The organism is Gilliamella sp. Occ3-1 (genome assembly GCF_001690655.1).
GTDB classification, from domain to species: domain Bacteria; phylum Pseudomonadota; class Gammaproteobacteria; order Enterobacterales; family Orbaceae; genus Gilliamella; species Gilliamella apicola_P.
Genome location: NZ_LZHQ01000034.1, coordinates 57672 through 115342, shown reverse-complemented (window position 1 = coordinate 115342; position 57671 = coordinate 57672). Strand labels below are relative to the sequence as shown.

52 protein-coding genes, 1 tRNA gene and 3 pseudogenes (2 of these 56 cut by a window edge) are annotated in these 57671 nt (G+C 34.1%); 48 read left to right on the top strand and 8 right to left on the bottom strand.

What is annotated here, in order from left to right:
- The 3 genes from A9G43_RS10215 to A9G43_RS10205 form a co-directional block, all read left to right on the top strand.
- A protein-coding gene (locus A9G43_RS10215) for a GntR family transcriptional regulator (protein ID WP_065608702.1) crosses the window boundary here: on the top strand, positions 1-429 show its 3' portion. It extends 333 nt beyond the left edge of the window; the window shows 429 of its 762 coding nt (coding positions 334-762); the start codon falls outside the window, past its left edge; it ends in the stop codon at positions 427-429.
- Between the two features lie 71 nt (positions 430-500).
- Positions 501-1682 (top strand): mannonate dehydratase, encoded by a 1182-nt coding sequence (gene uxuA, locus A9G43_RS10210; RefSeq protein WP_065608701.1) that lies wholly within the window; start codon positions 501-503, stop codon positions 1680-1682.
- A 245-nt stretch (positions 1683-1927) separates the two neighbouring features.
- Positions 1928-2359, top strand: coding sequence for a DUF3597 domain-containing protein (locus A9G43_RS10205; protein ID WP_065608700.1), 432 nt, complete (start codon positions 1928-1930; stop codon positions 2357-2359).
- A 106-nt stretch (positions 2360-2465) separates the two neighbouring features.
- Here A9G43_RS10205 and pth read toward each other — a convergent pair whose 3' ends face one another.
- Positions 2466-3050 (bottom strand): aminoacyl-tRNA hydrolase, encoded by a 585-nt coding sequence (pth, locus tag A9G43_RS10200; RefSeq protein WP_065608699.1) that lies wholly within the window; start codon positions 3048-3050, stop codon positions 2466-2468.
- A gap of 75 nt (positions 3051-3125) precedes the next feature.
- A complete protein-coding gene (locus A9G43_RS10195; RefSeq protein WP_034915766.1) occupies positions 3126-4073 on the bottom strand; it encodes a ribose-phosphate pyrophosphokinase in 948 nt (315 codons plus the stop codon).
- 253 nt (positions 4074-4326) lie between these two features.
- Between A9G43_RS10195 and trmB the strand changes: the two genes are divergently transcribed.
- The 11 genes from trmB (at position 4327) to relA (ending at position 17330) form a co-directional block, all read left to right on the top strand.
- Positions 4327-5031, top strand: coding sequence for a tRNA (guanosine(46)-N7)-methyltransferase TrmB (trmB, locus tag A9G43_RS10190; RefSeq protein WP_065608698.1), 705 nt, complete (start codon positions 4327-4329; stop codon positions 5029-5031).
- Positions 5032-5049: 18 nt separating this feature from the next.
- Positions 5050-5775, top strand: a complete 726-nt coding sequence (gene nfsA / locus A9G43_RS10185; RefSeq protein ID WP_065608697.1) for an oxygen-insensitive NADPH nitroreductase — start codon at positions 5050-5052, stop codon at positions 5773-5775.
- Positions 5772-6935, top strand: coding sequence for a histidine-type phosphatase (locus tag A9G43_RS10180; RefSeq protein WP_176701728.1), 1164 nt, complete (start codon positions 5772-5774; stop codon positions 6933-6935). Before nfsA ends, A9G43_RS10180 begins: the two co-directional genes overlap by 4 nt.
- A gap of 547 nt (positions 6936-7482) precedes the next feature.
- Positions 7483-8757, top strand: a complete 1275-nt coding sequence (locus A9G43_RS10175; protein WP_065608695.1) for an MFS transporter — start codon at positions 7483-7485, stop codon at positions 8755-8757.
- A gap of 45 nt (positions 8758-8802) precedes the next feature.
- Entirely contained in the window at positions 8803-9819 is a 1017-nt protein-coding gene (gene galE / locus A9G43_RS10170) for a UDP-glucose 4-epimerase GalE (protein ID WP_034912648.1), read from the top strand.
- Positions 9820-9863: 44 nt separating this feature from the next.
- The gene (galT, locus tag A9G43_RS10165; protein WP_065608694.1) at positions 9864-10913 is read left to right on the top strand and encodes a galactose-1-phosphate uridylyltransferase; all 1050 of its coding nucleotides are present in this window, start codon (positions 9864-9866) and stop codon (positions 10911-10913) included.
- The gene (gene galK, locus A9G43_RS10160; protein ID WP_065608693.1) at positions 10914-12071 is read left to right on the top strand and encodes a galactokinase; all 1158 of its coding nucleotides are present in this window, start codon (positions 10914-10916) and stop codon (positions 12069-12071) included. It begins immediately after the preceding gene.
- Positions 12062-13060 carry a galactose-1-epimerase gene (gene galM / locus A9G43_RS10155; protein ID WP_065608692.1) on the top strand — a complete coding sequence of 333 codons (999 nt, stop codon included), beginning with the start codon at positions 12062-12064 and terminating at the stop codon, positions 13058-13060. Before galK ends, galM begins: the two co-directional genes overlap by 10 nt.
- Before the next feature lie 169 nt (positions 13061-13229).
- The gene (gene coaD / locus A9G43_RS10150; protein WP_065608691.1) at positions 13230-13718 is read left to right on the top strand and encodes a pantetheine-phosphate adenylyltransferase; all 489 of its coding nucleotides are present in this window, start codon (positions 13230-13232) and stop codon (positions 13716-13718) included.
- Between the two features lie 12 nt (positions 13719-13730).
- On the top strand, positions 13731-15074 hold the full coding sequence (rlmD, locus tag A9G43_RS10145) for a 23S rRNA (uracil(1939)-C(5))-methyltransferase RlmD (protein ID WP_065608690.1): 1344 nt from the start codon (positions 13731-13733) through the stop codon (positions 15072-15074).
- A gap of 3 nt (positions 15075-15077) precedes the next feature.
- Positions 15078-17330, top strand: coding sequence for a GTP diphosphokinase (gene relA, locus A9G43_RS10140; protein ID WP_065608689.1), 2253 nt, complete (start codon positions 15078-15080; stop codon positions 17328-17330).
- Positions 17331-17381: 51 nt separating this feature from the next.
- Here the strand turns inward: relA and folA are convergent, their stop codons facing one another.
- Together folA and A9G43_RS10130 are read right to left on the bottom strand one after the other, a co-directional pair.
- Positions 17382-17885 carry a type 3 dihydrofolate reductase gene (gene folA / locus A9G43_RS10135; RefSeq protein ID WP_081298123.1) on the bottom strand — a complete coding sequence of 168 codons (504 nt, stop codon included), beginning with the start codon at positions 17883-17885 and terminating at the stop codon, positions 17382-17384.
- A 10-nt stretch (positions 17886-17895) separates the two neighbouring features.
- Positions 17896-18960, bottom strand: a complete 1065-nt coding sequence (locus A9G43_RS10130) for an MJ1255/VC2487 family glycosyltransferase (protein ID WP_065608763.1) — start codon at positions 18958-18960, stop codon at positions 17896-17898.
- Between the two features lie 659 nt (positions 18961-19619).
- On the opposite strand from A9G43_RS10130, the gene glnA reads away from it, so the two are divergent.
- The 11 genes from glnA (at position 19620) to A9G43_RS11465 (ending at position 32713) form a co-directional block, all read left to right on the top strand.
- Complete coding sequence (glnA, locus tag A9G43_RS10125; protein WP_065608687.1) at positions 19620-21029, top strand: glutamate--ammonia ligase; 1410 nt, start codon at positions 19620-19622, stop codon at positions 21027-21029.
- 72 nt (positions 21030-21101) lie between these two features.
- Positions 21102-22151 (top strand): nitrogen regulation protein NR(II), encoded by a 1050-nt coding sequence (glnL, locus tag A9G43_RS10120; protein ID WP_065608686.1) that lies wholly within the window; start codon positions 21102-21104, stop codon positions 22149-22151.
- 10 nt (positions 22152-22161) lie between these two features.
- Positions 22162-23616: a nitrogen regulation protein NR(I) gene (gene glnG / locus A9G43_RS10115; protein ID WP_065608685.1), complete on the top strand. Its 1455-nt coding sequence runs from the start codon at positions 22162-22164 to the stop codon at positions 23614-23616.
- Positions 23617-23828: 212 nt separating this feature from the next.
- Positions 23829-24782, top strand: a complete 954-nt coding sequence (locus tag A9G43_RS10110) for a siderophore ABC transporter substrate-binding protein (RefSeq protein WP_141674067.1) — start codon at positions 23829-23831, stop codon at positions 24780-24782.
- An 11-nt stretch (positions 24783-24793) separates the two neighbouring features.
- Positions 24794-25750, top strand: coding sequence for an ABC transporter permease (locus tag A9G43_RS10105; protein ID WP_065608761.1), 957 nt, complete (start codon positions 24794-24796; stop codon positions 25748-25750).
- The gene (locus A9G43_RS10100) at positions 25740-26711 is read left to right on the top strand and encodes an iron chelate uptake ABC transporter family permease subunit (protein WP_065561466.1); all 972 of its coding nucleotides are present in this window, start codon (positions 25740-25742) and stop codon (positions 26709-26711) included. The genes A9G43_RS10105 and A9G43_RS10100 overlap by 11 nt, the downstream gene beginning before the upstream one ends.
- A complete protein-coding gene (locus A9G43_RS10095) occupies positions 26708-27463 on the top strand; it encodes an iron ABC transporter ATP-binding protein (RefSeq protein WP_065561465.1) in 756 nt (251 codons plus the stop codon). The genes A9G43_RS10100 and A9G43_RS10095 overlap by 4 nt, the downstream gene beginning before the upstream one ends.
- A gap of 134 nt (positions 27464-27597) precedes the next feature.
- Positions 27598-28602 (top strand): catabolite repressor/activator, encoded by a 1005-nt coding sequence (cra, locus tag A9G43_RS10090; protein ID WP_065608684.1) that lies wholly within the window; start codon positions 27598-27600, stop codon positions 28600-28602.
- A 213-nt stretch (positions 28603-28815) separates the two neighbouring features.
- Positions 28816-30021 carry a fused PTS fructose transporter subunit IIA/HPr protein gene (gene fruB, locus A9G43_RS10085; protein WP_065608683.1) on the top strand — a complete coding sequence of 402 codons (1206 nt, stop codon included), beginning with the start codon at positions 28816-28818 and terminating at the stop codon, positions 30019-30021.
- Positions 30021-30956 carry a 1-phosphofructokinase gene (fruK, locus tag A9G43_RS10080; RefSeq protein ID WP_065608682.1) on the top strand — a complete coding sequence of 312 codons (936 nt, stop codon included), beginning with the start codon at positions 30021-30023 and terminating at the stop codon, positions 30954-30956. The genes fruB and fruK overlap by 1 nt, the downstream gene beginning before the upstream one ends.
- Before the next feature lie 8 nt (positions 30957-30964).
- Positions 30965-32713 (top strand): fructose-specific PTS transporter subunit EIIC, encoded by a 1749-nt coding sequence (locus A9G43_RS11465; RefSeq protein WP_065561461.1) that lies wholly within the window; start codon positions 30965-30967, stop codon positions 32711-32713.
- 68 nt (positions 32714-32781) lie between these two features.
- Here A9G43_RS11465 and A9G43_RS10070 read toward each other — a convergent pair whose 3' ends face one another.
- The gene (locus tag A9G43_RS10070; protein WP_065561460.1) at positions 32782-33357 is read right to left on the bottom strand and encodes a TIGR00730 family Rossman fold protein; all 576 of its coding nucleotides are present in this window, start codon (positions 33355-33357) and stop codon (positions 32782-32784) included.
- A gap of 148 nt (positions 33358-33505) precedes the next feature.
- Here A9G43_RS10070 and A9G43_RS10065 point away from each other — a divergent pair.
- From A9G43_RS10065 to A9G43_RS10040, 6 genes are all read left to right on the top strand, one after another.
- Positions 33506-33581: transfer RNA gene (locus A9G43_RS10065), tRNA-Asn, on the top strand.
- Positions 33582-35029: 1448 nt separating this feature from the next.
- Positions 35030-36919 carry an extracellular solute-binding protein gene (locus A9G43_RS10060; protein WP_081298121.1) on the top strand — a complete coding sequence of 630 codons (1890 nt, stop codon included), beginning with the start codon at positions 35030-35032 and terminating at the stop codon, positions 36917-36919.
- 1 nt (position 36920) lies between these two features.
- Positions 36921-38009 carry a microcin C ABC transporter permease YejB gene (locus A9G43_RS10055; RefSeq protein WP_065560806.1) on the top strand — a complete coding sequence of 363 codons (1089 nt, stop codon included), beginning with the start codon at positions 36921-36923 and terminating at the stop codon, positions 38007-38009.
- Complete coding sequence (locus tag A9G43_RS10050; RefSeq protein WP_065560805.1) at positions 38009-39040, top strand: ABC transporter permease; 1032 nt, start codon at positions 38009-38011, stop codon at positions 39038-39040. Before A9G43_RS10055 ends, A9G43_RS10050 begins: the two co-directional genes overlap by 1 nt.
- Complete coding sequence (yejF, locus tag A9G43_RS10045) at positions 39037-40782, top strand: microcin C ABC transporter ATP-binding protein YejF (RefSeq protein WP_065608681.1); 1746 nt, start codon at positions 39037-39039, stop codon at positions 40780-40782. Before A9G43_RS10050 ends, yejF begins: the two co-directional genes overlap by 4 nt.
- A gap of 83 nt (positions 40783-40865) precedes the next feature.
- Positions 40866-41732, top strand: a complete 867-nt coding sequence (locus A9G43_RS10040) for a hypothetical protein (protein ID WP_141674066.1) — start codon at positions 40866-40868, stop codon at positions 41730-41732.
- 82 nt (positions 41733-41814) lie between these two features.
- Here the strand turns inward: A9G43_RS10040 and frdD are convergent, their stop codons facing one another.
- Together frdD and A9G43_RS10030 are read right to left on the bottom strand one after the other, a co-directional pair.
- Positions 41815-42171, bottom strand: a complete 357-nt coding sequence (gene frdD, locus A9G43_RS10035; protein WP_065608679.1) for a fumarate reductase subunit FrdD — start codon at positions 42169-42171, stop codon at positions 41815-41817.
- Positions 42172-42185: 14 nt separating this feature from the next.
- Positions 42186-42581: a hypothetical protein gene (locus tag A9G43_RS10030; protein WP_065608678.1), complete on the bottom strand. Its 396-nt coding sequence runs from the start codon at positions 42579-42581 to the stop codon at positions 42186-42188.
- 386 nt (positions 42582-42967) lie between these two features.
- On the opposite strand from A9G43_RS10030, the gene casA reads away from it, so the two are divergent.
- From casA to yciH, 15 genes and pseudogenes are all read left to right on the top strand, one after another.
- Complete coding sequence (gene casA, locus A9G43_RS10025) at positions 42968-44536, top strand: type I-E CRISPR-associated protein Cse1/CasA (RefSeq protein ID WP_065608677.1); 1569 nt, start codon at positions 42968-42970, stop codon at positions 44534-44536.
- Between the two features lie 11 nt (positions 44537-44547).
- A complete protein-coding gene (gene casB / locus A9G43_RS10020; protein WP_065608676.1) occupies positions 44548-45150 on the top strand; it encodes a type I-E CRISPR-associated protein Cse2/CasB in 603 nt (200 codons plus the stop codon).
- Between the two features lie 20 nt (positions 45151-45170).
- Positions 45171-46235, top strand: coding sequence for a type I-E CRISPR-associated protein Cas7/Cse4/CasC (gene cas7e, locus A9G43_RS10015; RefSeq protein ID WP_065608675.1), 1065 nt, complete (start codon positions 45171-45173; stop codon positions 46233-46235).
- A 12-nt stretch (positions 46236-46247) separates the two neighbouring features.
- Positions 46248-46991 carry a type I-E CRISPR-associated protein Cas5/CasD gene (gene cas5e, locus A9G43_RS10010; RefSeq protein ID WP_065608674.1) on the top strand — a complete coding sequence of 248 codons (744 nt, stop codon included), beginning with the start codon at positions 46248-46250 and terminating at the stop codon, positions 46989-46991.
- Positions 46992-47663: a type I-E CRISPR-associated protein Cas6/Cse3/CasE gene (gene cas6e, locus A9G43_RS10005; protein WP_065608673.1), complete on the top strand. Its 672-nt coding sequence runs from the start codon at positions 46992-46994 to the stop codon at positions 47661-47663. It abuts the gene before it with no gap.
- Positions 47664-47674: 11 nt separating this feature from the next.
- Positions 47675-48036, top strand: a pseudogene (locus A9G43_RS11460) (type I-E CRISPR-associated endonuclease Cas1e); the annotation flags it as partial.
- A 153-nt stretch (positions 48037-48189) separates the two neighbouring features.
- Positions 48190-48439, top strand: a pseudogene (cas2e, locus tag A9G43_RS11455) (type I-E CRISPR-associated endoribonuclease Cas2e).
- A 973-nt stretch (positions 48440-49412) separates the two neighbouring features.
- Positions 49413-50054: a dTMP kinase gene (gene tmk / locus A9G43_RS10000; RefSeq protein WP_065608672.1), complete on the top strand. Its 642-nt coding sequence runs from the start codon at positions 49413-49415 to the stop codon at positions 50052-50054.
- Positions 50051-51034, top strand: a complete 984-nt coding sequence (gene holB, locus A9G43_RS09995) for a DNA polymerase III subunit delta' (protein ID WP_065608671.1) — start codon at positions 50051-50053, stop codon at positions 51032-51034. The genes tmk and holB overlap by 4 nt, the downstream gene beginning before the upstream one ends.
- Before the next feature lie 384 nt (positions 51035-51418).
- Positions 51419-51565 (top strand): hypothetical protein, encoded by a 147-nt coding sequence (locus A9G43_RS11450; protein ID WP_141674073.1) that lies wholly within the window; start codon positions 51419-51421, stop codon positions 51563-51565.
- A gap of 27 nt (positions 51566-51592) precedes the next feature.
- Positions 51593-51973 (top strand): hypothetical protein, encoded by a 381-nt coding sequence (locus A9G43_RS09990; RefSeq protein WP_065608670.1) that lies wholly within the window; start codon positions 51593-51595, stop codon positions 51971-51973.
- Positions 51974-52722: 749 nt separating this feature from the next.
- Positions 52723-53246: pseudogene (locus A9G43_RS11445) on the top strand (SGNH/GDSL hydrolase family protein).
- Positions 53247-53294: 48 nt separating this feature from the next.
- Complete coding sequence (locus A9G43_RS09980) at positions 53295-53552, top strand: hypothetical protein (RefSeq protein ID WP_065608668.1); 258 nt, start codon at positions 53295-53297, stop codon at positions 53550-53552.
- Positions 53553-54447: 895 nt separating this feature from the next.
- Positions 54448-55152 (top strand): orotidine-5'-phosphate decarboxylase, encoded by a 705-nt coding sequence (gene pyrF, locus A9G43_RS09975; protein ID WP_065608667.1) that lies wholly within the window; start codon positions 54448-54450, stop codon positions 55150-55152.
- A gap of 10 nt (positions 55153-55162) precedes the next feature.
- Positions 55163-55483 (top strand): stress response translation initiation inhibitor YciH, encoded by a 321-nt coding sequence (gene yciH, locus A9G43_RS09970; RefSeq protein ID WP_065608666.1) that lies wholly within the window; start codon positions 55163-55165, stop codon positions 55481-55483.
- Between the two features lie 53 nt (positions 55484-55536).
- Here yciH and tmaR read toward each other — a convergent pair whose 3' ends face one another.
- The gene (tmaR, locus tag A9G43_RS09965; protein ID WP_065608665.1) at positions 55537-55857 is read right to left on the bottom strand and encodes a PTS system regulator TmaR; all 321 of its coding nucleotides are present in this window, start codon (positions 55855-55857) and stop codon (positions 55537-55539) included.
- Between the two features lie 308 nt (positions 55858-56165).
- Here tmaR and accD point away from each other — a divergent pair, with 308 nt between their 5' ends.
- Together accD and folC are read left to right on the top strand one after the other, a co-directional pair.
- Positions 56166-57056, top strand: coding sequence for an acetyl-CoA carboxylase, carboxyltransferase subunit beta (gene accD / locus A9G43_RS09960; protein WP_065560793.1), 891 nt, complete (start codon positions 56166-56168; stop codon positions 57054-57056).
- A gap of 6 nt (positions 57057-57062) precedes the next feature.
- On the top strand, positions 57063-57671 hold the 5' end (the start) of the coding sequence (gene folC / locus A9G43_RS09955) for a bifunctional tetrahydrofolate synthase/dihydrofolate synthase (RefSeq protein WP_065608759.1). 663 nt of this gene lie beyond the right edge of the window; the window shows 609 of its 1272 coding nt (coding positions 1-609); the start codon lies at positions 57063-57065; its stop codon lies beyond the right edge, outside the window.

Below are 57671 nucleotides of genomic sequence, written 5' to 3'. Positions count from 1 at the left end.
TCGCAAATTGTAAAATCAGATATTATTGAGTTAAAAGCTATTTTAGAAAAAGAACGACAAATTTTAGAACAAGATATTTTAGATGATTATAGTGCAGATGAAATGTTTCATATTGCAATAGCAAGAGCGACCAAGAATTCAATACTTGAAAGTCTGTTAAATGATTTGTGGCAAAAACGTACTGCTAGCAAAATGTGGGGTCAACTACACAGCCGAATTACTGATTATAGTTATCGAAAAAAATGGCTTTATGATCATGAAAAAATTTTACAAGCGTTACAGGTAAAAGATGCAATGGCCGCACGTCATGCTATGTGGCAACATTTAGAAAATGTTAAACAAACATTAATGGCAGTTTCGGATAGCGAAGATCCAAATTTTGATGGTTATTTATTTGACTCAATTCCGGTTAACATTGTTAATCAATAGATAATAATCAGCATTGTTTATAGATCTTTATTATTTTAGAAAAACAAAATGAAATCGTGAAGGAAATTTATATGGAACAAACGATGCGTTGGTTTGGACCAAATGACCCAGTATCATTAGATGATATTAAACAAGCTGGAGCAACTGGAATTGTTACAGCTTTACACCATATTCCCAATGGAGAAGTTTGGACTATTGAAGAAATTCAAAAACGAAAAAATATTATTGAAGAAAAAGGATTAACATGGTCTGTTGTAGAAAGTATTCCTGTCCATGAAGAAATAAAAACCCATACAGGAAACGTTTTGCAGCATATTGAAAATTACAAACAGTCTATTAGAAATTTAGCAGCTTGTGGCATTGATACTGTTTGTTACAATTTTATGCCAGTTTTAGATTGGACTCGTACTGATCTAGCTTATGAGTTGCCTGATGGTTCAAAAGCATTACGTTTTGACCAAACAGCGTTTGCAGCATTTGATATCTTTATATTACAAAGACCCAATGCAGAAAAAGATTACTCAAAAGAGGATATAGCTTCAGCTAAATCTTATTTTGAAAAAATGACACAATCAGACAAAGATAAGCTTATCGCTAACATTATCGCTGGCTTACCTGGTGCAGAAGAAGGTTATTCTCTTGATCAATTTAGGGCACACCTTGCAACCTATGATGGTATTGATAAAAACAAATTACGTGAAAATTATGCCTATTTTTTAAAAGCTATTGTACCTGTTGCAGAAGAAGTTGGTGTGGTATTAACAGTACATCCTGATGATCCTCCTCGACCTATCTTGGGTTTACCTCGTATAGTTTCAACTATCGAAGATATGCAATGGATTAAAGATACAGTTGACAGTATTCATAATGGCTTTTGTTTCTGTACAGGATCTTATGGAGTTCGTAACGATAATGATTTGGCAACAATGGTTGAAAAATTTGCTGATCGTGTTCATTTCATTCACTTACGGGCAACAGTTCGAGAAGAAAATCCATTATCTTTTCATGAAGGCGATCATTTAGCTGGTGATGTTGACATGTATGCCGTGATAAAGGCGCTCATTACAGAAGAACAGAGACGTAAAAAAGCAGGAATCAAACGCTCAATCCCTGTTCGTCCAGATCATGGACATCAAATGTTGGACGATCTGAAGAAAAAGACAAATCCAGGTTATTCCTCCATAGGTCGCTTACGAGGTTTAGCCGAAATTCGTGGTGTTGAGTATGCTATTCTTCGAGCTTTTTTTAACTAATTGAACTAAATTAATTAATTATAATTAGTTAGTCAAAATTCTAATGCCCTTTTAAGGGCATTTTTTTGATATAAAATAATTTTTTAATATATTGATAAACAGTTTATCGTAATACAGAAAATGCTATTAATGTGTAATAATTTTGACATTACATTCTTCTAAGCGCTATATTGAATGTGATCTTTTCTACATCTATATCGTTAAGCAGTTTTTTTAAAGCAGTTTAAATTTAAAGGAGATGTAATATGAACATTTTAAATAACATTTTTTCCAAAGTATTTCCAAGTGCTCAAGCAACAGTAGATAATGCAGTTGATGCTGTGAAGGATAAAGTTGAAAATATCACCGCATCTGTTAAAAATACAGTATCGAGTGGTTCAGAGAAAGTCCAAGATAAAGTAGAGCAAAGCGCATCCGCAACTAATGTTGATGTTTCCTCTATTCTCGATAATTTAGCTAAAAAGCATCCTGAAACGCTTAATTGGAAAACATCTATCGTTGATCTATTGAAATTATTAGGTATAGATAGCAGTTTAGATGCACGAAAAAATCTAGCGAAAGAACTGAATTATCCAGGCAATACTGATGATACCACAGCAATGAATACATGGTTAATTAAAGAAGTAATGAAAAAAATTGCTGAAAAAGGTGGTAATGTAACCCATCTTTTCTCTTAAAAGAGAATATTAAGACAATTAAATCCGCCTAATATTTTAGGTGGATTTTTTTTATTAAAGTGGATATTTATTGATTTTTACGTTATTGAAACATTCAATAATTTAACTAAGCTTTAAAAGCATGTAACTTGTTCATAGCAACGTCTATCCCATCAGACAATAAGATATCTGTACAACGCAAAGATTCGTCAATAGCTTTATCAATTAATTCCTGTTCAGGTTTAGATGGCTTATTTAGAACATAACCAACAACTTTATTTTTATCGCCAGGATGTCCAATACCAATTCTTAACCGATAAAAATTTAAATTATTTCCCAATTTACTAGCAATATCTTTTAGCCCATTATGCCCACCATGACTACCACCAAACTTAAGTTTAGCTATTCCGGGATTTAAGTCGAGTTCATCATGTGCAACTAAGATCTCTTCTGGCTTTATTTGGTAAAATGTCGCCATAGCTTGAACAGCTTTACCACTTAAATTCATGAAAGTAGTTGGAACTAATAAACGTACATCATGACCTGAAATGTTGATTCGTGATGTGTAACCAAAAAATTTTTGTTCATTTTTTAATGATTTATTATAACGTTCAGCCAATTGCTCAACAAACCACGCACCTGCATTGTGCCTTGTTGCTGCATATTCATTTCCGGGATTGGCGAGTCCTACAATCAGTTTTATCTTTGTCATAATATTTTTATTGTCACTAGATTTTATCGATAAAAATGCCCCAAAAAAGGGGCATTATACCAATGATAAAATAGGTTATTGATGGAACATTGCTGAAATTGATTCTTCGTTACTAATTCGACGAATTGCTTCAGCAAGCATACCTGATAATGTTAATTGGCGAACATTTTTCAATGCTTTTACTTCAGCCGTTAATGGAATTGTGTCACAAACAACAATTTCATCAATAGCACAGTTTTTAATGTTACTTACTGCTTTACCTGAAAATATCGGGTGGGTAGCATAAGCAAATACTCTTTTGGCACCTCGCGCTTTTAAAGCATCAGCTGCTTTACAAAGTGTTCCTGCAGTATCAATCATATCATCAACTAAGATACAATCTCTATCAGCAACATCGCCAATAATATTCATCACTTCTGCTTCATTGGCACGTTGACGACGTTTATCAATAATTGCCATATCAGTATCATTAAGTAGTTTAGCTATCGCACGAGCACGCACCACTCCGCCAATATCAGGGGAAACAACAATTGGGCGATCAAACTCACGTTGTAGCATATCTTCTAAAATAACAGGGCTACCAAATACATTATCAACAGGCACATCAAAGAAGCCTTGAATTTGTTCGGCATGAAGATCAACGGTTAATACCCTATCGACACCAACAGTTGATAGAAAATCAGCAACAACTTTAGCAGTGATAGGTACACGAGCCGAACGAACTCGACGATCTTGCCTTGCATAACCAAAATAAGGAATAACAGCAGTAATACGACCAGCAGATGCTCGGCGCATTGCATCGATCATAACTAATAATTCCATTAAATTGTCATTGGTAGGAGCACAAGTTGATTGAATAATAAAAACATCTTCACCACGGACATTTTCATTGATTTGGACATTAACTTCACCATCACTAAAACGGCTTACCACAATGTCACCAAGAGAAGTATAAAGACGATTAGCTATACGCTTTGCTAGTTCAGGTGTGGCATTACCAGCAAAAAGCTTCATATCAGGCACGAGAAATCCTCAAGCATGTATTCATGATTACTTTATTCGTAATCGGTTAATTTGGGGCTATAATTATATAATCATTTATCGATTATGCTCAACTACAATATAAAAATATATTGAAAATATTTGATATATTTTTATAAATCATTAAATAAAACAATTTGGCCATAAGATGCTTTTGCTGTGAACTCAAAATCGAGTAAACTAACTAACAAGCCATTCTTTGGCTTTAATAAATTCCACAACAAAAGTAGATAACGTGATGAACGAACAATTAAACTCAGATAACGAAAATATCAAATCTAAAAGAACCATTCGTAGTTTTGTTTTGCGGCAAGGTCGTTTAACAAAAGGTCAAGAACAGGCATTAATAAGTTTATGGCCGGTATTTGGTATTGAATATGATGTAAATTCACCAATGGTTTTTGACTCTAACAAACCGACTGTTCTTGAAATTGGATTTGGTATGGGTGCTTCGTTAATTGAAATGGCTAAAAATGCACCTAATAAGAATTTTTTAGGAATAGAAGTACACAAACCCGGTGTTGGTGCTTGTTTGATGGCAATTGAAGAAAATCAATTATCAAACTTAAAAGTGATGTGTCACGATGCTGTTGAAGTATTAGAAAATATGATCCCTAATCATACATTAGACAAAGTACAAATTTTTTTCCCTGATCCTTGGCATAAAGCAAGACATAACAAGCGCCGCATTATTCAACCCCAATTTGTACAGTTAATTCGACAAAAATTAAAATTAGGTGGAATTTTGCACCTAGCTACCGATTGGCAACATTATGCAGAACATATGTTAGAGGTTTTAACCCAAGCTGAAGGTTTTGAAAATTTATCACCAAGCGATGACTATATTCCGAGACCTGATGATAGACCAATTACTAAATTTGAAAAACGAGGTCAAAATTTAGGTCATGGCGTTTGGGATCTTCAATTTGTAAACAAATAATTATGCTAAGGAGCCACTATGCAAAATCAAACTATCGATCTACTTTGTCGACACCGCTCTATTCGTGCTTATAAAACAACTAGTTTAACTCAAGAACAAATAACGTCTATAGTTCGATCAGCACAGTCGGCTTCTAGTTCTAACTTTATTCAATGTTCGACAATTATTCGTATTACAGATCCTAAAAAACGCGAAAAACTAGCTCATTATGCTGGTGATCAAAAATATATTAACCAACCCCCTGAATTTTGGGTATTTTGCGCCGATTTTAATCGTCATTTTCAAATAGATCCAACACTTAATCTTGGCAAAGCAGAGCAGTTATTATTGGGCTGTGTTGATACAGCAATTATGGCTCAAAATGCAGTAATAGCGGCTGAATCCTTAGGACTTGGTGCTGTGTATATTGGTGGACTGCGAAATGATCTTGATAAAGTAACCCAATTACTTGAGTTACCAAAATATGTTCTTCCTCTTTTTGGGCTTTGCCTTGGTTACCCCGATCATAATCCAGAAATAAAACCGAGGTTACCTAAAGAGCTTCTCTTTTTTGAAAACCAATATCAACCACTTGATCATGCAACTTTAGCAAAATATGATACCCAAATAGGTGATTACTATCAAAACCGTAGTACTAATCAAAAAACCGGTGGTTGGAGTGATAAAATTGCAAATACAATAAATAATGAACAACGTGATTTTATTTTAGATTATTTACATAAACAAGGATGGATCACAAAATGAAAAATAACCATTACCAATTAGATAAAGTCGTTATACTTAGCCGTCATGGTATTCGTACGCCATTGCAAAATACTTTGCAGTTTTTAGAAAAAGTTACTCCCTTTAAATGGCCTAAATGGGATCATCCATATGGTTATTTGACCACTCGTGGTGGAATATTAGAAGTTTATTTTGGCAGCTATTTATCGACTTGGCTTGAAAAACACAATATAAAATTATCAAAACATGATACTGAATTATTCGTGTATTCTAATAGTCTGCAAAGAACTGTCGCGACCGCTCAATTTATGACAGCTGGTGCCTTTGCTGGGTATGATATTCCTATTCATCATAAATATGCCATTGAAAAAATGGATCCGATTTTCGATCCTAGCTTGCAAGACGATTCAACTGAGTTTAAAAATGCGGTATTGCGTGATATTGAAGAAGCTGACAAAGCAGCTAATATTTTTAAAAGCCTAGCACCAGCTTATGAAACCCTTTCCGATATTTTGGATTATAAGCATTCAAAATTATATGCTGAATATAAATGCGATTTAGCCGATATTCCATCCGAACTTTATTTTAAAAAACATGAAGAACCAGCACTCCTCGGACCACTTGCGATAGGTATTTCAGCCGTTGATGCATTCTTATTGCAATACTATTCAGCCTTTCCAAAAGAACAAATTGCATGGGGTAGACTGACTAGCCAAGAGCAGTGGCAACAAATTAGCGCAATTCGTAATCAATATATAAATTTAGTTTGCCATTCTAAGACGCTTGCCAAACACTCAGCTGCACTTATTATCAACATGATAAACGATCTTATGCTAAGAGATAGTAAAGTCAATTTACTTGTTGGTCACGATAGTACCATCGCTTCATTACTGGGTGCATTAGACTTTAAAGACTACCAACTACCAAATCAATTTGAAATAACCCCAATTGGTGGAAAAGTAGCTTTACAGCGTTTTCGTCACCTATCTACAGGCGAATACTTTTTTAAAGCCGAATATATTTATCAAAGTTTTGAACAACTCCATAACGGGCTAGCACTTGATGACAATAATTTACCACAACATTATCAACTTCATTTGGAAAATGCTTCTGTTAATAATGATGGTTATTATTATTGGTCAGATTTTGAGGAACGAATAAAATCAATTAAAACTAGTTAATTAATCATTAGATTATCTAATTTTTCCTATCTAACTGAGATTAAACAAGTTAATAATAAAAAGTTAAGCTAATTCTAATTAATAAAAAGTTCCTTGTAAAAAAGTTTCAGGTAGACATACGTTTCAGTATAAATGTTAATTGTTTAGCTTACTTAAATCATAGTCAATTACAATAGGCTAAATAAAGCACAAATAGCTATATGTAATCGATTTCAATTTTTAATTGCATTTTCTTTATTTAATTCTATTTTTATCTCAAGTAATTGCTTTTGAACTTTATTATTAATAAATAACTGATCATTAATCAGTACTTTTATTCATCATAAAACACAAAATTTATACTGAAACGTATATCTACCTGAAACTTTTTAACAAAAATTAATTTAACATCAAATGTAATCGATTTCATAAAATGTTATCTAGATCACTTTTTCAAAATTATTTTAGTGCTATTATCGCCTCAACAAATAACTTACCTGTTCATATACATACAGAAGTTTTTTAAATGATTGAGCGATCATTTAAGACCTAACAAAGGAAGTTCATTATGAATCAAAAAATAAAGTCATCACTAAGTAATAAGAATTATTGGATATTCAGTCTCTACTTCTTTCTGTACTTTTTTATTATGGGAGCATACTGCCCTTTTTTCCCCGTTTGGCTAAAAATGAACGGACTTGATGAGGCAAATACTGGGTACGTTTTTTCATTTATTTCACTATTTGCACTTTTTTTTCAACCCTTGTTTGGGTTAATTTCTGATAAACTAGGATTAAAAAAACATCTTCTTTGGGTTATCACACTTCTTCTTGTACTATTTGGTCCATTTTTTATCTTCGTTTTAGGGCCATTACTTAAATTAAATGTCACCTTGGGCGCAATTGTTGGTGGATTTTATCTTGGTATGGTATTTAGTGGGGGGGCACCAGCTATTGAAGCACTTGTCGAAAAAATAAGTCGACGTAGTGGTTTTGAATTTGGTCGATGTCGCATGTTTGGCTGTTTTGGTTGGGCTATATGTGCTTCGTTTGTTGGAATTATGATTTCTAAAGATGTCAATGCCGTTTTTTGGTTATGTTCTGGATTTGCATTGATTCTTTTAGTTTTAGTTAAAATCGCCGATCCTGCAAGAACCACGACGACTGAAGTCGTTGAGCAGATGGGATTAAATAAACCAAAACCATTCAATCTAAAACTTGCCCTTGATTTACTTAGTATGCGTAAAACATGGTTCTTCATGCTTTACATAGTTGGGGTTGCTTGTACTTATGATGTATTTGATCAACAGTTTGCAAACTTTTTTACATCATTTTTTGTTAACGAACAAGTGGGTCGTGAAGCTTTTGGTTATGTAACAACACTTGGTGAATTTTTAAATGCCACTGTGATGTTTTTTGCTCCTCTGATTGTAATGAAAATAGGCAGTAAAAATACATTACTTATTGCTGGTGCTATCATGTCTATTCGTATTACAGGTTCAGCATTTGCCAGTACAGCAGTTGAAGTGGTGATATTAAAAACGCTACATATGTTCGAAGCACCTTTATTACTTGTCGGTGCATTTAAATATATTACTAAACACTTCTCTATTCACTTATCAGCAACTGTTTACTTAATTGCATTTTGTTTTGCAAAACAATTATCTATCATGTTTATGTCCACTTTTGCAGGGTTAATGTATGTTAAAATAGGTTTTGAAGGAGCATATTTAATCCTTGGCTTAATCGCATTGAGTTTTACGCTTATTTCATCCTTTACATTATCAGGGCGTGGGCCATGGGATCTGTGGAAACATAACAACAGTAAAGGGTCTGAAGATTAGCAGACACTCATTGTAACTATTATTGAACTAGATGAAGGTTTTATTATGAAAATATTAGTAACTGGTGGTTGTGGATATATAGGAAGTCACACATGTGTTCAACTAATTAAATCTGGCTACACACCAATTATTATTGATAATTTGTTTAACAGTAAAGCATCAGTACTAGATAGAATACAAAAAATTACTGGGCAATCCGTCATTTTTTATCAAGGCGATGTATGCGATGAAAAACTATTAACTAAGATTTTTTCAGAACATGACATTAAAGCGGTGATCCATTTTGCTGGTTTAAAAGCAGTCGGTGAATCAGTTCACAAACCGCTAGAATATTATGAAAACAATGTCTACGGCAGTATCGTACTGATGAAAGCAATGCGAGCTGCAGGTGTTAAACAGTTAGTATTTAGTTCGTCGGCCACTGTCTATGGCGAATTAGCCCCTGTTCCTTATGTTGAAACATTACCACAAGGTTTACCTACCAGTCCGTATGGAAAAAGTAAATTAATGGTTGAGCAATGTATTATGGACTTAGCCGTTGCTGAGCCCGATTGGTCACTAACTTTACTACGTTATTTTAATCCTGTTGGAGCCCATCCAAGTGGATTAATGGGCGAAGACCCACTTGGTGTTCCTAATAATCTTATGCCTTATATTACCCAAGTTGCTGTAGGCAAAAGAGAGTCATTAGCTGTTTTTGGTAATGATTATCCAACAGTAGATGGAACTTGCGTTCGTGATTTTATACATGTTGTTGATTTGGCGGATGGGCATATCGCTGCACTCAAAACCGATCAAAACAAAGCTGGTGTGCATATTTACAATTTAGGCTCAGGTGTTGGTTATAGCGTATTACAAGTTATTAAAGCTTTTGAAAAAGCATCAGGAAAACCTCTTAATTGGCACTTTGCCCCGAGACGAGCAGGTGATTTACCAGCATTCTGGGCTGATGCTAATAAAGCTGAGCAAATATTAGGTTGGAAAACCAAACTCACGCTTGATGACATGGTAAAAGATTCATGGAATTGGCAATCAAATAACCCTCAAGGCTATCCTGATTAATAATACATTTTATAAAATATACAAAATTAACAGAAGAGGCAAAAATGGATATTTTTAACCCAGTTGACCATCCTCATCGTCGTTACAACCCATTGACCAATCAATGGGTACTTGTTTCACCACATAGGGCAAAACGCCCATGGCAAGGACAACAAGAAGTATTAAACGAAGAACAAAAAGCAAGTTATGATCCAACTTGCTTTTTGTGCCCAGGAAATAAACGGGTAACAGGAGATATCAACCCCCAATATAAGGGAACATTTGTTTTTACTAATGATTTTGCAGCATTAATGGAAAATACTCCAGAATCACCAAAAAACGCCGATCCTTTATTCCAAATGCAAAGCGCAAAAGGTACTAGTCGAGTTATCTGTTTTTCACCCGATCACAGTAAAACATTACCTGAACTTGATTTACCTGCAATTGAAGGAGTAATTAAAACTTGGATAGAACAGCAGCAAGAGTTGGGCGAAAACTATCCTTGGGTACAAGTGTTTGAAAACAAAGGATCAGCAATGGGGTGCTCTAACCCTCATCTACATGGACAAGTTTGGGCAAATAGCTTTTTACCGAATGAAATTGCGCGCGAAGATCTAAATATGCTTAATTACTTTGAAAAATATCATCGCAATTTATTGGTTGATTATGCTGAAAAGGAACTTATTAATCGTGAGAGAATCGTTGTAGAAACTAAGTATTGGCTTGCCGTTGTTCCTTTTTGGGCAATATGGCCATTTGAAACATTATTATTACCAAAAATTCACATTCCACAATTAACCCAATTAAATGACGAACAACAAAGTGATTTAGCTATTGCGCTCAAAAAATTAACGAGTCGCTACGATAATTTATTTCATTGCTCTTTCCCATACTCTATGGGCTGGCACGGTGCGCCATTTATGCAAGATAAAAATGATTATTGGCAAGTACATGCACATTTTTATCCCCCTTTATTACGTTCCGCCACAGTAAAAAAATTTATGGTAGGTTACGAAATGTTAGCCGAAGTACAACGTGATTTAACCCCAGAGCAAGCAGCTGAAAGGTTACGTAACGTTAGTGATGTGCATTATAAAGACAAAAAGGATAAATAGATGAACGCATTAATCAAAGCAACTACACAAGCATTTGAATCTAAATTTGATTATAAACCCGATACACTGATACAAGCCCCCGGTCGTGTAAATTTAATTGGCGAGCATACCGATTATAATGATGGTTTTGTTTTACCTTGTGCTATCGATTATCAAACGATAATAAGTTGTCACAAACGTTCAGATAATCTTGTTCGAGTTATTGCGATTGATTATGATAATCAACAAGATAAATTTTCTTTAGATTCTCCTATTGAAAAACATCCGGATTATATGTGGGCTAACTACATACGTGGGGTGGTAAAACACTTAAAAAAATATGCAAATAATATCCATGGCGTCGATTTTGCTATTAGAGGAAACGTCCCTCAAGGAGTAGGACTAAGTTCATCAGCATCTTTAGAGGTTGCCGTAGCTAAAATGTTCCAAGTTCTTTATAACTTGGCTTTAGATGGCACCAAGTTAGCCCTAATTGGTCAAGAGGCCGAAAACCAATTTGTTGGTTGCAATTGTGGCATCATGGATCAACTAATATCTGCCCTTGGACAAAGCCAACATGCATTATTAATTGACTGTCGTTCATTAGAAGTTAAACCAGTGTCAATTCCTAAAGATTTTGCTGTGGTTATCATCAATTCAAATATCAAACGAGGATTAGTTGATAGTGAATATAATACTCGACGTAAACAGTGTGAAGCAGCAGCTCAAGCTCTTGGGATAAAAGCCTTAAGAGACGCGTCCTTAACTGAATTACAACATATTGAAAACACGCTCGATCCAATTGTCTTTAAACGAGCTCATCATGTAATCACTGAAAATGAGCGCACACTAAAAGCAGCACAAGCTCTTACAGATGGTGATTATAAATTATTATCAAAACTCATGGCACAGAGTCACAATTCAATGCGTGATGATTTTGAAATTACAGTCCCCGCTATTGATTATCTAGTTGAAATAATTCACGGTGTAATTGGTGAACAAGGCGGTGTTCGCATGACAGGCGGTGGCTTTGGTGGTTGTGTTGTGGCAATAGTACCAAAAGATAAAGTTGATGCTGTTAAAACCGTTGTTAGCGATAGTTATGCTAAAAAATTCGGTATTAAAGAAGATTTTTATGTCTGTAAACCAAGTGAAGGAGCACACGCGATATGCCTATAGCGCAAATTATTGAACTGTCCAATAAACAAGGAATGCGAATAAAACTTTCAAACTGGGGAGCTACATGGCTCTCCTGTGAATTGCCCGTTAATGGACAGAATCGTGAAGTGCTACTCGGCTGTCGCTCACTTGAACAATACCAACAACAGGATGCCTATTTAGGTGCTACAATAGGCCGATATGCTAATCGTATTGCCAATGCTACTATTAATATTGACAATAAACAATATTATCTCACTGCGAATCAAGGTGTAAATCAGTTACACGGCGGAAAATTAGGCTTCGATAAAAAATTATGGTTAATTCAATCTTGCTCCGATCAGCAAGTGACCTTCCATCTAATTTCACTTGATGGTGATCAAGGTTTTCCTGGTGAGCTGAATGTAACAGTAACGTATAAACTAACCGATGACAATCAAGTAATTATATTGTTTAATGCAACTACTACAAAAACTACGCCAGTAAATTTGACTAACCATGCTTACTTTAATCTAGATGGCGAAATAAGCAAAGATGTACTTAATCACAGATTAAAAGTAAATGCTAACTGTTATTTGCCAGTTAATGCCAATGGTATCCCTAATAAGGATTTAGTTAGTGTTGCCATGCACGATATGGATTTACGTCAACCAAAACTTTTATCGGAAAAACTACTTGAAAGCGCAGAAAGGCAAATAACTGGTGGTTATGATCATGCTTATTTATTAGATAAAACCAAAGTGATAGCCGCTCAGCTCATTTCATCTGATAAGAAAGTAACAATGAATGTTACTACAACCAAACCGTCATTACAGATTTATACAGGTAACTTTTTACAACATACACCAAACCGGCATAATAGTGAATATGGAAATTTTGCTGGCATAGCATTAGAAAGCCAATTTTTACCAGACAGCCCTAATCATCCTAACTGGCCACAACCAAGCTGCTTTTTACAACCAGAACAAATATATGAACATCACACTGCTTACCAATTTTTTATAAATTAATAAGTTATTTATCTTAATAATGTCCGTATATTAATAACATCTAGTTTATTCATATTTACATTACTAGAAATCCAGTAAATTGAGCAAAAGAATTTTGCACGGTTAAACTAACAATCCTAAATAAAATTAGGTATGATACAGTTATCATACCTAATGGATAATATTAAATATGAAAAGCAAAAGTTTAACTGCTATTTTCCCGGGTACTTTTGACCCCATTACTAATGGTCATATTGATCTTGTTACACGAGCTTCATTACTGTTTCCTCGATTAATTATCGCTATTGCCGAAAATCCTAATAAAAAAACACTCTTTACTCTAGAAGAACGCGTAAATTTAGCGTCAACAGCAGTTGAACATTTACTCAATGTAGAAGTTATTGGCTTTGACAATTTAATGGCTAATTTTGCACAAACCCATAATGCCACAGTTATCGTTCGAGGCGTTCGTACAACACATGATTTTGAATACGAAAGGCAACTTGCCGAAATGAATTGTGCATTAAAATCTGATTTAGACACTATTTTTTTAATGCCATCAATTGCAATGGGATTTATTTCATCGACAATAGTAAAAGATGTTGCCTACCATGGTGGTGATATAACAAATTTAGTACCACTGCATGTCAAAACAGCTTTATTAAAGCGCTTAACATAAATAAAAACGTCTATGGTTAATTTTTATACTCCACAAAGAAAAAAGTTCACACTACAAAAATTGACAGTAACTATCTCATCTTTAGATGCTTTTGGGCAAGGCGTGACCAATCATAAAGGTAAAACAATTTTTGTAAAATCAGCCTTGCCTGATGAAACCGTTGATATTGAGTTAACTGAAAATAAGAAAAATTACGCTAAAGCTAAAGTCATTAGATATCATAATCAAAGTAAATACCGCGTTAAACCTCTATGTGAATATTATCAACAATGTGGAGGTTGTGAGCTACAACATATTGCACCACAGATGCAACAACAAGCAAAATATGATGCGTTGATAAATCTATTACAAAAAGAAACAGGACAATCTTTAACAAATATCGTTAAAAATTCACCGCAAATTATTGCCGATCAATCTTACCATTATCGTCGACGTGCAAGACTTTCAATTAATATCGTTAAAGGCCAATTAGCAATTGGGTTCCGCCAAGCAGAATCCAATCAAATAATCAATATCAAACATTGTCCGATATTAGTTGACGAATTAGATTCATTGCTAGCGCCATTACAAAGCATGCTCAATAACATAAAACAGAAAAAAGCACTGGGTCACGTTGAACTAATTTCGGTCGATAGCGGTATTATTCTTGTTTTAAGGCACACTATGCCTCTAAGCAATCATGATGTTAACCTATTAAAAGAATTCGCCGAAAATAACAATATTTCACTTTATTTTCACGGCGACGATTTAATACATATTGCCGGTAATACTGAGCATTTTTATTTAATTAATCATTTAAAATTAACTTTCAGCCCTCTAGATTTTATTCAGGTAAATTGTAAAATTAATCAAAAGATGATCGAACAGGCGCTTAACTGGCTAACTTTACAACCAACAGATCGGGTTTTAGATCTGTTTTGCGGAATGGGCAATTTTTCGTTACCTATAGCAAAATTAAGTAAAACTGTAACGGGAGTTGAAGGTGTTGATGCTCTAGTTGAAAAAGCAAAATTTAACACTATATTAAATAATACTGAGATTTGTGCGGAAACCAATTTTTTAACTAGCAACTTAGACGATACTCAACAATTTTCGATATGGAGTCAATCACAATATAATTATAATAAAGTATTATTAGATCCAGCAAGAGCAGGAGCGTTTAATGCAACAATAGAAATTGTAAAATTAGCCCCATCAAAAATTGTTTATATATCGTGTAATCCTGCTACGCTAGCACGAGATAGTAAACAACTTATCGATGCAGGATATCAAATTGCTCAAGTTGCTATTTTAGATATGTTTCCGCAAACCAAACACATTGAATCAATGTTGTTGTTAATAAAATCAGGGACATAAGTTATGGTATCGATTAGAGGAGCACACCAACATAGTGAGGAACACTATTGTCTGGCTCAATTTGATGTAGAACAATGGGTAAAACAAGAATTGTTATTAACTAATCCTGCATCTTATAAGAAGTTTAGAGAAGTTTGGGATTTTTGTTTTGAAAACAGTGCAGGTGCATCAGAGCAAATTTTCTGTTTCCAAAATGCGATAGAAATGGTCGAAATTCTATCCACACTTAATATGGATATTAATAGTTTATGTGCCGCTTTATTGCTTCCTTTTGTTGATAGCAAAATTATTCGCCGAGAAGATATTCCAGAAGATTTTGATCGTGAAATTTCTCATATTATTTCTAGCATTGTTAGAATGAAAGAAATTCGCCAATTACGAGCGATTCGTAACGGTAGTGCTACTTCTGAACAAATTGATAGCATTCGCCGAATGCTACTAGCTATGGTAAATGACTTCAGAAGTGTAGTGATTAAATTGGCAGAGCGCATTACCTACTTACGTAACTTAATTAATGCACCTCAAGAAGAACAAATACTTGTAGCTAAAGAATGTTTTAACATCTATGCGCCTTTAGCCAACCGTTTAGGCATAGGTCAATTAAAATGGGAGCTAGAAGATTTCTGCTTCCGCTATTTATATCCAGATGAATATCGATTAATTGCCAAAAAACTGCAAGAAAAACGATTAGATCGTGAATTGTACATCAAACAATTTGTTAGCCATTTACAAAATTTGATGAATCAAGATCATATTCGTGCTGAAGTTTACGGTCGTCCTAAACATATTTATAGTATATGGCGAAAAATGGAGTGTAAACACCTTCAATTCGAAGATTTATATGACATTCGTGCTGTGCGTATTATCTGCGATCGTATTGAAGATTGTTATAATGCATTAGGTATTGTCCACAGCCATTATAAACATATCGCAAAAGAATTTGATGATTATGTAGCAAATCCCAAACCAAATGGTTATCAATCGATCCATACTGTTGTTTATGCTCCACAAGATAAAGCAATCGAAATTCAAATTCGTACTAAACAAATGCACAATGAAGCTGAATTAGGTATTGCTGCACATTGGAAATATAAAGAAGGCAGTACCGACAAAATGACAGCTTATGATCAACGAATTTCTTGGTTGCGTAAATTATTAACATGGCAACAAGAAATGTCGGAAAGTGGCGAAATACAAGAAGCTGTTCGTAGCCAAATTTTTGATGACCGCGTTTATGTTTTTACGCCTAAAGGCGATGTTGTTGACTTGCCAGCGGGATCAACTTCTCTTGATTTTGCTTATCATATACACAGCGATGTGGGTCACCGCTGTATTGGAGCCAAAGTAGGCGGGCGAATTGTACCATTTACTTATAATTTAAAAATGGGCGATCAAGTTGAAATCATTACCCAAAAACAGCCAAATCCTAGCCGTGATTGGCTAAATCCGAACACAGGATTTGTTAACAGTAGTCGCGCCAGAGCTAAAATTCAGGCTTGGTTTAAAAAGCAAGATCGCGATAAAAATATTGTCACAGGTGAGCAAATTTTACAAAGCGAACTTGAACCTTTAAACATTAATTTAAAAAGCGTCGAAAAAATCTTAATTAATAAATATAAAGCTCATTCATTTGATGAGGTACTAGCAGGTATTGGAAGTGGTGATGTAAGAATTAACCAATTAGTCAACTTCATCAATACACAATTTAACAAACTAACAGCTGAAGAAGAAGATGAAGCAGCATTAAAACAGATTGCTCAAAAAACGATCGCTCAAGCTAAAAATACCAATAAGTTCGGCAACAAAAAAGGCAGTGAAATTATTATTGAGGGGGTGGGTAACTTAATGTATACCATTGCAAACTGCTGCCGCCCTATACCTGGAGATCTAATTGGCGGGTTTGTAACTCAAGGACGTGGTATCTCGATTCATAGAGCTGATTGTGAACAATTGCAAGAACTTAAGAACCATGCTCCCGAACGGATTACTCAAGCTGTTTGGAATAACAATACCCACTCAAGCTACACAATGATTGTACAAATTACAGCCAACGATCGAAGTGGATTATTGCGAGATGTCACTACAATTTTGGCTAATGAAAAGGTTAATGTAATTAGTTTAATGAGCCGCTCTGATATAAAGCAACAATTAGCAACCATTGACGTAGATATAGAAATTTTTGATCAGGCTTCATTAAATCGAGTGCTCAATAAAATAAAACAACTACCTGATATTATTGAAGCTAAACGTTTTTAATGTTAATTAATATGTTAAATTGCCCCCTTTTAGTGGCAATTAGTTCAATATTTATAGCTTTCTTTCTAAGATTTCAAACCGATATGAATAGCCATTTTTATCATCCTGTTGATGCCTTTCTTGATAAATAACTTGCCATTGCTCAGGAGAATAATCTGGAAAATGGGTATCGCCCGGTAGTTCCGCATCTATATGCGTCAAATAAAGTCGATCTGCTAAAGGTAATGTTTGCTTATAAATATTACCGCCACCAATAATAAATGCTTCATCAATATTCTGTTTTTGAGCTAACAATATGGCTGCTTCAATTGATTGAATCCAACTTACATTTTGAATTAAATTAGATTCACTTGGTGCTTGTTTTGAAATAATAATATTATGACGAGCTGGTAATGGATAACCAATAGACTCAAATGTTTTTCTTCCCATAATAACAGGTTTATTAAGGGTGTTTTTTTTAAACCACGCCAAATCTGCCGGTAAATGCCAAGGCATTTTATTATTTAAGCCGATAACACGATTATCAGCCATGGCTACAATAATACTTAATATCATATTGGTTCCTTTACACATACCCTAAAGACTTTATTCTTTGATTGACATTTTCAGGAAAGATAGTTTGACTCCAAAGCCGTTTACTTAAAGAAAGTAACGACTCCTTTTGTCCTGCAACAATCCATTTAGACAACTCTGTAGCGACATCTGGGTAAATTATTGGTTTTGGCGAAGGTAAATTTAGCCAATACTTAAGCTTGATACAGTTTAAATTTTCCATAACTGTTGCCATATCAAGAGATCGCAAACATTGAGCATTATAAATTTGTTCAAATTGACCTGAAACAGGCTTAGTAAGAATCTTTTTACCAAGCATTAATGCTTCAGATATCAGTGCAAAGCCCGTATTTGAAATAATACCAGAGCAATTGACTAAAGTTTGTGTAAAATTATCACGACTAAGTGGTTGAAAATTAATATTACCTCGTTGCGATTCTTGCTTTATATCCGGGTGAAAACAGATAAATTGATGATCTCGAAATTGTTTCAACATATCAATGATTTCATCTATGCCTTCAAACGGCAAATAAACCACAATACAACCATCTTCTGTGTGTGTGACATGAAAAGAATCAATCATCGGTGGCAATAGCTTATGCCCAAAATGAAACCAATGTAAACCAATAGGTTTAGTAACAGGTGCATAATATTTCATAATCACATTGGCGACTAATCCATATTCTTTAGGTTTAAGATATTGGCATACAGCCTGATTGCTTATACCTAAACAGTCACGTTGCTGATGATGTGCTGCCCAAGCACTGACTGGCTCAAAATCACTAATAATACAATCATACTTTGATAAATCGAGTTCACGTACATCTTTAATAAGTCGAAATGCACGAATTCGTTGTACGGTTTTACGAAAGTTAATTTTACCATTGAGTGTGGCAAAGGTAACGCCACGATAGGTCTTATAATCACCAAAAGCTTGCATATCAAAATAGTCTTTAGGATCACGCCCACTAAAAATATAATCAACATCAGCACCGGCTTTTTTTAGTGCTTTAGCTAATGTTCGACAACGACTGACATGGCCATTTCCTGTTCCTTGAACACCAAAGAGAATTTTCATATCTTTATGATTCGTCAATTTAAGTAATGCAAATATAATAGCAGAACAACTTATCATTATGTAAATTATTTTCTATATCACTGAAAGTAAATGATTTATTTACATTAATTTGAGTGATGACTGTAATAAATTTACATAAAATAAAACTACGGCTTTAGCATTTTACTAAAACGTGTGATAACAATCGTATAAATCAAATATTAACAAAATTTGCATGCCCACAAACGAATGGAAAAACAGAAAGAGTAATATGAACTTTATTGGAGATGTGGCATTACCCGCAAATATTCAAAAATTAAAGAGATAGAGAAAAAATAAATGATTTATTAATATTTATTATACAGTTAAACGCATGAAGTAATTTTCGTCAAAACGCGTTATGAAATTTTAGAATATTATTTTAATTATAGAAGTGTAAACAATCTAGCGTTTTCCTAAAGTCAAAATAACGCTAAAATCATTATGATTTTTTTGTGCATCAAATTGACACTTATTTTAACCATTATGGTGCAAAACTAAGTTCCATGTTACTATCTATAGCACTTGCTTCATAAATGCACCGTTAAAAATTTGGCATTAAATTTGCATTCATTATAGCAATTTGGTAATAATGCCTTAAAAACTGAACAATTATTATTTGTCCTCAATGGAGAAGATACATGTCTACACAAAAAGTTTTAACACTAATTAAAGAAAATGATGTTAAGTTTGTTGATTTACGTTTTACTGATACAAAAGGTAAGGAACAACACGTCACAATTCCTGTTAGTCAAATTGATGCTGATTTTTTTGAAGATGGTAAGATGTTTGACGGTTCATCAATTGCAGGTTGGAAAGGTATTAATGAATCAGATATGGTATTAATGCCAGATGCATCAAGTGCTGTTATCGATCCTTTTTTTGAAGATGTGACATTAAATCTCCGCTGTGATGTCTTAGAACCTGCGACGTTACAAGGGTATGATCGTGACCCGCGTTCAATTGCTAAACGTGCCGAAGAATTCCTAAAATCATCAGGTATTGCTGATACTGTTATTTTCGGTCCTGAACCAGAATTTTTCTTATTTGATGATATTCGTTTTGGTTCGCCAATGTCAGGTAGCTTTGTACATATTGATGATATTGAAGCGGCTTGGAACTCAGGTACTAAATATGAAGAAGGCAATAAAGGTCATCGTCCAAGTATAAAAGGTGGTTATTTCCCACTTCCTCCGGTTGATTCATCACAAGATATCCGTTCTCAAATGTGCTTAATTATGGAGCAACTTGGCTTAGTGGTTGAAGCTCACCACCATGAAGTTGCAACAGCAGGTCAAAATGAAATTGCCTGTCGTTTTAATACGTTAACTAAAAAAGCTGATGAAGTACAAATTTATAAATATGTTGTACAAAATGTAGCACATGCATATGGTAAAACGGCGACATTTATGCCAAAACCAATATTTGGTGATAATGGTTCTGGTATGCACTGTCACCAATCATTGGCAAAAGATGGCGTAAATTTATTTGCTGGTGATAAATATGCGGGTCTTTCTGAAATGGCATTATTCTATATTGGCGGTATTATTAAACATGCGAAAGCAATTAATGCATTTACAAATCCTGCAACTAACTCTTATAAACGTCTTGTCCCGGGATATGAAGCACCAGTTATGCTTGCTTACTCGGCTCGTAACCGTTCTGCGTCAATACGTATCCCAGTAGTAGCTAGTCCTAAAGCTCGCCGTATTGAAGTTCGCTTCCCAGATCCAGCAGGTAATCCATACTTATCTTTTGCTGCGCAGTTAATGGCTGGTTTAGATGGTATTATCAATAAAATTCACCCTGGTGATGCAATGGATAAAAACTTATATGATTTACCACCAGAAGAGTCTAAATTAATTCCTCAAGTTGCGGGTTCACTTGAAGAAGCACTTAATGCATTAGATGCAGATCGTGAATTTTTAACACGTGGTAACGTATTTACTAACGATACTATTGATGCATACATTGATTTAAAACGTCAAGACGTTGATCGTGTACGTATGACACCACACCCAGTTGAGTTTGAAATGTACTATAGCCTATAAGCTGTATAGTAATTTAACCTATCAAACCACCGTTAATTTGCGGTGGTTTCTAATCAGGACGGAAAACCAACGATGACATTTGATAATGAATCTGATGCTAATCTTGTTCTCAATTCAATGATTACAAGTATTTTATTACTTGATACCAAACTCAATATTCTTTATGTCAATATTGCTGCTCAGCAATTATTAGCACAAAGTTCTAAAAAATTATTTGGAAGTTATCTTATTGAATTATTGGAATATTTTTCTTTAGATGTTGATTTAATGCTTAGTGCATTAAAGCAAAATCAAGGTTTTACAGATAATGAAGTCAATTTAGTTATTAATAATGAATTACATGTTTTAACGTTAACAGCTCAATTATTAAGCAATGGAAGAATTTTAATTGAAATGGTACCGTTAAATAACCATAAACGTCTTAGTCAAGAACAATTACAACAAGCGCAACAAAGTGCTGCTCGTGAATTAGTACGTGGACTTGCTCATGAAATTAAAAATCCACTAGGTGGACTTCGAGGTGCCGCTCAATTATTATCACGTGAATTACCTAAAAATGAATTGCAAGATTATACAAAAATTATTATTGAACAAGCAGATAGACTGCGAAATTTGGTAGATAGATTATTAGGTCCACAACAACGATTGCAACAAAAAGAACAAAGTATTCATCAAGCAATAGAACGTATCTGTGCTTTAATGTGTTTGGAAAAACCAATCAATATTGAGATTCTACGTGATTATGACCCAAGCCTACCTGATTTTATTCATGACTCAGAACAAATAGAGCAGGTAATTTTAAATATTGTTCGCAATGCTTTACAGGCTATCGGATCCAATACTGGCACAATTATTATCAGGACAAGAACTGCTTTTCAGATTACTTTACATGGACAGCGCTATCGTTTGTGTGCTCGTATTGATATTGAAGATACTGGACCGGGTGTGCCTGTTCATATACAAGATACTTTGTTTTATCCTATGGTGAGCGGTCGTGAAGGGGGCACAGGTATTGGTCTTTCGATTGCAAATAATATTGTTGATCAACACCATGGTAAAATTGAATTTAATAGTTGGCCTGGGCATACTCAATTTTCTGTCTATTTGCCAATTAGGCAGTGAGGTAAATAAAATGAATGTGTGGATTGTCGATGATGATAGCTCTATTCGATGGGTATTAGAAAAAGCATTAACTAATGCTCATTTTAACTGTGTTAGTTTTGATAGTGGTCAGCAAGTTATTGATGCATTAAATACATATGTACAAAAACCAGCTGTACTAATTTCTGATATCAAAATGCCAGGACTTGATGGTTTGACATTGCTTCATCATATTAAAGAGCAAATGCCGAATTTGCCAGTTATTATTATGACTGCTCATTCCGATCTAGATGCAGCAGTAAATGCCTATCAAAAAGGTGCTTATGATTATATTCCTAAACCTTTTGATGTGGACGAAGTTATTCAATTGGTTGAACGTGCGATTTCACAAACTCAAAGTAATAAAACCAATAATAATACAACAAGTAAAGCATCGACCGGCATTATTGGTGAAGCACCTTCAATGCAGGAAGTTTTTCGTATTATTGGTAGGCTTTCCAAATCATCAATTAGTGTATTGATTAATGGTGAATCAGGAACGGGGAAAGAATTAGTTGCAAAAGCATTACATATCCATAGCCCTCGCTCACAATCCCCTTTTATTGCACTAAATATGGCAGCCATCCCTAAAGATCTTATTGAGTCAGAACTTTTTGGACATGAAAAAGGGGCGTTTACTGGAGCGGCTCAAATTAGGCACGGGAGGTTTGAACAAGCGAATGGTGGTACATTATTCCTCGATGAAATTGGTGATATGCCACTTGATGTTCAAACTAGATTATTAAGGGTGCTTGCCGATGGGGAATTTTATCGTATTGGCGGTTATTCTCCCGTCAAAGTAGATGTCCGTATTATTGCAGCTACTCATCAAGATTTACAAGCTAGGGTTCATGAGGGTAAATTTAGAGAAGATCTTTTTCATCGTCTAAATGTAATTCGTATCTTATTACCACCACTACGCGATCGAATTGAAGATATACCAAAACTATCAGAACATTTTTTACATACAACAGCGAAAGAATTGGGGGTAGAAAGTAAAGTGTTCAGTTCAGAAGCTTTAAATGTTTTATATCGCTTTAATTGGCCAGGTAATGTTCGTCAACTTGAAAATATTTGTCGCTGGGTTACGGTAATGTCTTCAAATAAAGAAGTTATAGTTCAGGACTTACCGCCAGAATTATTGCAATTATCGTCAACTAAAACAGTTGTTGCAAATGAAAAAACTACATTGCCTACAAGCCACTTTTCTCAACAAGAAGTTGATTGGAAGGTATTGCTGGAACAATGGGCAAAGCAAGCATTAGTAGATGGTAAAACAGGAATTTTGACTGAAGCAATAAATGATGTTGAACGAATCTTACTAAGAAGTGCACTTAATTTTACTCGAGGTCACAAACAAGATGCTTCTCATCTGTTAGGCTGGGGGCGAAATACATTAACTAGAAAACTTAAAGATTTATCGCTTGATCCCACTAAACACCCCTAATCACCAATATTAATTATGCTATCGAACAAATCGATAGCTTTTTAATCCATCCATTTGAGTGCTATTTAATCTACCTTTTATCACATATTAAATTTTTAAATATTTAAAGTGCATTGAATAGAGCAAATTTTTTGGTTACAATCTTAATGTAAATGATAATTATTATAATTATCGTTTTTTTGTTTTTTATTGGTTGATAATTAGGAGTTACAATGTATTCATATATCAAAGTGAAATTTTTAGTTTTGCTTGCTGTTTTGCTTGTTTTGGTTGGATGTGACAATAAAAAAGAACAGCAAACCTCTGCAAATACACTTACCATTGAACATGCTCAAGGTAAAACCGATGTGCCTGAAAATCCTAAAAAAGTTGTTGTTTTTAATACTGCAACACTTGATATCATGGACGCATTAAATATTCCTGTGACAGCATTGCCTCAATCAGATGTACATTATCCAACTTTCTTATCTAAATATGCAAGCAAAGACTACACTAATGTGGGCACTTTATTTGAACCAAATTATGAAGTTTTAAGTTCAATTCAACCAGATGTTATTGTTGCTGGAGGTCGCGCTACTGATGCTTATAAAAAATTGAATGATATTGCTCCGACGATTTCTTTAGATATTGACCCAAATAATTTTTTAAGTAGTTTAACTCAAAGAACAGAACAATTAGGCTCAATCTTCAATAAACAAAATGAAGCTAAGAAACTTATTGCCGATTTTAATCAAAAAATCGAACAATTGAAAACTAAGACAACTACGGCTGGCACAGCACTTGTGATTATGGTTAATGGCGGTAAAATGTCGGCTTATGGTTCAAAATCTCGTTTTGGTTTTGTGTTTGATGTACTTGGTTTTCAGCCTGCAACCACTTTCCAAGAAGCTGGTCGTCATGGTAATGCCGTTACCTCTGAATTTATTTTGAGTGTTAATCCGCAGTGGATATTTGTGTTAGATAGAGATAATGCAATTGGTAATAAAGAAGCTCAGTCTGCACAACAAGTACTTGACAATGAATTGATCCGAAAAACTGCGGCATGGCAACAAAACCATATCGTTTATTTAGATTCTTCTTCCATGTATATTGCTGGTGGTATTCAAACCTATAGTCGTTTGATGGATCAAATAGGTGTCGCTTTGCAAAGTGAACCAGCACATTAATGTAAAACATGATTAAATCATTTTATTTTATTGCAGGCATGTTCATTTTATTGATCATGACTGCAATAAGTTTATTTATTGGTGCAGGGCATGTGACACTATTTGATTTATGGTCAGATAGCAATATGCGTGAGATTTTTTTTGTAAGCCGTATTCCTCGAACTGTTGCCTTATTGTTAGCAGGTAGCGCCATGAGTGTTGCAGGTTTGATTATGCAATTATTAACACAAAATCGATTTGTTGAACCTTCTTTAGTTGGCACTACTCAATCGGCTAGTCTTGGCTTATTAGTTATGATGGTTTTAGCTCCTGGCGCTAGTGTCATGACTAAAATGGTTGTTGCTAGCCTATTTGCTATGATTGGCACAATGATATTTATGGCGATTTCTCGAAAGATTATTTTAAAGTCAGCAATAATGGTACCTCTTATTGGCATTATGTTAGGTGCAGTTATTAGCGCTATTACTACATTTTTTGCCATGTATTTTGATTTATTACAATCACTTGGTGGTTGGGAGTCAGGTGATTTTTCAGCTATTTTAAAAGGCCGTTACGAATTATTATGGTTGGTGGGTGGTTTGACATTACTTGCTTGTTGGTGTGCGGATCAGTTTACTGTAGTTGGCTTGGGGCGTGATTTTTCTATTAATGTAGGGCTTAACTATCGCCGTGTTATGTTAACAGGACATATTGTTATTGCATTAATTGGTGGTATTGTCGTTGTAGTTGTTGGAGTTTTACCATTTTTAGGATTGATTGTACCAAATATTGTTAGTTTATTATTTGGAGACAATGTTCGTAAAACCATGCCATGGATCTGTTTGTTTGGTAGTGGATTAGTTTTAATTTGCGATATTATTGGGCGCGTAATTCGCTATCCTTTTGAGATCCCCGTGAGTGTTATTCTTGGCGTAGTTGGCGCTATTATTTTTTTAATATTGTTGAGTCGAAAACGTCATGTTAGTTAATCAAAAACGCCATATTTTGTGTCAAAAAAGAGTTCTTTTATTGTTAATTATTGCTCTAGTTTGCATAATATGTTTTATGACTTTCAACCTTAAAGGCAATATTAGCTATATTTTGAAGCATCGAACGTGGGTAATGCTAACTATGATTTTAGTCGCTTTTTCGGCTGCGACATCAACACTGCTTTTTCAAACAGTTACCAACAATCGAATATTAACACCTTCTATTATGGGATTCGAATCACTATTTGTACTTATTCAAACTGTTGTAATCTTTTGTATTGATTCACAAGGTATTCCTTATATTGGTATTATTGGTAAATTTGTATTCGAATCACTTTTATTAATTTTATTCTCTTTATTTTTATATCGAGGTTTGTTTACTAGTCTCAAGAAAAATTTACATTTGGTATTATTAATAGGAATTATTTTAGGTACATTATTCCGTAGTTTTTCTAATCTATTGCAACGCTTGATGACCCCGTCTGAATTCGCTGTGCTTCAAAGTCGTATTTTTGCTACATTTACACGTGCAGAACCTGTGTTGATTATCTTTTCGTTAGTAATAGTAGCTATTGTTGGTCTATTTTTATGGCAAATGCGATTTAAATTTGATGTACTTGCGTTGGGTCGGGATAATGCAATCAATTTGGGTATCGATTATCAAAAAAGTGTCACTATTATATTATTGCTAGTTTCAGTTTTAGTGTCAGTGTCAACGGCATTAGTCGGTCCATTCACTTTTTTGGGGCTTTTAATTACTAATTTAGCTTATAGTATTAGTGGATCAAGCCAACATCGTTTTTTACTGCCTACTGCTTTTTTGTTAGGTGTTATTTTTCTGGTCGGTGGACAAATGTTCTTAGAGCGAGTATTAAATATGGTTGGTGCATTATCCATTGTCATTGAATTCATTGGTGGTTCTTTGTTTATCTTCTTATTATTAAAAAAGGTTCCAAAGTGATAAAAATTGATAATGTTAGTAAAAACTATCAAACAGTATCTGTATTAAAAAATGTCAATGCGACGATTTCACAAGGTGGAATTACTGCTATTATTGGTCCAAATGGGGCGGGGAAATCGACGCTATTATCAATTATAAGTCGTCTTCTATTAGCTGATGAAGGACAAGTTAAAATTCAAAATATGGATGTTGTTAATACGCCAAGTGATAAACTTGCCACTTATTTATCAGTATTGAGACAAGAAAACCGTTTTACCAGTAGATTGTCTGTTTTTGAACTAGTTGGATTTGGGCGTTATCCTTATACCAAAGGGCGTTTAAATGCTGATGATTATAACCATATTTATCGAGCGCTCGATTTTTTAGATCTTACTGAATATAAAGACCGCTTTTTAGATGAATTATCTGGTGGTCAACGGCAACGAGCTTATGTTGCTATGGTGTTATGTCAAGATACTGAATATGTATTACTTGATGAACCACTCAATAATCTTGATATGAAACATGCTGTTGCCATGATGAAACAATTGCGCCGCGCAGCCGATGAGTTGGGTAAAACCATTGTGATTGTTATTCATGATATCAACTTTGCGTCTGTATACTCAGACTATATTTTAGCCATGAAAAATGGTGAGCTGATATACCAAGGTACGCCACAAAAGATCATGAATGAGGCTATTTTGGAAGAAATATTTGATACACCTGTCAAAATCGAAAAAATTAATGATCAAAATATTGCTATTTACTATTAACAAATACAATGGAAATTAATTAATCTTAATAGTAAAAAGTTACAATTGTTTAATTAAGTAAATAAAAATTATTGTTTACTATTTATTTCTAACCATGTTAAATAATTGGCAATATTTTTGTTGAGATAATTATAATGAAATTACAGGAAATAGCACTTTTAGCAGGTGTATCAAGGACGACGGCCAGTTATGTGATCAATGGAAAAGCCAAAAAGTACCGCGTTAGTGATAAAACAGTCGAAAAAGTTATGTCGGTGGTGAAAAAACATAATTACCAACCCAATGCGGTAGCAGCGGGGCTTAGAGCAGGTAAAACCCGGACTATAGGCATTATTATTCCTGATTTAGAAAACAACAGTTACACTCGCATAGCTAATTATTTAGAACAAATGGTAAGAAAGGAAGGATATCAATTACTAATTGCATGTTCTGAAGATAATCCACAAGTCGAAAGAGAGTGTGTCAAACACCTTCAGCAGCGTCGCGTAGATGCCTTAATTGTTTCTTCTTCGTTTGTTTCTGCTCAAGATTATTTTTTTTATGATGACTGGCAAAATGAAAAGATTCCATTATTTGCACTTGATCGAATATTATCCATCTCTAAATTTAGAAATATTGTAGGTGCAGATAAACAAGATTCTAAATCACTTGCTCAAGCATTTAATAACTTTGTACAAGATTCTGTGGTTTATATAGGAGCCCTACCAAACTTATCTGTTAGTCAACTTCGTTTAGATGGTTTTAAAAATATCAAACTTGATAATTGTAATAAAGTTGATTTTTTATATGCAAATAACTATAGTCGTCAAGATGCTGATTTAGCCTTTAGTCAATGGCTAGAAAGTGATGAAATGCCTAATGGCATATTTACTACTTCTTTTTCGTTATTACAAGGAAGTATTGATGCAATTTTAAGAAAATTTGGGCACTTACCCGAGAGTTTAACTATTGCTACCTTTGGAGATAATGAATTGTTAGATTTTTTGCCATGTAAAGTCATATCACTTTCACAAGATCATAAAGAAGTTGCCGATGTAACAATAAAACTGTTTTTAAACTATCAGCATAACAATAATTATCAATCGGGCACTACAATAATTCCAAGACGATTGATCTATCGAGGTAGCTTAAGCCGTTAACGCATTGATAGACATGAAAATATATTAATTCTAAAACAGTTTAAATTAAAAAATAAGATCCAGATCACAAATTACTTATTAATAGACATAATTTATTTGATAATTAATGTTTATTTATTCATTATTGCTGAAACGATTCAATTGATTAAAAGATTTGTATTTTCTAAGTCATTTTAGTCGCCCCAATATTATTAACCCAGAGGTATTTATTATATGTTTCATTTAGTTAAAGAAAACATTCATTTAAATGAACAAGCTACCAATAAAACTGAAGCGATAAAAAAAATTGCTTCGGCATTAACCAATGCAGGATTTGTTGAAGATGGTTATGTCGATGGAATGTTAGAACGAGAAGCACAAGCAGCCACATATCTGGGTATAGGTCTTGCTATTCCCCATGGAACTACTAAAACTCGCCATTTAGTCAAAAAAACAGGGGTACAAGTATTTTGTTTTCCTAATGGTGTCCAATGGGGGGATGATGGCGAAAAGGCCTATCTTGCAATTGGTATTGCAGCAAGCTCTGATGAGCATTTAGAATTACTCCGTCAACTAACTCACGTACTTGGAGCTGAAGGGGTAGAGGAGCGAATTAAAAAAATTCAGTCTGCCGACGAAGTAATTGCTATTTTAACTGGTAAAACAAGTTCTGAAGATAGCCAATTTTCTATAAATGAATCTGCATTATTATTGGATATTCCTGCTGATAGTTTAGCAACTTTACAAGCATTAAATGCATCACGTTTAAAACAGCAAAATGCTGTAAATTCAAGCTTTATTGCCGATGTGTTGGACAATAAACCTACATATTTAGGTGATGGAGTTTGGTTAAATGATAGCAAACAAGGTAATTTAAAAAATGCTATGGCGATTAGTCGCACTATCAGTAATATTAATGAAGATGGTAAGCCTGTTAAGTTACTCATCACTATATCAGCCGTTGATGATTCTATTTATGATATTGTAAATAATATTGCAACTTTAGTTTTTAACCAAAAATTACAATTACTATTATCAGCCAATACTGATGATCTCAGCAGCCTTCTTTTATCTGGTTCTGCGACAATAGAATCTAATAAATCAGAAATACAATCGATATCTTCAAATGAGTCGACTGTGGCTGAATCGAATAATGAATCATTAAGTCGTGAATTTATTATTCCAAATGAAAATGGCTTACATACACGGCCATCATCAGTACTAGTAAAATTAGTTAAAGAGTTTAATTGTAAGGTTACTGTTGCTAATTTAGATGGTAAAGGTGAGCCGGTAAGTGCAACGAGTTTAATGAAAATTGTTGCGCTAGGCGCTAAAAAAGGTAGTCGATTAAGATTTACTGCAGTAGGTGAAGATGCAGCTCAAGCGCTTGATGCAATTGGTAAAGCAATTGAGGATGGTTTAGGTGAGGGGACTGAATAATGGCTTATCATGTCGCAACAATAACCTTAAACCCAGCTTATGATCTTTTGGGTTTTTGTCCCAAAGTTGAGCTTGGTGATGTTAATTTAGTCCAAACCAATGCGTTACTTGCTGCAGGCAAAGGTATCAACGTTGCTAAAGTTTTGTCGGATTTAGATGTCCAATTAACTATTGGCGGTTTTTTAGGTAAAGAAAATCGTGATGGTTTTAACTTATTATTCAAATCATTAAATGTGATTGATAAATTTGAAACAATTGAAGGTCGTACTCGCATTAATGTTAAATTAACCGAGGAAAATAGTGAAGTGACTGACCTTAATTTTTCAGGCTTCACGATTAGCGAGCAAGATTGGCAACATTTTGTTACAAATTCTCTTGAATGGCTAAAAAATATTGATATGGTTGCTATCAGCGGTAGTTTACCAGCTGGAGTATCACTTGATAAATTTACTAAGTGGATGGAACAAGTTAAAGTGATTTGTCCAAAGATCGTATTTGATAGTAGCCGAGATGCATTAGTTGCAGGACTAAAAGCAAAACCATGGTTAATTAAACCCAATGATAAAGAGCTAGAAATGTGGGTAGGTCGCAAATTACCAACATTAGAAGATGTTAAAGCAGCTGCTATGGAGTTAGTAAACGACGGCATTGAAAATGTAGTGATCTCGCTAGGAAGTAAAGGCGCTTTGTGGGTAACTAAAAATGAAGCATGGCTAGCAAAACCACCAAAATGCCATGTAGTTAGTACTGTTGGTGCCGGTGATTCAATGGTCGCCGGGTTGATGTATGGCTTAATGACTAATCGTTCAATTAAAGATACTTTAGTCTTTGCATCAAGTGTTGCAGCTTTATCAGTTGGGCAAGCTGGTGTTGGTATATCTGATTGCCAAGCTGTAAATAATATGCTAGAAAAAATTGAAATAATTTCTGAATAGGAGTATTCATGAATATATATATTATTGAAGGTAGTAATACAGGCCCAGTAAATGGACGTTTGGCTAAAGCGGAATTAGCTTTAGCCGCAAACGAATTAAATCTAAATCTGGTTGATAATGCAACATCGGCTGATGTTATAGTTGCAGTAGGCTCTGGAACTATCAGTGATAAAGCAGTTGTTGGTAAAAAGGTTTATGCCGTTGATGATTTAAATCAAATTTTTGCTAACCCAAAACAGATTTTAACAGATGCGCAAAGTAAAGCGAGTGTTTATCAACAAACAGCCGAAGCTATGTCTTCACAAAGCAATAATACCAGTGTAAAACGTATTGTTGCGGTAACTGCATGTCCAACAGGTGTTGCTCACACCTTTATGGCAGCAGAAGCGATTGAAGAGGAAGCCAAAAAACGTGGATGGTGGTGTAAGGTTGAAACACGTGGCTCAGTTGGTGTCGGTAATGAATTAACACCAGAAGAAGTGGCTTCAGCCGATGTTGTAATTGCAGCTTGTGATATTGATGTTGATTTGAGTAAATTTGCAGGTAAAAAACTTTATCGCACCAAAACAAGTCCAGCTCTGAAAAAAACAGCACAAGAATTTGATAAAGCATTTGAAGAAGCAACCGTGTATCAACCAAGTGTTAATGCTTCGGTAGCTAAATCTAATAAACAGAAAAAAGGATTTTATCAACACCTTTTAACGGGTATTTCGTACATGTTACCAATGGTTGTAGCTGGCGGTTTGATTATTGCTCTATCTCTTGCATTAGGTGAGTTTCAAGACGTATTAAAAACGGTGAAAGTCTTAGAAAATGGCGTAGAAGTAGTAAAAGAAGTATTAGTAAACGAACTTGTTGGAGAGCCGCACTTAAATCTGATTGGCGAGAAGGCTTTCTCTCTCATGGTACCGTTGTTAGCAGGATATATTGCCTATTCGATTGCCGATAGACCAGGTTTAGTACCAGGGCTTGTCGGTGGCTTACTTGCGGTATCGACTAACGCAGGCTTCTTAGGCGGGATTTTTATTGGTTATTTTGCTGGTTATTTAGCAATGTGTATTTCCAAATATTTACCATTACCAAAAACGCTTGAGGGGTTAAAACCGATCCTAATTGTACCACTATTTGCGACATTAATAACCGGTTTAGTGATGCTGTTTATTTTTGGTGCACCTATCGCATGGTTAATGTCTTCCTTGGATTCATGGCTAAATTCGTTGAATTCAAATCCAAATACTGCTGTGATTTTGGGGGTAATTCTAGGGGGGATGATGTGTACTGATATGGGGGGACCTATCAATAAAGCAGCGTATTTATTCGGAACCACATTAATTTCATTACATCAATATATGCCAATGGCAGCGGTTATGGCTGGTGGTATGGTTCCACCGTTAGCTATGGGCTTAGCAACACTTATTGCACGCAAAAAATTTGCTAAACCTGAACAAGAAAGCGGTAAAGCTTCATTGGTATTAGGCTTATGCTTTATTTCGGAAGGCGCAATTCCATTTGCTGCGCGCGACCCATTACGTGTTATCCCATGTTGTATTGTTGGTGGTGCTATTACTGGTGGTATGGCGTTAGCCTTCGGTTCAACATTAATGACGCCGCATGGTGGTTTATTTGCTTTAGCAATTCCGGGCGTTGTTAAACCAGTAGTTGGCTACTTATTATCTATTGTTGTTGGTACCGTTGTTGCTGGTGTTGCTTATGCATTAATTAAACAACCAGAATCGGAAGCTACAGCTGTCGCTTAATGTTTGTTAATAATATAAGAAAAAGCGCCATCAAGTGATGGCGCTTTTTATATAATATGGCATTTAAGCTATTTTTTTACCCAGCGCTGTAAATCTTTAGGGATAAAATGATCCATTTGTTGTAGTATAGTTCGATGATCTTCCGAAACAATTAATGTTTTATAAAAACTATCTCGAACAAAACCTTCATTCACTGCATGTTGCAAAAAATTAAGCATTGGTTGCCAAAATTCTAACACATTAAATAATGCAACGGGCTTTTCATGATAACCTATTTGCATTGCTGTCCAAACTTCAAAAAATTCTTCTAAAGTTCCAGTTCCTCCTGGCATTGCAATAAAACCATCAGCTAATTCCGAAAGTCTTGCTTTGCGTTGATGCATATTATCCACTACTTCTAAACGAGTGATACCGTGGTGTGCTGTTTCGGCTTTGACTAAACGTTCAGGAATAATACCAATCACCTCACCGCCGTGCGCAAGTACTGTATTAGCAATAATCCCCATTAAACCTTTATTACCACCACCATAAATTAGCCGTCGATTTTGTTCTGCTAAAGTTTTGCCTAATTGTTCTGCTTGTGTACGATATTCTAATTGGCTTCCTTCGTTTGCTCCGCAAAAAATACAAATATTTTTTTTCATAAATGCTATTTTACCTGTTAATAATATATTTAATTATCTTAGCATATCTGCAGATTAATTTGATTACAAGCTGAGCAGTTAATTCTATTTGCTGTTTTAGAGATTGACATTAGCGTTATATATAGTTAATATTCATCCCGTTAAGTGTTCCTCCATAGTTCAGTCGGTAGAACGGCGGACTGTTAATCCGTATGTCACAGGTTCAAGTCCTGTTGGAGGAGCCAATTTAAGAATATATAAAACCTGCTTACGGCAGGTATTTTTATATCCCAAATATCTACTTATTCATTTTGTTGTTACAATAAATACACTTCAAACTGTATTTTCCTACCGTTTTTTTATCTATTTTTTATTATTTACTAATAAACTAATTGTCTTATCTTGTGAACTATTGTTGTATCGTTTCCAAAGGATATATAGCCTAAACTTTTTTATTAAACAATAAGGCAGTAAATTAAGATAAACACTTAAATAGCAACATAAAAACTTAAATAAAATAAGTACGTGATCGTTAATTTCTATAAAATACTCAAAAGCAAAGAGGTTATTTGCCTTACAACGTTTACTGTTGCAGTGGTATCGCTTTTTTAATAAATGGAAATAGATTTTTAATATCAATAAAAGGGGCAATGGATGATGTTGCCAATATTCAGAAAGTGGCATCACTCGGGAAAAAGTAAAAAACATTTCGTTAGAGCCTAACCATTTGCTGATAATGGTTAAACCGGCAATTACCCAACTTATTTATTGTAATTTTTTATAAAATATTTTATCAAAAAATAGGAAGATAATGTTCTAACTTATTTTCATAAATAAACAGTTGATTAATTGTTTTAATCTAATGCTTTTTGTTTATCTTGCTCATTAAATGATGAATTACCCTTTACATCTAATTCTAGTGGTTTGCCAGATATCCTGTAATAATTAATAACCAAATATCGTAAAAATTTTCTATTTTTCGATTGTATTGATTAAGTTAAATTTCTGATTTTTGTATTAACGAGTTACGCTATAACCAATAATCAAGTGAATCATTTCTGGAGATATATCTTTTAGCTGGATCTGCTGCAACAAGTTGCAGGTTATCGTGCTTAAGCAACTGTTGGAACCCATTGACAAATTTACCTATATCATGGCAATCCAAAAAATAGGCAAATCAGAGCGCTGCCTTTTCACTGTCTTGTGGAGTAAAAACGATTTGCATAAATAGCTCAGCTGAATTGAAAATAGTTGTGTTTAACAATTTGGTATCCACAAGCAGTTGCGTCTAAATTATGATAAGCCAGTCGGTGATAATTATCACTATTAAATTTTTGGCGATATTTCACCCCAATATTAATAAAACGATTCGCTCATTAAATTTTATTCTTTTTGGAAATAGACACTTTACACAAGGTAAGCTTGCTTCAAAAGCATATTAATTATTTTTTATATTGAAAATATATGTAGATTTATTTTATATGCAATTGGTTTAATATAAAGAGGTAATATTCTTGCTAACATTATCATTTTATATAAACTTTACTAATTTAAGTTTTGCTCATTTCGTTGAAGTTTGGCAAAATAGATAAATAATTGAAGTAAATGTTATCGTCTTAAACGATTTTTGGATATGTTAATAAAAAAATAACATAAATATGCTATTATTAAGTAAAGCAGGAACGGAATTAGGATGATTAGCCAAATTAAACAATATGTAAAAACATTATCCATCTTGAGTTGCTTAGGTGGTATAGCCATTTGTTCTGTACCGGCTTTAGCCAATGAAGAACAACAAATTGATATCGTTATTCCTACTGAAAAACATGAGGTAATTTACCGCAAAACCATCTTTTCACTTTCAGGTCAACCAAAGTATCATGTTGACTTTCAACATGTTGATTATGTAAATCCTAATGCTCCGAAAGGTGGCGTAATTAAATTGGCAGAAGTTGGCTCTTTTGATAATTTGAATCGCTTTGCTAGCCGTGGCGCACCTGAACGTAATTCAGGATCACTGTATGATAGTCTTTTTACTAGTACAGCTGATGATATCACAAGCTTTTATCCACTTATTGCTACTTCAATAACCTACTCTAACCAATACCGTTGGGCAGAAGTTGCAATTAACCCTAATGCTCGTTTTCAAGATGATAAGCCCATTACTGCCCACGATGTTGAATTTACCTTTCATAAATTTATGACCGAAGGGGTACCTCAATATCGTGTTTATAATAAAGGCATTACTGTTAAGGCAATCGATGATCACCATGTGCGTGTTGATATTCCTGAGTCGGATCGTGAAAAACTTCTTTCATTTGTGGGTAGTATGCGTGTTATTCCTAAACATTTTTGGCAACATCATGATTTTTCAGAACCATTAAGCACGCCACCTGTTGGTAGTGGCCCTTACTATATTAGCGATTATAAAATGGGGCAATATGTTGTTTATCGACGTAATCCAAAGTATTGGGCACGTGATTTGCCGATTAATAAAGGTTTAGATAATTTTGACGAAAAACGCATTGATTATTATATGGATGACAATGTTTCACTAGAAGCCTTTAAAGCTGGTGAATATGATTTGCGAACTGAAGATCAACCAAAAAATTGGTTTGCTCAATATCAAGGTCGATATTTTGATAATAGCCATATTATTAAACAAGAAAAACCTGTTAAAACCGCAACCGATACTGAGTGGCTCGCATTTAATTTACAAAAAGAACTATTTAAAGATATTAAAGTACGTAAAGCGATCTCCTTGGCATTTGATTTTGAATGGCTAAATCATGCCTTTTATTATGACAGTTACAAAAGACCTTATAGTTTTTTTGAAAACACCATTTATGCGGCAAAAGGTAAGCCGACAGAGCAAGAATTAAAATGGCTTAATCCTTATAAACATATTATTCCCGAAGCTGTTTTTGGCGATGCTTATTCTATTTCCAAAAGTGATGGGCAAGGTTTTAATCGCGACAATTTGTTAAAAGCGGCTGAATTGCTTAAACAAGCTGGATGGGAAATTAAAAATGGTAAACTAATTAACACTAAAACTGAGCAACCATTTGAATTTGAACTGATCAGCTCCCTTGGTAGCGATATTAAATATGCTATTCCTTTTCAACAAAATTTAGCACGCTTAGGGATCACCATGAAAATTACCTTGTTAGATTCCGCACAACATTTACGGCGTGTTCGTGAGCGTGATTATGATATGGTTGCACGTTATTATTATGCCGTAAATTATCCTAATTCTAATTTATTGATGTTTTGGGGAAGTGAATACCTTAACTCATCGTGGAATGCTTCGGGGTTACATAATAAAGCTATCGATGGCATTATCGCTGAAATTATTAAGAATGTGGATAATCAAGAAGAACTTGTCCCATTAGGACGTGCGCTTGATCGTATTTTAACGCAAGAATATCCAATGATTCCAATGTGGTATAACAGTAAAACTTATTATGCTTATTGGAACAAATTTGGGCAGCCAGCTATACAACCGACTTATGGTATAGGGATTGATAGTTGGTGGTATGATGCAAACAAAGCAGCTAGCCTGTCTAAAAATCGGGAACATTAATATGTTAAATTATTTTATTCGTCGACTGTTGCTGATTATTCCAACATTGTTTGTGATTTTGACTATCAACTTTTTTATTGTACAAGTTGCGCCTGGTGGGCCTGTTGATCAGGCACTAGCCATGATTGAAAATGGCCCGCAAGCAGGGCAAGGATTATTGCCAGGGAGTGGTGACTCGTCAATATCCGTACAGCAGTATAAAAACGAATCAAATTATCGAGGTTCTCGTGGGCTTGATCCTCAAGTTATCGCAATGATAGAAAAGCAGTACGGCTTTGATAAACCGATATTTGAACGTTATATCGAAACACTAAAGAAATATATATTATTTGATTTTGGTAATAGTTTCTTTAAAAGTGAATCAGTACTAGGTTTAATTGCCAAAAGTTTACCTGTTTCAATTTCATTGGGATTATGGAGTACTTTGATTGTTTATCTCATTTCAATCCCGTTAGGCATTCGCAAAGCAGTGAAAGATGGTTCTGCATTTGATTTTTGGTCAAGTACATTAATTATTATTGGCTATGCAATACCTGCTTTTTTATTGGCAGTTTTATTTATTGTATTATTTGCTGGTGGTAGTTATTGGGATATTTTTCCTCTACGTGGGCTAATATCAAACCATTTTGATCAACTCGATTTTTGGGGCAAAATAAAAGACTACGCATGGCACATCTGTTTACCTACTATCGCAATGGTCATTGGCGGTTTTGCATCACTCACCATGCTAACTAAAAATTCATTTTTAGATGAAATCCGCAAACAATATGTAATAACCGCACGTGCTAAAGGATTAAGTGAAAGAAAAATTTTATATAAACATGTTTTTCGCAATGCAACATTACTGATTGTATCGGGTTTTCCTGCGGCTTTTGTTGGTATTTTATTTACAGGTTCATTATTGATTGAAATTATCTTTTCGCTTAATGGACTTGGGCTATTGGGATATGAGGCAATTATACAACGTGATTACCCGGTGATTTTTGGTTCATTGTATATCTTTACATTAATCAGCCTTATTACTAAATTATTATCTGATTTATCTTATATGATGATTGACCCACGTATTGACTTTGAGGCTCGCAACTAATGACCACCCATTACTCTATTAATCAACAGCGTTGGCAACGATTTAAACAAAATCGTCGTGGTTATTATTCACTTTGGTTATTTATGATCTGTTTTTTGATTAGCCTATTTGCTGATTTTATTGTTAACGACAGACCAATTTTTGTTAAATATCAGGATAATTACTATTCGCCGATTTTTCATTTTTATCCAGAAACGGAATTTGGTGGACAATTAGCCACGCAAACTAACTTTCTTGATCCTGCTGTACAAAATAAAATAGAAGCTAATGGCTGGATTTTATGGGCACCTTTTCGTTATAGCTACAATACATTAATTTATGATACATCAAACACGTTTCCAACGCCGCCTTCGGCATCACATTGGTTAGGCACCACTGATGCAGGTTTCGATGTATTAGCCAATATTTTATATGGTTTTCGCATATCTATGTTTTTTGCGATTTTCTTGACGATTTTCACTTCAATTATTGGTGTCATTTTTGGGGCAATACAAGGCTATTATGGAGGTAAAATTGATCTAATCGGTCAACGTTTCATAGAAATATGGAGTGGGTTACCAGAGCTATTTGTTATTATTCTATTAGCTAGTATTTTACCGCTTAATTTTTGGTGGTTATTAGGTATTACCGTATTATTTGGTTGGATGGCTTTAGTAGGTGTAGTGCGTACTGAATTTTTGCGTACTCGCAATTTTGATTATATTCGTGCAGCTAAAGCAATGGGAGTTAGTGACACTAAAATTATGTTTCGTCATATCTTGCCTAATGCCATGGTGGCAACATTAACCTTTTTACCTTTTATACTTTGTGGCTCGATAACAACACTAACAGCGCTAGATTTTTTAGGTTTTGGTTTACCGATTGATTCGCCATCACTAGGACGATTATTACTACAAGGTAAAAACAATCTACAAGCTCCTTGGCTTGGCGTCAGTTCATTTTTAGTTATTGCAACTTTACTGTCACTGCTTATTTTTATTGGCGAAGCAGTAAGAGATGCATTTGATCCAAACAAAGGAGTGTATCAATGAGTTCTCCTTTATTATCCGTTCAGGATTTAAGTGTTGCATTTAAACGCAGTACGCATTTACTATCGCAAGTAGTAAGTAATATTAGTTTTGATATTAATGAGCAAGAAACACTTGCGTTAGTGGGGGAGTCAGGCTCAGGGAAAAGCATTACCGCATTATCAATTTTACGACTACTACGTAAAGAACAAGTTGTATACCCAACTGGCGATATTTTGTTTGAAGGAAAATCATTATTACATGCGCCAGATAAAGAACTTCGTAAAGTTCGTGGCAATGAAATTAGCATGATCTTCCAAGAACCGATGGTGTCATTAAATCCTTTACATACAGTTGAAAAGCAACTTTATGAAGTGCTGGCGTTACATCGAGGAATGAAGCGTAATCAAGCTCGTGGCGAAATTTTACAATACCTTGATCGTGTAGGTATTAAGGAACCAAAAAGTAAATTATCAGCTTATCCTCATCAACTATCTGGCGGCGAAAGGCAGCGAGTAATGATTGCTATGGCAATATTAACACATCCAAAGTTACTTATTGCTGACGAACCGACAACAGCACTAGATGTATCTGTACAAGCGCAAATTATTCAGTTACTAAAAGAGTTAAAGAAAGAACTCAATATGAGTATGCTTTTTATTTCGCATAACCTTGGTATTGTTAAAAAGCTTGCAGATAAAGTGGCTGTTATGCAACAAGGACAAATTGTTGAATACAATAGTAAGCAGCGTATTTTTTTACGTCCAGAATCTGAATATACTCAAACACTATTAAATTCAGAACCTAGTGGTGATCCAGTACCTTTGCCTGATACTTCTGGGATATTGCTTAATGTTAATTATCTTAGTGTTAAAGTTATTGCCAGAAAACGTTTATTTAGTAGTGCAAAAAAGAAAATTATCAATAATATTGGTTTTACGTTGCATCAAGGTGAAACTGTAGGAATTGTTGGTGAATCAGGATCGGGTAAAACTACTACTGCACTAGCTATTTTGCGCTTAATTAAATCACAGGGCGATATTGTATTTGATAGTCATCTTATACAAAAACTAACTGGCAAAAAACTGTTACCATTTAGAAGTCGTATTCAAGTAGTGTTCCAAGATTCATTTTCATCATTGAACCCTCGTCTTAATGTTGAGCAAATTATTAGTGAAGGGTTAATGACACACAAAAAATTCGGTAAAGCTCGACGAGACCAAGAGGTTACTAATATCATGCTCGAAGTCGGTCTTGATCCAAGTATGCGTTATCGTTATCCTAACGAGTTTTCGGGAGGGCAACGTCAACGAATAGCTATTGCTAGAGCTTTAATTTTACAGCCAGAATTATTGATTTTAGATGAACCTACGTCATCGTTAGATCACACCATTCAAAAACAAATTATTAATTTACTTAAGTCATTGCAAGAAAAGCATCAGCTTAGTTATTTGTTTATTAGCCATGATTTATCTTTGGTTTATACAATGTGTCACCAAGTTATTGTTATGCAAGATGGTAATATTATTGAACAAGGCTCGCGTGAAAAGATCTTCCATTCCCCTGAACATGAATATACCAAGACGTTACTTTCATTTTTAGATAAACCACCGCGAAAAATGAGTAGAACTATGATACATATAGATAAAATGGAAAAACCAGAGAAATTCACTCATAAAGATGAATCACAACAAGAACTACGGCGAGATAAGAAAAAAGAAAGGGAGGTCAATTGGGAAGATGCCCTGTTAATGCGTAAAAAATAAATATGCAAAGCAATAATTTAATAATGGTTTATTATAAACCATTATTAATAAATCAATATACCAATTTATTTATCAGGTTTATTATGCAAAAAAGAATACTACCTTTTTTATTAACTACTTGTTTATCAATAATTTCAATAGATGCTATGGCAATAAACTGTAGTGATAATCCTACTCAGAATATAGTTGCGGCAAATAACTATATCTTTCAAATCTTTGATTATATTGATTCACCAGTAAAAGATATCAAACAAGAGATTCGAACTTCAATTACCAAATTGGGAACTGATGCTAATGGTTCTACAGCTAAACACAAACTAGAATATGCTTCTAATGGACTTATCACACAAAGCCATTATGATCTTTATTCGGATAAAAATACCCGAGTTTATTCGGAATACCTACAGAAAAATAAATCTGGTTGGGAAAATATCATTGAAGATGTAGAAGATAAAACCAATAGCATTATCCAATTTAATACCGATGAACAAGGCAAAATTGTCGCATCACAGCAAACTAAAAAAGCTGTCGATTTTGTTTTTTTTGAAACGGATAATTATATGTACGACAGTAATAATTGTCTTATCAATAAAAATGTACAATGGCAACTTAAAGAAACTGATGAGAACGGCAACTACACTGGTAGAGACCAAAAAGGTGCTTCAATTTATACGTTTAGGTATCAAGAACAACAGTTAGCCAAAGTATTGTTCCAATTTAGCAATAATATGAAAAATGAGAGTGATTTTTTGTATCAATATGATAATGATCATCATCGATTAATAACCATTGAAACTTCTTATTATTTATCATCAGGCAAAGAGGCGGCTCATTATGTAACTAAATTTTTAACTTTTAATGAAAAAAACGATTGGCTAACAGCAATTAAAGTTAAAAATAATCAAGGTGGTAAACAGACAACTATTACCCGCGAACTTACTTATTATTAGCCTCTAGATTACACAAAACGTGATTTGGCTGATAACATTTTGTGTAATCTTACCATTGCCCTTATAACTGAAAAGACATCCCTTACATTCGAATAAACAATATATAAATAGCATGTAATGTCCATGCTAATGCTAATCCAAACGTCAGTAATTTTTCACGTTTGGGGTGAATTTTACGCTCGTGTAAAATAGTTAAAATTTGTTGTAATCCACACCAGATAGGTAATGAAATCATCAAAAATAAAAAGACTTTTCCGATTTCTTTATTGGCTATTTTAAGAATATAAGAACGCGTTACCACATCGCCAAAAGGAATGATAAATGTTAAAATTACAAGTACAGCAGGTAAAAAAATTGCAGCCCATGTACTACCTAAAGCAAATAACCCTTTTATAACTTTTCCATCAGTATTTTTAATTTGAATTTGTTGATTTTTCATTAATTCAATACCACTCACTTCAATACAAATAAAAATAAAGAAATCGAAACAGTTAGCATCACCATCCACAGTCCCGCAATCAATAATAATGTGTTAGATTTTTTATTAAATATTGTGCAAGGTAAACCTTTAGGTATTAAATTAAACCAAACCATTGAATGGTAAACACTAATAAATAATGCAATACAATTAAGTACTACTACAAAAGGACTACGCAAAAAAAAGATAAAACGGTAAAACTCATCTTGTCCAACAGCATTAGTGTACATACATATTACGCCATACATTAAAACTAAACTTACCCAAATCATCGAAAAAGGAACTAATTTATGCATAATTGAAATTATAAAAGGACGCTTTACATCGGTTTGAGTCGTATCAAGGCAATTATTGGTATTTTGTTGATTCATAAATCTCTCTAGATTGCATTATGTTTTATTTTAGTAATAGTTTGGAGTTTTTTGCTTGGTTATTATAAGTGTTAATCAGCCCTATGTCGCTAATTTCTGGGCGATAGATAATACATGCTTTTGTTCACGCAATACTTGGTATCAGTGTATCGAAATCAACTATTAAACATTAAATATAGCATACTTGGAAGATCTGTTTTTTTACATCTAGTAAAAAATTAAATGCAGATCTCATTTTTTACAATAAATTCTAGCCAAAAGTATAAAGTTTTGTTTAACTAATATAATTATTTTGTTTAAAATTTGACAAAAAATAATTTAAGCCAAACGTATAAACGGAAAAACTAACTTTCTGCTTATATTAAAATCATAATAAGGAGTATAGTTTGTTCTCTTTATCGCTTTTGAATGAAAAATGGATTCCAGTTATTCATTTTGATGGGCATGTTAGTAAAATTAAACCTAGCCAAATTGTTGATGAAACTATTTTTGATTTCGCCTATTTTAGACCTGATTTTCAAGGTGCTGCTTACCAATTTCTTATCGGGTTGTTGCAAACAACCTTCTCTCCAGAAGACGATGATGAGTGGTTTGACTGTTGGCATGATGGCATTTTGCAATCTGATTTAGATGAAGCATTTGCCCAAGCTAAACCTGCCATGCAATTTGGGGCAACTAAACCAGCTTTTATGCAAGATTTCTCTAAATTAGATGGTACTAAAGTTTCCATATCTGGGTTATTAGTGGAAGCGCCTGGTGAAAATGCGTTAAAGAAGAATACAGATCATTTTATTAAACGTGATTTTGTCAATGCAATTTGTCCTCATTGTGCAGCAATAGCACTATTTACCTTACAAACTAATGCGCCATCAGGCGGTCAAGGACATCGAGTAAGTTTACGTGGTGGTGGACCAATAACGACTTTACTTATGCCTGAGCTGAATAAACCAACACCATTATGGAAAAAATTATGGCTAAATGTAATACCATTGGATGAAGATGATAAACCACGTCAGTTTGATCAGTCTATCTTTCCTTGGCTCAATACAACTAAAACCAGTGAACCACCAAAGAATTTTAGTTTATTTCCTGAGCAAGCCAATTATTGTCAAGCTTTTTGGGGGATGCCTCGAAGAATAGAACTTGATTTTGAACAGACTAAACAAGGTGAATGTGATCTGTGTGGAGAAGCCTCGTCACAATTAATTACGCAATACCAAACTAAAAATTACGGTATTCAATATCAACATTGGCGACACCCTTTAACACCATACCGAATCGATAGTAAAATTGGTGTGCCATTAGCTATTAAAGGTCAACCAGGTGGTTTAGTTTATCGCGATTGGTTAGGTATGATAACAAAACATGATAATATTGAAGCAGCAAAAGTTGTCATCATCAATGAAGCTCGTAGGTTAAAAAATGACGAAAAATATCGCTTATGGTGCTTTGGTTTTGATTTTGACAATATGAAGGCTCGTTGCTGGTATGAACATAACTTCCCTGTATATCCCGCTTTAACCGATCCTAATAGCGACGTAGGAAAATTCATATCACTCGCATTAAAATTAAGTAAAAATACCATACAAATACTACGTAAAGCCATGGCAACAATCAATAAACAATCAAGTGCACTAGATACCGCTTATTGGAAAGAAACTGAATTGGCATTTTACCAGTTTGTAAAACAACTTATTGAGCAAAAAGATAATCCAGATGGCCGATTCCATTTATTATCAAATTGGGCAAATACTTTACTAGAATATATTACACAAATCTATGATAAAGCCGCTTTTGCTAACCCAGATGATAAGATGGTTGTATCCCATGTTAATCTTAATGATAAGATGATTGTATCTAAAAAAATCAATGCTAGAGAAAAACTGCTCAGAGACTTTAATAAACTTAAATATATAAAAAGTATAAAAAATACCGAATACCTTGTTTGTGGATAAGAGGGAATAATATGTCAGGCAATGTTATGAAAAAAACGGTTATTTTAAATGAAAGCCATAGAAAATGTGTAAATGAATGGTTTTCAATGTTGCAACAAAGGTCATATAGTTTTAATGGTAACACTTATAGCGGGAGAAAATTACGCGCTGAACTACGTCGAGCTACATTACCTTTTGGGGTCATGTTACAAGAAGGGTATTATTGTTTAGCCAATGCACTATTTAATGATATTCACAGATTAACTCAATCCCCTTTTTATCAACAAGCATTGGCAATATTTGTTTCGGTTGCTGTTTTTGCTAATGCTAATAATGAACAAACCTCCTTTGCTGCACAATTAAGTGAAAAAGCAAAAGGTGGAGAACATAAAATTATATCTCCATTACGTTTTGAACAATTACAAAGTAGTAAAACACCAGAAGAGTTTTGCCATCGACTGATTCGTGCGGTCAAATTACGTGGTGAAAATGGTGTAAACCTCTTTTCACTTGCTGATGGAATCTTTTTGTGGGTACAAGAGGGGTATAATCGACTACAAAATTTATCTCTAGATATCAATCCATTTGAACGCCAATCTGTTCGTTGGGCAATGGATTACTATTCGACTAAATAAACCTCTAAGGAATAACAACAATGACAACATTTATTCAATTGCACTTGTTAACTGCTTATCCTCCTTCTAATTTAAATCGTGATGATCTTGGTCGACCAAAAACAGCGAAAATGGGTAATAGTGATCGTTTACGTATCTCTTCACAAAGTTTAAAAAGGGCATGGCGAAACTCTGATTGTTTTTATCAATCCTTAAGTAACAATATAGGAACACGCACTCGTCAATTTGCAAGACTATGGATTTATGAACCAATGGTTCAGCAAGGCGTTTCTGATAAAATTGCTAAAGCGAGTGCAATTAAAATTGCAGCACAATTTGGTAAAGTAAAAAATGAAAAATTCCCTAAAGATCCTCTGGATAATTTGGATATTGAGCAGTTGGTGCACATTAGTAGCAATGAAAAGCAGGCCATTTTGCAGTTAGTGGAAATATTAATTAATGAAAAACGTGAACCAACAGATGCTGAAGTTAAATTACTCCGTAAAGAAAATAGCAGCATTGATATTGCTTTATTTGGACGAATGTTAGCCGATAGCCCAGCATATAATATTGAAGCCGCTTGCCAAGTATCTCATGCTTTGGGAGTTAGCACCGTTACAATTGAGGATGACTTTTTTACAGCGGTGGATGATTTAAATAATAAGGAAAAAGATGCAGGCTCAGCGCATTTAGGTGAACGAGGTTTTGCCTCTGCACTGTTTTATACCTACATTTGCATTAGCCGTGATTTATTACTTGAAAACCTAAATGGCGATGAAGTATTGGTTGAAAAAACATTGAAGGCTTTGACCGAAGCGTCAGCAAAAGTTGCACCAACTGGCATGCAAAATAGCTTTGCATCACGAGCTTATACCTCCTATTTATTAATTGAAAAAGGCGCTCAGCAACCTCGTTCTCTAGCCGTTGCTTATTTTAATCCAATCCGTAGCGAAAATATGTTGAATGATGCTATTGAACGTTTAGAACAACAACTCGATAAATTTGATAAAGTCTATGGTCAATGTGCCGACACTCGTTATGTGCTCAATACCGAAAAGGGAGAAGGAGACTTAACAGCTGCATTAGATTTTGTTGCGCAAAAATAAGGAGTAATCAAGATGATAAAACATCTTATTTTTCAAATTTATGCGCCACTAACATCATGGGGTGAACCCGCAGTTGGCGAGGTTCGCCACAGCAATGCTATTCCTTCTCGCTCAGCGTTACTAGGATTAGTGGCTGCAGCGCTTGGAATTCGGCGCAAAGACAAAAAACTTAATATTTTTAATCAGCATTATCAATTTGCTATACGTATATTTAGAGCAAAGAGCAGTTGGTTTAGTGATTACCAAACTGTTCAAGTCCCCAAAACTAATAAAAAAGCATCATTATATACTCGTTTTGATGAAATTTGTCGCAGTCCCAATGAGTTAGAAACTTTACTTTCACAGCGTGAGTATTATAACGATATTTATTATCAAATTGTGATGACAGAGACCGCAGGTGCACCGTATTGTGTTGAACAAATACGGCAGGCATTATTAACACCTGTTTTCCCATTATATATAGGTAGAAAAAACTCACCATTGGCATTACCTTTATCACCTGTTGTTTATAAAGGGAAACTTTGTGATGCTTTTATTTTTGCTGATAACCATTATCAACAATATCATCAACATGATCCTGTCATTAATAATTTATTAAATAGCGTTGCTGATGAATATTATTGGGAACATAAAGATCAATATGCCGATTTTGAAGTGATTAAAATTCAGTGTCGACAAGATCAACCAATAAACCGTAATCATTGGCATTTTAAACCTCGCCTACAATATTCAGGATATTTAAGAAGGAGCGAATAGATGTATTTTTCTCGAGTTACCTTGAAACTGGATGTGCTCCCTTATGTAATGCAACAAAAGATGCTGTATGCTGGTCAATATGCGATTCATCAATGGCTGTGGCAACTTTTTCCGAATCAAGAAAAACGAACTTTTTTGTTTCGTGAAGAACAAACAAAAAAAAGCAGGCAATATTATTTATTATCTCAAGTAGAGCCAGTGACCACTCATCCATTATTTTTTGTAGAAACAAAACCCTACTCACCGCAACTAACTAGTGGTATAAAATTAATTTTTTCACTGCGTGCAAACCCTGTTATTTTTAAAAATGGTAAACGATCTGACGTGATGACAAATGCGAGACTATTAGCTAAGCAACAAGGGTTATCATCGGTAAAAATGAACGTTTTACAAAATAAAGCTGCACTAAATTGGTTGATTAAACAAGGCGAGAAAAAAGGGTTTTCACTGATAAAAAATGCTGAACAGCAACTAAGCTGTAATATTTTAGGGTTTTATCAACATCAATTTAATAAGCGAAAAAATTTGAATCCAATTACTTATACTAGTGTTGATTTTAAAGGGATTTTAACAGTTACTGATCCTCACCTATTTTTAGATACACTTCATCAAGGAATTGGTAAAAGTAAAGGATTTGGTTGTGGATTATTTTTGATCAAACGTTATCAATAGGGGAAACTAAAATGGCGTATATTCCAATTAAACCTATTCCCTTAAAAATAGAATATTAATGATATTTTACAATATGGACAAATTAATGTTTTAGATGGTGTATTGTATTTTTTGATAAAAACGGTGTGAGAACTCATATACTCGTCAACTCTATTGCCTGTATGATGCAAGAACTGGGAACAAGAGTGTCTCATGCTGCTGTACAATTGGCAGCAATAGTTGGCACATTATTTGTTTGGGTGGGGGACGCAGGCGTTCGGTAGATCAACTCCGAAGTATAAAAGGTTCTCGATTACGTGAAATCTACACATTACTAGCTAAACGTTATCATGTTAAATGGTATGGGAGAAATTACGATCCCAAAGCTTTTGAAATAGCAGCTAATAAATCCCAGATCCTGATTGTGAAGTACGTATTGCATGCCTTATAGAACCACTATTACCACCTGATGACATTTTGCCTCCAGCAATCCCAGAGTTTAAATCACTTGCCGATCCTCTAATGAGTATGTGTTGTTGCTGAGAATATACCACCTAGACTAAGGGGCGTTTAGCTATTTGGTTATTAGAAATTAGCGCGGGAGTTTACATCGAAGATATATCAAGACCGATTAGAGAAATGATATGGCAGCAACTAATTGAATTAATTAAATACGTTAATATTATTCTTGCTTGAGCGACTAATACCGAATCAGAATTTGACTTCCAAACCTATGGCGAAACAGAAGAGTTCTGGTAGATCTAGATAGATTAAGATTGGCCTTTTTTATCTTTTAAAAATCAATAAATTAATTTTCTTTAAAAAAATAAAAAATCTGGTAGAATTTGACAAAAATATAAATGTAAATAAAACAATTATCTACATTTAGTATTCCCTGTGCCCACAGGGATAAACCGCCTACAAAGCTAATTTATTTAAATTTAAACAAGTATTCCCTGTACCCACAGGGATAAACCGAAAAATTGCACTTGGAACAAAAGGAAAAAGATGTATTCCCTGTACTCACAGGGATAAACCGTTATCTTTCACTTTATCATAATCTATGTGTTGGTATTCCCTGTACTCACAGGGATAAACCGAATAAGAAATATAACTCTTATCTCAGAACGATATGTTCTCAGTCCCCACAGGGGTAAACTGCTTGATGATATGAAGTTGATATTAGCAGATAGCTTTGTTCTTTTAGGAATATGCCGGATTATTTACATTTCATGGTTAAATAATCTTCTGAAAACTCATAAGGCATTTTTTCCTATGTCTTTTAACCGTATTATAAAAGTGAATAAATCTTTAAGCTTTTGTTTCTATCTTTTGAATCGCTAAATATTTACTGATTATATTTCACCTCTCCTTTAACGTATGTATCATGCTTTTCAACTTTTCTATTTGTTTTTTTGTAGATTGGTTTAGTGAATTTTTGATTTATACGATGGTCCTTACAGGTTATTAACAAATAAAATACCGCAAAGTTTAAATTAATCATTAAACAGTATAGACTATTGAATGTTTTTTTACAAAAAAATAACGTAAAAAATAAATAGTTGAGAAAATCTCCTACAAGTGAACACACAATTCACGTAAAATTACTCTGCCTCTTTTGTAATAAAAAACATGTTATTTAATGTTTCATGAGGTTCTTTTGGGTATATTATAAAAAGTATTAATAATGCAGGTTAAAATAATCTGCAAAAATAGCGTACAATAGCGTGATATTAAAGAGGCTTATCATAAATAGATTAGGAATTTAGTATGACAGGCAAATTTATTGTCATCGAAGGGCTTGAAGGGGCCGGTAAAACTACGGCTATTAATACCGTTGCTCGTATTTTGAATCAACACAATATTGGCGATTTGCAATTTACCCGAGAGCCTGGTGGAACGCCGATTGCTGAAGCGTTACGCAATATTATTAAAAATGGTTTGGATAATGATCCTTTGACCGACAAAGCCGAGTTACTGATGCTATATGCTGCACGTATTCAGCTAATTGATAATGTGATTAGGCCAGCAATTAAAGCTGGTAAGTGGGTTATTGGTGATCGTCATGACTTATCAACACAAGCTTATCAAGGTGGTGGGCGTCAGTTAGATAAAGTATTTATGCTAACATTGAAAGAACAAGTATTAGGTGATTTTAAACCTGATCTTACTTTATATCTGGATATTGAGCCTGAAATAGGATTAATGCGAGCAAGATCTCGAGGCAAACTCGATCGCATCGAGCAACAGTCATTGCCGTTTTTTGAACGAATTCGTCAATGTTATTTAGAACTTGCCGAACAAGATAAAACCATCATTACAGTTGATGCTGGAAAATCAATTGACAATGTGAATGGGCAAATTGAAAAAATTTTAACAACATGGTTAACTAAACAGGTTGATATTGAATGATCTTAAATGACTATCCTTGGCTTTCGTTGCCTTATCAGCAATTAGCTTCTGGAATTATACATAAACGGGCTCATCATGCTTTATTAATTAATTATATTCAAGGCAGTGGTGAAGATGAGTTTGTTTCAATGCTTGCAAACCGTTTATTATGTCAATCTTCACAGCAATTGGAACCGTGCTTAAACTGCCATAGTTGCCAGTTATTTTTGTCTCACTATCATCCTGATTATTATGTGATAACCAATGAACAATCTAAACAGTCAATAGGTATTGATCAGATCCGTAAAATATCAAACAAAGTTTATGAAAAATCTCAGCAGGGTGGTAATAAAGTCATTTGGATAAAACGCGCAGCATTAATGACAGAAGCAGCCGCTAATGCATTGCTAAAAACTTTAGAAGAGCCACCAGAAAACACATATTTTATTTTAAGTGATGACCATAACAGCAAATTACTGCCAACAATTCATAGTCGTTGTTTTTCTTATTTTTTACCTGTTCCAAAATTGGAAATCTCTATTGAATGGTTAAAAAAACTACACCGTCAGCAATACAACGATAATGAACTTGCCTCGGCGTTATTATTGAGCGAAAATGCGCCGCTAAAAGCGGTTGCACTACTAATGCCAGAAAAGTGGCAACAACGAAAAAAATTCTGTGATCATCTATTAGATGTTGTACCACAAAATAACTATTGGCAACTGGCTAAAACCTTTGATAGTGAAGATTTTATTGAACGAATTATTTGGTTTTGTGCATTACTAAGTGATGCGCTTAAAGCAAAGCAAAAAGTGGGGCGTTTTATTGTTAATCGTGATCAAGTCCCATTAGTTCGGCTGCTTGCAACTAAAAGTAATGAAAAAATTTCATCGCTCTATGATTTATGGTTACAAGCAAGAACCCAGTTATTGGCTATTACTGGATTGAATAAGGAACTTATTGTTTATAATGTGCTTGCTCAATCCGAAGTAATAGGCTAAAACTTTCAGGAAAGTATACAGTTAAATAAAAAAGATTGCAGTGAGTTATTTATCTATTGAATTTGGTTTACTCTTTATCGCTTTCTTTGCCTTATATTGGGGATGTCGAGTATCGCCCAAAGTACAGAGCATCCTGCTTTTAACAGCAAGTTATCTTCTTGTTGGCAGCTATAGCTGGTAATTTTCGCTTATCCTTTTTATTTATACTTGTGTGATTGATTTGCTTGTAGGTCTTTATGCCTATGCAATACAAATTTATTTAAGTTTTTCAGGGTATACAGATTTAGTTACAGGTATTGCCTTTATTGCTAGGATTTCGCTTATCAATTAACTTTAATCTTCCTTATTTAGTATGAATTTGAGAAATCTTGGACTCGCTGGCATATAAGTTTATCTCGTTGGATCCGCGACTATATTTATATTCCTTTAGGAGGCAACCGCCGAGGGTTTATTCGGATACAAATTAATTTCATGCTGGCAATGTTACTATCTGGACCATGGTATGGTTCTGGCATTAATTTTATTATTTAAGGGGGGGCATGTCACGGTATTGGTATTGTGGCACTTAACATTGGTGATCGTTATTTAGGAAAAGGTTGGATAGCTATACGCTCGCCTTGGGTGGCGCGTTTATTGACATGGCATTATGTTTGTTTTACATGGCTATTTTTTAATAGCGACAGTTTACCTGATGCATTAGATTATATGACAGCATTAGTGCATAACTTCTTTATAGAACCACACTATGCAGAAGCATTTTTGGTTATTAGTTTCATCTACTTTACCTATCCAATAGTTAAAAATTTTACTGAGTGGTTTATTATACAGCTAACTAAAATACCGCATTTATATTTACCTTTGGTATTTATTGTAATTTTGTGGTTAGTTATTTATATTGCGCCATTAGGTATGCCAAATTTTATTTACGCTAATTTTTAATTATGATGATATATAAAAAATCTAAATCTAATTTGAAACGGCAACGTTATAAATCACTGAATAAAAACACGCATAAAAAAAGCTCAAAAGGATAATGACAAAGTAAAAAACACATGTTATTACTAGTAGTCTTTATCAGCAAGCTATATATTGTTGGTATTGTCGATTACCGCCATTACATTAATAGCGATTTATTACAAATCAATACTGACTTATTGTCAGCAGGCGTATTATATAGATTTATTTGACAGTAATACGATTTCTTCTGAAGAAATTTTGACAAAAGAGTTTGAAGAAAATAAAAGTGATAGTAAAAATTTCAAGAAAATGTAACAACCCTGTCCCCAGTTTTGCTTACTCAACCGATTGATGATGTATTACCTGTTAATGAGAAAAAATCCAAGTTAGCAGTAGTCGAGCATAAAAAGGGCAACAAAATAAGAAAATTGAAGAAATTATAGAAACAAAGGAGCATGGAAATTAGCAAAAAATGAATATTAAGTAGTAAAATGGATTCCAATTCAAATACATATTCTCATACTACCAATCGCAATCAACCAGAAACCAAGCCCATATTGTAAAATAATCCTGAAAAAATACAAGACAATATTAAATTACACCACGAGCTGCTACCTATCATATTAACAAGTAATGATAAAGTGTTTTTTGTTGATGATTCACTGATACAAGGTGTTGCACCATATGTTAAAAAATGCTCTTTTAAAACAGTATAAAATAAAAGCCTTGATTTGAGAAAACAGAGCACAGGACTTGCTTATCCAAATGCTTTTAATTGGCCAAAAACAATCAATGATAATTTAATTGCAGATTCTTCAATTAAATTACTTGTCGTTTTCTTGGTGCTAATGATCCTTGGGGTTTTCGTGTAAAAGGTTATATCAAACATGTTGAATTCAAATCTGAATTATGGGAAGAACAATACTGTTTGCGTATTGCATCTATTTTAAATAGTGCTATAGAGTATAATGTCCAAGTACTTTGGCTTGTAGCAGCTTGTATGCGTAAACCAAAATTAAGTAATGGAATGGCTTATCTAAATAATTTATATAGATCTGAACTAGAAAAAATTCAACAATATTTCTTAATAACAAATGAATTATTTGGTTGTACATATGAAAAGTTTAGTAATTTTATAGAAACAGATAAAGCAAAAATTAAAGTAAGAACTGATGATGGGATTCATTTTACAATAGCTGGTCAAAGAATTCTGGCTAAAGCCGCTATGGAACAAATATTTTATAAAGAATTATAGGATACTCATAGTGAATCTTTAAAATATATTGCAACCATAATAGCAATAATGATTACTGTTGGTTGTAATGTAGCTGAAAGTAAAACTACTACCGTATCTGCTATTGTTGATTTTGGTGATCTTAACGTTAAACGTTTTTGCAAAACGTCTAAAATTGTTAGCGGAAAAAAACGAACTAATCAAGTGGTCAATATTACACAATTTGGTGATTTACATTCAGCAGCTGACTTTTTTACTGGTGAGTTTAGAAAGTTAATGCAACGAAAGTATGGTAACGCAAGTATTGGTTGGGTAACGCGCCTGTAGCTATAAAAGGGCAGAACCTTACAGCTGTTACATGGAGAGCTAAAAACTGGGATGTACTAAGTAGTCGAACTTTAAGTAATCTGGATTTTCCTATGAGGGGATTATTGCTAAGCCAAGTCATGATTTTGACACTATCCACATTGCTCCAAAAAGATCTTATAATAAATATTGGCAAGTTAAGTTAACCTTTAAAACACTTCAAACTTGCTAGCGCTTTATGATACAAATGATAAAAAAATTAATTTAAACTATAATTCTGCCTCAAATATTTGGCAAACAGCATCGGTTTTGTCTAAAATACTTTTAGTAATAAAGAGTCAAAAAGATATAGAGCTTGGGGAATTTGGTTAACTGGTTATCAATAATCAGGTGTTATTGTTTCATCTATTGCTACTAATGGTGCTAAACAGGCAATTTGGCAAAAGTGGAAGGAAAATTGGTTTAAAGAACTAACTATATCACAAAGTGATTTAATTATTCTTGAATACGGAACAAATAAAAGTTTTGATGAAACATTAGATGCCAGTTAGTATCGAAGAAACTTAGTTAACAATATTAGACTGATTTGTAAAACATTACCTAATGCTATTATATTAATAATGATACCGCCTGATACCATGGTAAATGGAGCCGATATGCCAAAATTTTTTGAAAAAATAATGAATATTTAAAAGCAAGTAGTCAAGTCGAAAAAAACATTATTTGGGGATTGGCGAGTAGCAATGGGCGGGTAAGTTTGCTATTAAGCAGTGGCGGCAAAGAGGACTTGCTCGTCCAGATTTAGTGCATCAAACTTTACAAGGGTATAAAGAAATTGCTCGTATTTTTTATGCTGATTTAAATAAATTTGTTAGAAAAAATAGCTAAAATTTTGATTAAAAGGAATAAGTAAATTATGGTATCACCAATTATTGTTGCAGTTGATTTTGCCGATGTTAAATCAGCATGGAATTTTATTGATCGAGTTGATCCCAAAGATTGTCGCCTTAAAATAGGTAAAGAGCTTTTTACGCATGCTGGACCTGATTTTATCAAGCAGATTATGCAAAAAGGTTTTGATGTTTTTTTAGATCTTAAATTTCATGATATTCCAAATACTGTCGCAAAAGCAATTGCCGCCACTGCCGATCTTGGTGTTTGGATGACTAATGTTCATGCTAGTGGTGGTTCGCGTATGATGACAGCTGCTAAGGATGCACTTTATTCATATGGTAAAGATGCGCCAATTTTGATTGCGGTAACAGTATTAACTAGTATGGAGTCAACTGATCTCCAAGAAATTGGTATCAACGTATCACCTTTAGAGCAAGCGACTAGATTAGCAATACTTGCTAAAAACTGTGGGCTTGATGGTGTAGTCTGTTCGGCTAAAGAAGTACAAAGTTTCAAAACACGTTTGGGCAGCGATTTTAAATTGGTGACACCAGGTATTAGACCAGCAGATACTAATCCAGATGACCAACGTCGTATTATGACGCCTCAGCGAGCTCTAGCGGCGGGTTCTGATTATTTAGTTATTGGACGCCCAATTACCCAAGCAGAAGATCCCGCTAAAGCTTTACAAACAATTTTAACAACACTTAATCCAAGCAAGAGTTAATAATATTATTATGTCTGATAATCCACTTGTTTATTCGACTGATAAAGGTCGAATTAAACCAACTCAAACACTTATCTCACGGCCTAAGGGGGATGGTATTATTCGAATTCAACGACAAACGTCAGGTCGTAAAGGTAAAGGTGTTTGTGTTATTACTGGATTTGATATCGATCATACTCAATTATTACAGTTAGCAGCAGAATTGAAGAAACGTTGTGGTTGTGGGGGAGCAGTTAAAGATGGCATCATTGAAATACAAGGTGATAAAAGGGATTTATTAAAGTCGTTGCTAGAAGATAAAGGATTTAAAGTAAAATTAGCTGGGGGCTGATTTAATCTATAAAAATAGCGTCCACAATAAAAATGGACGCTATATAATAAGATTTAACTAGAGCGATAACTACGCATCTTTTTACTGATTTCTCTACGTTCTTTTGAAATTTCAGCATTTTTAATAATATAATCATCAACACGATCATCGTAATCGCTTTTCATATTAGCAATAATCGCTTGAAGCTCTTCATAAGTCATATCTGGTTTAATATACTCGCTTAAGTTTTCAAGCAACAGTACTCTTTTTTGGTTGTCACGAATTTTCTTTTCGTTATCTGATATTTCACGTTTTAACTTATTTAAACGGCGTGATAAGCGAATGTATTCTAATACATCTTGAAACGATGGTGCGGTTGATTTTTCCTTGTCCATCTAAAACCCCTTATTTCAAAAAATGGAAAATAAACTTATACCAATTATATACCAATAATTTTTTAAGATCATATTAATATATTTTTAAACAAAATGATATTTCTGTATATTAGCTATCTGCTGAGTGTTAGCTATTTTAAATTTGATTTTAAGCAGATTTTATTTATAAATATTTATTAAAATATTGTTATATTATATATATTTATTTGTGCAATAACATAAAAATAAAAACAGCTATTAAGAATTAGTGCAAAGTATTGTACAATGGTCGCCAAATTTGTAAAAAGTGCCAGAATGAGAGAATCATAATGAGCTGGATTGAAAAAATTCTTAGTAAAAATAATATATCGTCAGATCATAAAAAGGCGAATATTCCTGGTGGCGTTTGGACAAAATGTACTAACTGTGATGAAGTCATTTATCAAGCTGAACTAGATCTTAATTTAGAAGTTTGTCCAAAATGTGATCACCATATGCATATCCCTGCCCGTGTACGTTTATACCGTTTTTTAGATGAGGGTTCGGATGTCGAAATTGGTGCAGATCTTATGCCTAAAGATATCTTAAAATTTAAAGATACGAAAAAATATAAAGATCGTTTAACAGCAGCTCAAAAAGAAACTCACGAAAAAGAAGCAATGGTTGTTATGAAGGGTACATTACTAGGTGTACCTGTGGTTGTTGCTTGTTTTGAATTTGCCTTCATTGGCGGTTCAATGTCTTCTGTTGTTGGTGCATTATTCACTCGCGCCGCAGAGCAAGCCATTGAGGATAAATGTCCTTTAATTTGCTTTTCAACAAGTGGTGGCGCACGAATGCAAGAAGCGCTATTTTCATTAATGCAAATGGCAAAAACCAGTGCTATTCTTGCTAAAATGCAAGATGAAGGTTTACCCTATATTTCAGTAATGACCGACCCAACCATGGGAGGTGTATCGGCAAGCCTAGCAATGTTGGGAGATATTAATATTGCTGAACCTAAAGCATTAATTGGTTTTGCAGGTCCTCGAGTGATTCAACAAACTGTTCGCGAAACATTGCCAGAAGGGTTTCAACGTAGTGAATTTTTACTTGAAAAAGGTGCAATTGATATGATCATTCATCGCAAAGATATGCGTTCTAAAATTGCCAGTTTAGTAACAAAATTAATGAAACTACCTGATCCGTTTAATGAAGCAACCCTTAACGAGACAGTTTAATTGAGTATGCTAAACAATCAACCGAATGCCATGTCAGATCTAAAGACATGGCTTTGTTATTTAGAGCAACTACATCCTATAACCATCGACTTAGGTTTAGAACGAGTAAAAACTGTAGCCCAGCGTCTTAATTTATTACAACCAGCGCCTTATGTTTTTACCGTTGCTGGTACCAATGGCAAAGGAACTACTTGTCGAACGCTTGAAATGATATTGCTTGAAGCGAATTTAAAAGTTGGTGTTTATAGTTCTCCTCATTTATTACGTTTTACGGAACGGGTACGTATTGATAATCAAGAATCAAGCGAGAAAGAAACTGTAAAAGCTTTTGTCGAAATTGAACAAGCCAGAGGTGAGATATCGCTTACTTATTTTGAATATGCAACACTTGCTGCACTTTATCAATTCAAACAAGCAAAATTAGATGTTGTTATATTAGAAGTAGGTCTTGGTGGAAGGCTTGATGCAACCAACATTGTTGATGCTGACGTAGCAATCATTACAACTATTGGTATTGATCATGTTGATTATTTAGGTGATACCCGTGAAAATATCGGGCGTGAAAAAGCAGGCATTTTTAAACCTAAAAGTATAGCTATTGTTGGTGAGCCAGAT

Coding starts and splice junctions, on each gene's coding strand:
- uxuA (WP_065608701.1), top strand. CDS start 501: ATGGAACAAACGATGCGTTGGTTTGGACCAAATGACCCAGTATCATTA.
- A9G43_RS10205 (WP_065608700.1), top strand. CDS start 1,928: ATGAACATTTTAAATAACATTTTTTCCAAAGTATTTCCAAGTGCTCAA.
- pth (WP_065608699.1), bottom strand. CDS start 3,050: ATGACAAAGATAAAACTGATTGTAGGACTCGCCAATCCCGGAAATGAA.
- nfsA (WP_065608697.1), top strand. CDS start 5,050: ATGCAAAATCAAACTATCGATCTACTTTGTCGACACCGCTCTATTCGT.
- A9G43_RS10180 (WP_176701728.1), top strand. CDS start 5,772: ATGAAAAATAACCATTACCAATTAGATAAAGTCGTTATACTTAGCCGT.
- A9G43_RS10175 (WP_065608695.1), top strand. CDS start 7,483: ATGAATCAAAAAATAAAGTCATCACTAAGTAATAAGAATTATTGGATA.
- galE (WP_034912648.1), top strand. CDS start 8,803: ATGAAAATATTAGTAACTGGTGGTTGTGGATATATAGGAAGTCACACA.
- galT (WP_065608694.1), top strand. CDS start 9,864: ATGGATATTTTTAACCCAGTTGACCATCCTCATCGTCGTTACAACCCA.
- galK (WP_065608693.1), top strand. CDS start 10,914: ATGAACGCATTAATCAAAGCAACTACACAAGCATTTGAATCTAAATTT.
- galM (WP_065608692.1), top strand. CDS start 12,062: ATGCCTATAGCGCAAATTATTGAACTGTCCAATAAACAAGGAATGCGA.
- coaD (WP_065608691.1), top strand. CDS start 13,230: ATGAAAAGCAAAAGTTTAACTGCTATTTTCCCGGGTACTTTTGACCCC.
- rlmD (WP_065608690.1), top strand. CDS start 13,731: ATGGTTAATTTTTATACTCCACAAAGAAAAAAGTTCACACTACAAAAA.
- relA (WP_065608689.1), top strand. CDS start 15,078: ATGGTATCGATTAGAGGAGCACACCAACATAGTGAGGAACACTATTGT.
- folA (WP_081298123.1), bottom strand. CDS start 17,885: ATGATATTAAGTATTATTGTAGCCATGGCTGATAATCGTGTTATCGGC.
- A9G43_RS10130 (WP_065608763.1), bottom strand. CDS start 18,960: ATGAAAATTCTCTTTGGTGTTCAAGGAACAGGAAATGGCCATGTCAGT.
- glnA (WP_065608687.1), top strand. CDS start 19,620: ATGTCTACACAAAAAGTTTTAACACTAATTAAAGAAAATGATGTTAAG.
- glnL (WP_065608686.1), top strand. CDS start 21,102: ATGACATTTGATAATGAATCTGATGCTAATCTTGTTCTCAATTCAATG.
- glnG (WP_065608685.1), top strand. CDS start 22,162: ATGAATGTGTGGATTGTCGATGATGATAGCTCTATTCGATGGGTATTA.
- A9G43_RS10110 (WP_141674067.1), top strand. CDS start 23,829: ATGTATTCATATATCAAAGTGAAATTTTTAGTTTTGCTTGCTGTTTTG.
- A9G43_RS10100 (WP_065561466.1), top strand. CDS start 25,740: ATGTTAGTTAATCAAAAACGCCATATTTTGTGTCAAAAAAGAGTTCTT.
- cra (WP_065608684.1), top strand. CDS start 27,598: ATGAAATTACAGGAAATAGCACTTTTAGCAGGTGTATCAAGGACGACG.
- fruB (WP_065608683.1), top strand. CDS start 28,816: ATGTTTCATTTAGTTAAAGAAAACATTCATTTAAATGAACAAGCTACC.
- fruK (WP_065608682.1), top strand. CDS start 30,021: ATGGCTTATCATGTCGCAACAATAACCTTAAACCCAGCTTATGATCTT.
- A9G43_RS11465 (WP_065561461.1), top strand. CDS start 30,965: ATGAATATATATATTATTGAAGGTAGTAATACAGGCCCAGTAAATGGA.
- A9G43_RS10070 (WP_065561460.1), bottom strand. CDS start 33,357: ATGAAAAAAAATATTTGTATTTTTTGCGGAGCAAACGAAGGAAGCCAA.
- A9G43_RS10060 (WP_081298121.1), top strand. CDS start 35,030: ATGATTAGCCAAATTAAACAATATGTAAAAACATTATCCATCTTGAGT.
- A9G43_RS10055 (WP_065560806.1), top strand. CDS start 36,921: ATGTTAAATTATTTTATTCGTCGACTGTTGCTGATTATTCCAACATTG.
- A9G43_RS10050 (WP_065560805.1), top strand. CDS start 38,009: ATGACCACCCATTACTCTATTAATCAACAGCGTTGGCAACGATTTAAA.
- yejF (WP_065608681.1), top strand. CDS start 39,037: ATGAGTTCTCCTTTATTATCCGTTCAGGATTTAAGTGTTGCATTTAAA.
- A9G43_RS10040 (WP_141674066.1), top strand. CDS start 40,866: ATGCAAAAAAGAATACTACCTTTTTTATTAACTACTTGTTTATCAATA.
- frdD (WP_065608679.1), bottom strand. CDS start 42,171: ATGAAAAATCAACAAATTCAAATTAAAAATACTGATGGAAAAGTTATA.
- A9G43_RS10030 (WP_065608678.1), bottom strand. CDS start 42,581: ATGAATCAACAAAATACCAATAATTGCCTTGATACGACTCAAACCGAT.
- casB (WP_065608676.1), top strand. CDS start 44,548: ATGTCAGGCAATGTTATGAAAAAAACGGTTATTTTAAATGAAAGCCAT.
- cas7e (WP_065608675.1), top strand. CDS start 45,171: ATGACAACATTTATTCAATTGCACTTGTTAACTGCTTATCCTCCTTCT.
- cas5e (WP_065608674.1), top strand. CDS start 46,248: ATGATAAAACATCTTATTTTTCAAATTTATGCGCCACTAACATCATGG.
- cas6e (WP_065608673.1), top strand. CDS start 46,992: ATGTATTTTTCTCGAGTTACCTTGAAACTGGATGTGCTCCCTTATGTA.
- tmk (WP_065608672.1), top strand. CDS start 49,413: ATGACAGGCAAATTTATTGTCATCGAAGGGCTTGAAGGGGCCGGTAAA.
- holB (WP_065608671.1), top strand. CDS start 50,051: ATGATCTTAAATGACTATCCTTGGCTTTCGTTGCCTTATCAGCAATTA.
- A9G43_RS09980 (WP_065608668.1), top strand. CDS start 53,295: ATGATTACTGTTGGTTGTAATGTAGCTGAAAGTAAAACTACTACCGTA.
- pyrF (WP_065608667.1), top strand. CDS start 54,448: ATGGTATCACCAATTATTGTTGCAGTTGATTTTGCCGATGTTAAATCA.
- yciH (WP_065608666.1), top strand. CDS start 55,163: ATGTCTGATAATCCACTTGTTTATTCGACTGATAAAGGTCGAATTAAA.
- tmaR (WP_065608665.1), bottom strand. CDS start 55,857: ATGGACAAGGAAAAATCAACCGCACCATCGTTTCAAGATGTATTAGAA.
- accD (WP_065560793.1), top strand. CDS start 56,166: ATGAGCTGGATTGAAAAAATTCTTAGTAAAAATAATATATCGTCAGAT.